Here is a 55,830-nt window from a genome sequence, read left to right on the forward strand (position 1 = left end):
CAGCATTAAACCGCCCAACACCGACTGTTCCGCTTCAATCGAGTGCGGCGGCACTTTTATCCCGGCAACCTGCGGATCGCGGTCGCGGGCATCAGTCTGTGGTTTGTTGAAGGGTTTATTTCCTGCCATAGTGAATGGAGTTACCGAGATAGTGATTGGGTCGAAAGATTACCACATTTCTTTTGGAGGAAGCATGGCAACGCGTATTGAATTTCACAAGCATGGTGGTCCGGAAGTGCTTCAGAGCGTGGAGTTTACGCCAACGGAACCGGCGGAACACGAAATCCAGGTTGAGAACAAAGCCATTGGTATCAACTTCATCGACACCTATATCCGTAGCGGACTCTATCCGCCCCCGTCGTTGCCTGCGGGCCTGGGAACCGAAGCTGCGGGTGTGGTCAGTAAAGTCGGCAACGGCGTGGAGCATATTCGCGTGGGCGATCGCGTCGTCTACGCGCAGTCAACGCTCGGCGCTTACAGTTCCGTCCATAACGTCCCCGCAGATAAAGCCGCGATTTTACCTGACGCCATTTCCTTCGAACAGGCGGCAGCCTCTTTTCTCAAGGGGTTGACCGTTTTTTACCTGTTGCGCAAAACCTATGAAGTGAAACCCGACGAACCCTTCCTGTTTCATGCCGCTGCGGGCGGCGTCGGTCTGATCGCCTGCCAATGGGCGAAAGCGCTGGGCGCGAAGCTTATCGGTACCGTCGGTAGCGCGCAAAAAGCGCAGCGGGCGCTGGACGCTGGCGCCTGGCAGGTAATTAATTATCGTGAGGAGAGCATTGTCGAACGGGTAAAAGAGATCACTGGCGGCAAAAAAGTCCGCGTGGTCTATGACTCCGTGGGGAAAGATACCTGGGAAGCCTCACTGGACTGCCTGCAACGTCGGGGACTGATTGTCAGTTTCGGCAATGCGTCCGGCCCCGTCACCGGCGTGAATTTAGGTATTCTGAATCAGAAAGGTTCCCTGTATGCCACGCGACCTTCACTACAGGGGTATATTACGACACGTGAAGAACTGACCGAAGCCAGCAATGAATTGTTCTCATTGATCGCCAGCGGCGTGATTAAAGTTGATGTGGCTGAAAATCAACGCTATGCGTTAAAAGATGCCCGTCGCGCGCATGAGGTGCTGGAAAGCCGGGCCACACAGGGCTCAAGCCTGCTGATTCCGTAATAGCTCTGCAAAGAAATTGGGCTTCCACCCGGGAAGCCCTTTCTTTTTTTGTTCGGCTGTATGTAGGGTACAGCGCGATGAATTCGTTACCTGCGCAATCATGACAGATTTAATAATCGATTCCTATTTGCCTGTGAGGGCAAAGTTCCAGGTTGTGACGAACCGCTCAATACCTTAGTAAAACCGACGGTTATTGCGCTGATACTGTGGGATTTTTGGCGTTTTTACTGCTTTGATCACCCACACCACAGCCACCGCCAGCAGTAGCCACGGTAACAGCTTGATCATCAGGGCGAACATTCCGCCCAGGAACATGACGGCAGTCGCTACAACCAGCGCGGCCAGAATGCCCAGCAAGGAGACGCCCGTCACCATTAACATCAGAAAAAAGCCAAGCACAAAAAGTAGTTCCAGCATAGTCGCTCCCCATAGAGATGGCATTGCCCGGCGGCACGGCGCTTACCGGGTTTGGTCAGGTAAGCTATTACAAAAATCATGCCAATATTTATGTTTTTGATATATAAAGAAAACGCCCTGCAAGACCGCACAGAGCGTGGTGAGATTGACTAATTTTTGGCGAACTTTTAACGCTTGTCTGCTACCAGTTTTAGCGCCTGCTCCAGTACAGCAACATCCGCGCCAGCTTTATGGGCGTTTTCGCTCAGATAGCGACGCCACTGCCGCGCGCCGGGGATGCCCTGGAACAACCCCAGCATATGGCGAGTGATATGCCCCAGATACGCTCCCTGGCTCAATTCACGCTCAATATAGGGATACATCGCGCGAACCACCGCAACCGGGTCGGCATCGGTGGTATCGGCGCCAAAGATCTCCCGATCCACCGCGGCCAGTATACCCGGATTCTGATAAGCTTCGCGGCCAACCATGACGCCATCCATATGGCGCAGGTGCTCCTTCGCCTCTTCCAGAGATTTGATGCCGCCGTTAATGGACATGGTCAGGTGCGGAAAATCCCGCTTTAGCTGATAGACGCGCGGGTAATCCAGCGGCGGGATCTCACGATTTTCTTTCGGGCTTAAGCCAGAAAGCCAGGCTTTGCGCGCATGGATAATAAACATCTCGCATTCGCCCTGACCGGAAACCGTATCGATGAAATCACACAAAAACGCATAACTGTCCTGATCGTCAATACCAATGCGGGTTTTTACCGTTACCGGAATCGAGACGACATCACGCATGGCTTTAACACAATCGGCGACCAGTTGCGCATTGCCCATCAAACAGGCGCCAAACATACCATTTTGCACGCGATCGGAAGGGCACCCCACGTTGAGGTTAATTTCATCGTAGCCACGCGCTTCCGCCAGCTTTGCACAATGCGCAAGCTGAGCCGGATCGCTTCCACCAAGCTGTAGAGCGACCGGATGCTCTTCTTCGCTATAAGCCAGATAGTCACCCTTACCGTGAATAATCGCACCCGTGGTCACCATTTCGGTGTAGAGCAGCGTCTGGCGAGACAGCAAACGCAGGAAATAGCGGCAATGTCTGTCCGTCCAGTCGAGCATAGGCGCGATGGAGAAGCGATAAGCAGGTAAAGCGGAGGACTGGGTTTCAGGCTGCATGGCGAATAAATAAGCATCCGGTTAAAAAAGGGGCGTTACTATAGCATAACGCTAAACCGGAGGCGTAGCGCCTCCGGTGAAAGCACCTCAGAATGTCATTGTAAGCTGCGCGCCTGCCCCCCAGGTTTCATCTTCGCCGTACAGTCCCATTAAGTCGAGATGCACACGGTTAAAGGGCGCAAAGCCAAGACCGCCGGTAACCACATTGCTATCGTTATTTTTCACATCCGCACGATACCCTGCGCGTACCGCCAGCCATGACAACGGTCGAACTTCAGCGCCGACACCCACGTACTGTGAATTGTCTTCGCTCTTAAAGCCTTTCGTTTCCGTCAGATCGCCATCGGCGCTTACGGTCAGCAAATCGTTATGCCATGCGACGCCCGCGGTAACCAGGGGGCGGATTTGGTATGTATCTTTGTAGTTGGTGGTTTCTCCCGTCATACCATTAGTGATGTAAATATCTTTCGTATCGATATCGCGAGATACCAGATTTTGCCCGCTCAGCCCCAGCGTCCAGTTTTCACCGATATCGGCAGCAAGCCCCGCATCAATGTTAAAACCCGTATCGTCATTGCGATAACGGCTGCTATTCCAGTCGCTACTGTCGTAGTTATAAATTGAGGTGGTGTAGTTATAGAGCCAGGTTTTTTGCAGTTTTGGCGTAACGCCAATGGAAACAGGCACCTCGCCCACCACAAACTGCTTCGCCAGCGCAATACCGTAGTCAGATACAATCGCTACCCGCCCAGACGCGGTAGAGTTTAAATGCTTTGTAATTTCGTCAGACCCCAGCAAAGCAGCGCGTCCTGCTTCACGAAGCGCGACACGTTCATCATGCTGGATATCGCGCAGATACTGAATATCGTTCTGATCAATGGACGAACTCACGCGCCCATGCGCATAACCTTTGGCGATAAACGCCACGGAAAGCGTTTGCCCTGGAATACTTACCGCCAACCCGGCGCCGGCATTGGCGCGGGCGGTTTTTCCGTTGAGATATTCCAGCTCATCGGCCAGGTCGCGCGCGGCGCCCTGAAATTGATTCAGCACGCCTCGCGGATTGAGCAGAATTTGCCCCAGCGTAAGGTTATCGACGACCTCATCGTAGTAATCCACTTTATCGCTGATATCGTCAATTTCATCCTGGAGATTGTCTTTATCCGTAATCTGGACGCCGACCGCAGGAAGGACAACAGTGATATTGTCTTCCGGTTTGGCTTTTGCCAGTAACGCCGGATTTAATAGTACTCCGCTGCCATAATTCGCGGACGCGACGCCCGTCCCGCCCATTGCGTCATTACGCGCTTCCGTCCAGGTATTGGCGGCGCCCGCCTGCTTTGCCATAAAAAGCGAGACCGCGATAGCAATCAGTGAAAGTTTGACGTTTTTGTTCACAGTTAGCCCATCTTATTATCAGGTGAAGTAATCCCTCCGCCACGCTTTACCGGACAGAGGCGAACTATTGCTGTGAAATAGTGATGTTAAATCCTGTTGTTATAATATCGACCCTCATTAGGTATAGATGAGAATACTGGCGCGGAAAAGCTTAGCAGGCGATATATTGTCACGGGGTAATTTCAGAGTTTTAAGCAGCTCGTGGTAAAGTAACGGATTAGACTTTCATGCCATTCGAGGTGCTACATGGAAAAGACCACAACGCAAGAGTTACTGGCGCAAGCTGAAAAACTCTGCGCGCAGCGCAACGTGCGCCTGACGCCTCAGCGCCTCGAAGTGCTGCGCCTGATGAGTCTGCAACAGGGTGCCATCAGCGCATACGATTTGCTCGATTTGCTGCGCGAAACGGAACCACAGGCCAAACCGCCCACCATCTACCGCGCGCTGGATTTTTTGCTCGAACAGGGTTTTGTCCATAAAGTGGAATCCACCAATAGTTATGTGGTTTGCCACCTGTTCGACCAGCCGACGCACAGCTCGGCCATGTTTATCTGCGATCGTTGCGGCGTGGTGAAGGAAGAGTGTGCCGAGGGCGTGGAAGACATCATGCATACGCTGGCGGCTAAAATGGGATTTGCGCTACGACATAACGTTATTGAGGCGCACGGTCTGTGCCCTGCGTGCGTAGAAGTGGAAGCGTGTCGCCATCCGGGCGACTGTGGTCACGATCACTCGGTGCTGGTGAAGAAAAAACCGCGTTAGCCTGAACGGAAAACGGGCGGCAGTAGAGAGGGGCACGCCCGCATTCATAAGCAAACAGTGGGAAGCACATCCATGTACTCCTGGTTGGGGAAAACATATTACCAGCGATAGTTGTTACGGGTTTCCCAGTCAACAACCTCTTTTTCCGCCTGATCTTTCTGGTAACCGTAACGCTCCTGGATTTTACCTACCAGTTGGTCGCGTTTACCTTCGATAACGGTCATATCGTCATCGGTCAGTTTGCCCCATTGTTCTTTCATTTTACCTTTAAACTGTTTCCAGTTACCGCCGGCTTCGTCTTTATTCATCATCTTGTCCTCATCATTCGGTTAGGAATAGCAGGTGTTATTCGCCCAAATGCACTGCAATTTCTGCTGGACGTGATAATAATTGTAGGCAGGAATTCGGCCTTCGGTTTTATATTCAGAATTTTTAACCGTCACGATCTGGCAAACCATGTACCCTCGCGCCAGTGACGACGCCAGATAAGGCTCAACGACAGACCGCGAAGCGCCAGGAACACGGTTAATGCCAGCCATAAACCATGATTTCCTAATACCGGCAGGGCGAAGAGCGTCAGCGCGAATCCTCCCGCGGCGACAGCCATGCTATTGCGCATTTCGGCAGCGCGCGTCGCGCCAATAAACATACCATCGAGCAGATAGCACCATACGCCCACCAGCGGTAATACCACCTGCCAGATAAGATACCGATCCGCCAGTAGCTGTATTTGCGGCAATGAGGTCAGTAACGCGACAATATGTTCGCCTGCCAGGGCATAGACTGTGGAAAACAACAAGGCCACAATTCCTGACTGACGACACGCGGCTCGCCAGACGTCCAGTAGCTTGCTACCGTCACGCGCGCCGTAAGCCTGACCGGAGTGCGCCTCCACCGCATAAGCAAAACCGTCCAGCGCATAGGCCGTAAAGGTGAGTAAGGTCATCAGGACTGCATTTACCGCGATAATATCGCTGCCCAGCCGCGCGCCTGACACCGTGATTGCGCCAAAACAAAGCTGAAGGAGCAATGAGCGCAGCATGATATCGCGATTGAGCGCTAAAAGGCGGCGCACGTTGCCGCGCCAGGCCTGTTTTAGCATATCCAGCGACACACCGCGGAGATGGAGAACTTTACGTACCATCATAAAGCCGATCAGTAACGTGGCATATTCTGCGATGACCGTCGCCAGGGCAGCGCCCTGCACGTTCATATGAAGCCCCATCACCAGCCACAGGTCGAGCGCGATGTTGAGGATATTGCCCACGACCAACAAGATAACCGGCGCCCGCGCATACTGAACGCCTAACAGCCACCCGAGCAGCACCAGATTCGCCAGTGACGCGGGAGCGCTTAGCCAACGAATTTCAAGGAAGCGTCTCGCCTGCACCAGGACAGCGTCGTTCCCGCCGACAATATGTAAAGCCAGCTCGATAAGCGGCGTGCGAAATAGCACAATCATCACGCCAGCGCCCAGCGCCAGCAATAACGGTTGAATGAGCGCCCGGGCTAACGCCTGCGGATTTTTGGCGCCAAATGCCTGCGCCGTTAGGCCGGTGGTGCTCATACGTAGAAATAGCAGCAGCATGAAAAGAAAGCTGGTGGCAGTCGCGCCCACCGCCACGCCGCCCAGGAAAACCGGGCTGTCCAGATGACCAATCACCGCCGTATCGACCAACCCCAGTAAGGGGACGGTGATGTTAGAAAAAATCATCGGCAGCGCGAGACGCCAGAGAGCTTTATCAGAGGAGGTAAAAAGCGGCATGGAGAAAAGCCTGACAAGGAGTTAAACGAAACGAGCGCATTGCCGGATGGCGACGTAACGCCTTATCCGGCCTACAAATTAATCATCTCAGGAACTGCATTCCCGTAGGCCTGATAAGCGCAGCGCCATCAGGCTGCACGATTGCCGGATGACGGCTTACAAGGAGATTAAAAAGAGATTACAACCATTCCCCGTTGCGAATGACGCCTACCGCCAGCCCTTCAATCGTAAAGCTTTGTTCGCGCAGATCCACCACTATCGGTGTAAACTCGCTGTTTTCCGGCAGCAGCTCCACTTTATTGCCCTGCTTTTTCAGGCGTTTTACTGTCACTTCATCGTCAATGCGAGCGACAACCACCTGGCCATTACGGACGTCCTGCGTTTTATGTACCGCCAGCAAATCCCCATCCATAATACCGATGTCTTTCATCGACATACCGCTCACGCGCAGCAGGAAATCGGCGCTGGGTTTGAACAGTGAAGGATCGACCTGGTAATGGCCTTCAATATGCTGCTGCGCCAGTAGCGGTTCACCCGCCGCGACACGCCCGACAAGCGGTAATCCGTCCTCTTCTTCCTGTAACAGACGGATACCTCGCGATGCGCCGGAAACGATTTCAAGCACCCCTTTGCGCGCCAGCGCCTTAAGGTGTTCTTCCGCCGCGTTTGGGGAACGGAACCCCAAACGCTGCGCGATTTCCGCACGCGTCGGTGGCATACCTGTCTGGCTGATGTGATCCCGGATGAGATCAAACACCTCTTGTTGCCTGGCCGTTAACGCTTTCATTCCGCCCCCTGGGTGTATATACAGTCATGCTGTGAGTATATACAGTTAAAGGTGATTTTGGAACCACAAACGGCGCAAAAAACAAGAGATTTATAAAATTTGGAACCTTTATCGAAAATGTGACCATAACAGGATGCCCCAGGTCATCAGGGCAACGAAAATAGACAGTAGCACCGCAGCCGATCCCATATCTTTCGCACGGCCGGAAAGCTCATGGTATTCAGAACCGATGCGGTCCACGACCGCTTCAATAGCGCTGTTGAGGATTTCAACAATCATGATAAGTAAAACGGAACCTATCAATAACACACGGGTAATCGCATCCACATCCAGCCAGCAGGCGATGATGACGCCCAGCAATACCGCGATACTTTCCTGGCGAAACGCCGCTTCGTGAGTCCATGCGGCGCGAAATCCTTTCCAGGAATATCCTGCCGCTTTGATAATTCTGGTGAATCCAGTGGTATTATTGGCCATCAAAAGAACCTTTTTACATTATTAACGTCAATGACATTATACGGTTGCCCTGCACGATTCGGACTGCCGTAACGCAGCGCGAAGTATGACGGGATACAACAGAAATTCGCTAAACTTTCTGATATCCTTGCACCGCATTTGCATTATTAACCAGAGGCTTTACATCGTTTATGTCCGGCTGGCCACGAATTTACTACAAATTACTGAATTTACCATTAAGCATACTGGTAAAAAGCAAGTCTATTCCGGCGGAACCCGCCCAGGAATTGGGGCTCGATACTTCTCGCCCCATTATGTATGTCTTGCCATACAACTCAAAAGCGGACTTACTGACGCTGCGGGCTCAATGTCTGGCGCACGATCTCCCGGATCCGCTGGAGCCGCTGGAGATCGACGGCGCGCTGCTGCCACGCTATGTATTTATTCACGGCGGACCGCGTGTCTTTACCTATTACACGCCAAAAGAAGAGTCGGTGAAACTTTTTCACGATTATCTCGATCTGCATCGGAGTAATCCGGCTTTGGACGTGCAGATGGTGCCCGTTTCCGTGATGTTTGGCCGCGCGCCGGGTCGTGAAAAGGGAGAAGATAACCCGCCTTTACGTATGCTGAACGGCGTACAGAAATTCTTTGCCATCTCCTGGCTGGGTCGCGATAGCTTTGTCCGATTCTCGCCGTCCGTCTCATTGCGTCGTATGGCTGATGAACACGGCACCGATAAAATCATCGCGCAGAAGCTGGCTCGCGTGGCGCGTATGCACTTTGCTCGCCAGCGCCTGGCGGCGGTTGGCCCACGCCTGCCCGCCCGTCAGGATCTGTTTAACAAACTGCTGGCCTCGAAAGCGATCGCCCGCGCGGTAGAAGACGAAGCGCGTAGTAAGAAAATCTCTCATGAAAAAGCGCAGCAAAACGCCATTGCGCTGATGGAAGAGATCGCGGCGAACTTCTCTTACGAGATGATTCGTTTGACCGACAGGATTTTGGGGTTTACCTGGAACCGACTGTACCAGGGGATTAACGTGCATAACGCCGAGCGCGTACGCCAACTGGCGCACGACGGGCATGAAATCGTCTATGTGCCCTGTCATCGCAGCCATATGGACTACTTGCTCCTTTCTTATGTGCTGTACCATCAGGGACTGGTTCCGCCGCACATTGCCGCCGGTATTAACCTTAATTTCTGGCCCGCTGGCCCGATTTTCCGTCGTCTGGGCGCGTTCTTTATTCGTCGCACCTTTAAGGGGAATAAACTCTATTCCACCGTCTTTCGCGAATACCTGGGCGAGCTGTTCAGCCGCGGTTACTCGGTTGAGTATTTTGTCGAAGGAGGACGTTCGCGTACCGGACGTTTGTTAGACCCGAAAACCGGCACCCTGTCGATGACTATCCAGGCGATGCTGCGCGGCGGTACCCGTCCAATTACGTTAGTGCCTATTTACATCGGCTATGAGCACGTCATGGAAGTGGGCACCTATGCGAAAGAACTGCGCGGCGCGACAAAAGAGAAAGAGAGCCTGCCGCAGATGCTGAAAGGATTGAGCAAGCTGCGCAATCTGGGTCAGGGCTACGTTAACTTTGGCGAACCGATGCCGCTCATGACGTACCTGAACCAGCATGTGCCGGAGTGGCGCGAATCTATCGACCCTATAGAGGCCATACGCCCAGCCTGGCTGACGCCGACGGTAAATAGTATCGCCGCCGATCTGATGGTGCGTATTAACAACGCTGGCGCGGCAAACGCGATGAACCTGTGTTGTACCGCGCTGTTAGCGTCGCGTCAGCGCTCGCTCACCCGCGAGCAGCTCACCGAGCAGCTTGATTGCTATCTCGATCTGATGCGCAATGTCCCTTATTCCACAGACTCAACCGTTCCTGCCGCCAGCGCTGGCGAGCTCATCGCTCACGCGCTGCAGATGAATAAGTTTGAGGTCGAGAAAGACACCATTGGCGATATCATCATTCTGCCGCGCGAGCAGGCGGTGTTGATGACCTACTATCGTAACAATATCGCGCATATGTTGATTATGCCTTCGCTGATGGCGGCGATTATCACCCAGCATCGTCGCATTTCGCGTGATGCGTTGCAGCAGCATGTTGAAGCGCTCTATCCGATGTTAAAAGCGGAGCTGTTCCTGCGCTGGGAGCGCGAGGAGTTAGCCTCGGTCATTGACGCGCTGGCCAGTGAAATGCAGCGTCAGGGGCTAATTACCCTGCAGGATGATGAACTGCATATCAACCCGACGCATTCCCGTACGCTGCAACTGCTGGCGGCAGGCGCGCGCGAAACGCTACAGCGTTATGCCATTACGTTCTGGCTGTTGAGCGCCAATCCGTCCATCAACCGCAGTACGCTGGAGAAAGAAAGCCGTACCGTGGCGCAACGTCTGTCTGTCCTGCACGGTATTAACGCGCCGGAGTTTTTCGACAAAGCGGTGTTCAGTTCACTCGTGTTGACGCTACGGGATGAGGGTTATATCAGTGATACGGGCGATGCCGAACCGGCAGAAACGATGAAGATATATCAGATGCTTGCCGATCTGATTACCTCTGATGTCCGTCTGACGATTGAAAGCGCGACGCAGGGCGAGTAAGCCAGTGCCTGAAATGCCCGATGGCGTAAGCTTATCGGGCAACTGATATGACGTATTGAAAATTTTGGCTTTGTAGGCCGGGTTCGCCCGGCATGACATCAGAAGTGCCAGTAACTCATCGCCAGCCCTAAAAATAGCACCAGGCCAACGTAGTTATTGTTCATAAAGGCTTTAAAGCAGGCTTCACGTTCACGGTTCGCAATCAGTTTTTGCTGGTAGACAAACAGCGCGCCCGCCACCAGCACAGCCCAGTAATATCCCCATCCCAGACCATTCAACCAGCCGATCAGCGCCATTAACGCCATGACGCCAAGCTGCAGAATCCCGATAATCAATGTGTCATAACGACCAAACAGGATCGCAGTCGATTTAATGCCTATCTTGATATCATCATCTCTGTCGACCATCGCATATTGCGTATCGTAAGCCACCGCCCAGAGAATATTGGCGAGGAACATCAGCCAGCAGCTCAACGGCAGGGATTCGCTCACCGCGGCGAACGCCATGGGGATTGACCAGCCGAAAGCGGCCCCCAGCACGACCTGCGGCAGGTGGGTGTAGCGTTTCATAAAGGGATAAACCCAGGCCAACGCCAGCGCCGCCACGGAAAGCAGAATCGTCATGGCGTTCAGCGTCAGCACCAACAGAAACGCCAGCAGCACCAGCACCACAAACAGGTTGCGCGCTTCTTTCTCTGTCACGGCGCCGCTGGGTAAAGGTCGGTTGACCGTACGTTTTACATGTCCGTCAAATTTACGATCGGCATAATCATTCACCACGCAGCCCGCCGCGCGCATTAACCACACGCCAGCGACAAAAACCGCCAAAATCCACAGCTGAGGCATACCCGGTGTCGCCACCCATAGCGCCCAAAGCGTCGGCCAGAGCAGCAGCAACGCGCCAATAGGCTTATCTGTACGCATCAAACGGTGAAACGCCAGCAGCTTACTCTGCGTCAGACTCCACTCCATCTTTATCTTCCTCTCAGTACAGCGGCGATGCAGGTAAAAAAAGCTCGGTAAGCAACAGCGGTTTTCCGCTCAACCGCAGTCGAGAGCGGCGCCCCCACAGTGTTGCATCGCGTCCAATTTCAATAAAATCGCGGGTCAGTGTCGATGATGTAAATAGATAACGTCCAAGCGGGGTTTTACCCAGATGTTGTAAGACCTGTTCAGGTCCGCATAGCGTGGATTCCGGTACCACGGTACGTCCGGCAAGCCAGGGCTCGCCGTCAGCGCAAAGCAGTATCTCACGTAACCAGTAGCGGGATTCGGATGGCAGTAAACCTGATGCTTCCTCGACCTCACTTTGGCCGACAAACGCTTCCCGAATCAGCGTCACGCTTACCCGCTTTCCCTGCTGCTCAAAACGTTTAGTCATAGAATCTTCCAGCAACAGCCAGTCCAGCAAATGGGGTTCAAGCGCAGGAATCGCATCAAAATAGCGCAGCGCACGCAGTCGCGTTAACGCAGGGTGTGACATGCCTTACTCTCCGATTCATAACCTAAAGTCATTGTATCTCAGAAAAGACATTACGGGGGGCGCAATCACAATTAAGTGATCTGTTGCGCAACAAAAAAATAACAATTCGCATGAAATGACAAAAAAAGGTGCGCCAGGAGACGCACCAGTTGCTGCAAAATCAGCACTGTGGGGAAACAATTACCCCTTGCCTTTTACACTGCTGATAAAGGTGGAACGGGCAGATGTCGATCCCAGACGTTCGGCCTCATCAAGCAGTTTCAGCGCTTTATCGACGTCGCCTTTCGCTACGGCATCCTTAATCGCTTTATTAAAGTAGCTTTCCGTATCGTTCAACATCGGTTCGCTTTTCTTCGGCGCGACTGGCGCTGGCGCAGCGACCGGCGCGGCGGTATTGCCTACCGTTACCGGCCCGGTACCGGACGAGCCAAACAACGGCCCGACCAATACGCTGGAGCTGCTGTTGGTTTTTACCTTCAGTTTCACCACGCCGTCAGTGGTATGGCGAGCAACTGGATCGGGAATATCCGGGATAGAGTTACCGACGCCTTTGGCATAGGCTTTTGCCGGATCGAGCAGCGTAGTGGTTTGCTGAAGATCTTTTTCGGTCGTAAACACCAGAACATAGAGTTTCTGCTGTCCCAACGCAGGCGTCAGGCGCATCACGCCTTCCAGCCGGTCTGCGCTCATGACGCCCGGCTGCTGATAAGTAAAGTAACTGCTGGGGAAGAACGCCGAAGGCGTCATATTTTGGTCAAGAATCAACACGTTTGGCGCAAAAACGCTAGCTTGCTTATTGACCTCGCTGGTGAGAGTTAATGTCAGCTCGCCGATATTCGCCGGAACGCTATAAGCGGCGACCGGGCCGGTAATGCCGGCGACGTCAAGGCGCTGGCCGCCCGTCGCCAGTTGGGTAGACTGCGTTTTTGACTGATCTACAGGCGTCCAGGTTAATTGCTGTAGCGCAGCAGCAGGAATAGCGGGCGCGGCGCTGGTATTTTGCGGTACATAGTTCACTTCCGCCAGGCTGATACCCGGCACGCTGGCGAACAGCCCTGCGGTTAAACAGAGGGCGACGAGACTTTTCTTCATTTTCATTATTCTCACCTCAATAAGGCGGGTTCAGCGGTAGCCAGGCAATAGCGCGCCAACCCAAACATATCGCCGAATGGCGGCTGGCGCCTTATTCGGCTTACAAGCATCATCAGACCTGATGTTTCAGAGGGGCTTGCGCCCCTCGTTACGTCAGATGACCATCGTATTACCACCAGATTTCCATCTGGGCGCCGAAGGTCCACTCATCGCTATCGCCACGGCTGTTGGTGGAAATGCCGGAGTTAGTCGCTGCGGCATAACGGGAAATGTTATCGCCGTCTTTGATATAGCCCCATTTCTCATCCCATTTCGCGTAGGTGGCGAAAATACGGATAGCCGGACGCGACCAGATGCTGTCGCCCGCCTGCCACTGTTGCGCCAGGGTGATTTTATATTGATTGTTACGATCGCCGGTCTGCTGAGATTTCACGTTGTCGTAGCCGACTTCCAGCAGGGTGCTCATGATTGGCGTCCACTTGTACATTGGACGTACGCCCACGGTCCACCACTCAGTACCCAGGTTATTATCCCAATCGATATTCTGGTACATACCGACGTACATCAAATCCCATTTATCACCAAGCGAGATGGCGCCATGATCCAAAATACGCCACATATTGCCATTATTATTGATGACCTTATTGGCATAATTAATTTTGGTTCCATCAGGCAATTCTTCAGTGAAAGATGAAGAACCGTCGGAACCGCGCGCCTGGCCTTTACCCTGCGTGGTCATGGCATCGGTGGCATATTGCACGACAAACTTGTTATAGCCTTTCAACATGCTTTGCGTGTGTTCGGCGGTGAACATCCAGCCGTCTTTCGATGCCCCATCAGCCAGCTTATAACCATCGGTCGTATTGGCGCGGCCGTAATCAACGCCCAGCTCCAGTACGCCGTCCGGGTTCGTTTGCAGACCAGCCAGACGTACGTCAAAGACGTCGTTAGCGGTATCTTTTACTTCATCATAAATATTCTGGCTGCTGAAGGTGTAAGAGCCGCCCGCTTCAGTAGACCGGGTCGCCGCCAGCGAAAGCTTACCGAAGCCCAGATCGATATTTTCGATACCCGCGCCAGGACCTGAAATATCCCAGTAGTAGAAGTCGATCATGTGTACGTCATGACGCTGATAGAAGCGCTTACCGGCCCAGATGGTAGAGCCCGGCAGCCATTCAATCAGGTTTTTACCCTGCACGTTCGCTTCGCGGAAGGCGGGATCGGTCGATTCCCAGTCGTTCTGCTGGTTAACCGAATAGGCGACGTTGGTGTCGAAATAGAAGCTCTTATCGCCCTCTTTCCACACTTCCTGGCCCAGTTTCAGTTCCGCATAGGTTTCACATTCGTTACCGAGACGGTATTTACTTTGGGCACCTGTTGCCTGGAAACACTGTTGTTCGCCGCCGCTTCCCGTCCAGCCAATACCGGAACGGGCGTAACCGTGGAAATCGACAGCCATTGCCTGAGCGGACATTACGCCCGCTGCGACAGCAACCGCCAGTGGGAGTTTGCGCAGAGTAATCATCATTCTATCTCCTGAGATCATTGCTTTTCTTTAAACGCTGCCACCTTCTAAAACTGCGAATGGTTTTGCGTTTCGTTTTTTTATGGAGGCCTTAAACACCCGGCTCTTGATGCAGACGACGACATGCGCTGCCATCCTCGCGGAACAGATGACAGCGCTCTGGCGGCAGGCCGATAGCGAATGTGGCGCCCTCTTCTACCAACACCACGTCATTCTGGCGATAAACCAGGTTTTGACGGATGGCGGGGATCTGGATATGAATTTGTGTTTCGTGCCCTAACTGCTCGACCACCTGGACTTCGCCTTCCAGGGTGACATCGGCGATATCGCTCGGCAGCAGGTGTTCCGGCCGAATGCCTAAAGACATATTGGCGCCGACCTGCACGCCGCGACTTTCGACCGGCAGCCAGATTTGCTGGCGATTCGGCAGTTCGACCTGGACTTGTTCAATCGCGGTGGCGGTCACTTTCACCGGCAAGAAGTTCATCTTCGGCGAGCCGATGAAGCCCGCGACAAAGCGGTCCGCCGGATAGTGGTACAGCTCCAGCGGCTTACCGACCTGAGCGACGCGACCGGCGTCCAGCACCACGATTTTGTCGGCCAGCGTCATCGCCTCGACCTGATCGTGGGTGACGTAAATCATCGTGCGGCCCAGACGTTTATGCAGGCGAGAAATTTCAATACGCATCTGCACGCGCAGCGCGGCGTCCAGGTTAGAGAGCGGTTCATCCAGCAAAAACACACGCGGCTCCGCCACCAGCGTGCGGCCAATCGCTACGCGCTGACGCTGCCCGCCGGAAAGCGCTTTTGGCTTACGTTCCAGCAGATGCGCCAGTTGCAGCACTTCCGCCACCTGGTTGACGCGTTGATTCATTACCTCTTTTTTGGCGCCCGCCAGCTTGAGGCCGAAAGACATGTTTTCTGCAACGGAGAGATGGGGATAGAGCGCATAAGACTGGAATACCATGCCCACGCCGCGCTCGGCAGGCGGGATATCATTCATACGGGTTTCCCCGATAAACAGGTCGCCACTGGTGATGGTTTCAAGCCCGGCGATCATACGCAGCAAGGTCGATTTACCACAGCCTGACGGTCCCACAAACACCACGAACTCCCCGTCATGGATATCGAGGTTAATATCTTTCGATACCACCACGTCACCCCAGGCTTTCGTTACATTTCGTAGCTGTACGCTCGCCATGCCCTTCTCCCTTCGTTACAACCTGTCATTGACAGCAACATTCATGATGGCCTGACTATGCGCGATCCCTGACTGGGGTAAATCCTCCACCCCCCGGCTTTTTTATGGGGGAGGAGGCGGGAGGATGAGGACACAGCGCCTGAGACCACGGGCGCGGACAGAAAAGGAATTTCGTGATGCCGCCCGCAAAAATCGGCGTGTTTTTATGTGCGCCAGCACGCATTACTCACATTTATGTAACACAGATCACATAAAGCCGGGGTGGGGCGTAGGGGCGGGGAGGATGGAAAGAGGTTGTCGTATAAAGAAACTAGAGACCGTTAAACCACCTCTGTGTACATCACCAAAAAGGATGGGAGATATGAAGATTAAAACTGGCGTAGGCATCCTCGCATTATCCGCACTTACGACGATGATGATTTCCGCCCCGGCTCTCGCCAAAATTGAAGAAGGTAAACTGGTTATCTGGATCAACGGCGACAAGGGCTATAACGGTCTGGCCGAGGTCGGTAAAAAATTTGAGCAAGACACCGGCATTAAAGTGACCGTTGAGCACCCGGATAAGCTGGAAGAGAAATTCCCGCAGGTGGCAGCCACCGGCGACGGTCCTGACATTATCTTCTGGGCGCACGACCGTTTTGGCGGCTACGCGCAGTCTGGTCTGCTGGCGGAGGTTACTCCGGATAAAGCGTTTCAGGGCAAACTCTATCCGTTCACCTGGGATGCGGTACGTTATAACGGCAAGCTGATCGCCTACCCCATCGCCGTTGAAGCCCTCTCCCTGATTTATAACAAAGACCTCGTCCCGAACCCGCCGAAAACCTGGGAAGAGATCCCGGCGCTGGATAAAGAACTAAAAGCGAAAGGGAAGTCGGCGATAATGTTCAACCTGCAAGAGCCGTATTTCACCTGGCCTTTGATCGCCGCTGACGGCGGTTACGCGTTCAAATTTGAAAACGGCAAGTATGACGTGAAAGACGTTGGCGTCGATAACGCCGGCGCGAAAGCGGGCCTGACTTTCCTGATCGATATGATCAAAAACAAAAATATGAGCGCCGATACCGATTACTCCATCGCCGAAGCGGCCTTCAATAAAGGCGAAACGGCAATGACCATCAACGGTCCGTGGGCATGGTCGAACATCGACAAGAGCAAAGTCAACTACGGTGTCACCCTGCTGCCGACCTTCAAAGGTAAACCCTCGAAACCGTTCGTCGGCGTGCTGAGCGCGGGGATTAACGCTGCCAGCCCGAACAAGGAGCTGGCGAAAGAGTTCCTCGAAAACTACCTGCTGACCGATCAGGGTCTGGAAGCGGTGAACAAAGATAAACCGCTGGGCGCCGTGGCGCTGAAATCTTTCCAGGAGCAGTTAGCGAAAGACCCCCGTATCGCCGCCACCATGGATAACGCCCAGAAAGGCGAGATCATGCCGAATATTCCGCAGATGTCCGCCTTCTGGTATGCGGTACGTACGGCTGTGATCAATGCCGCCAGCGGCCGTCAAACCGTGGATGCCGCGCTGAAAGATGCACAAAGCCGTATCACCAAGTAATGCCGCGAGCCTGTGCCGGATGGCGGCATAAATGCCTTATCCGGCCTACAACACACCGTAGGCCTGATAAGCGCAGCGCCATCAGGCACATCTCCGGCCAGGAAGTTTCAACGCTGTAGAGGAAATCCCCCATGGATGTCATTAAAAAGAAACACTGGTGGCAAAGCGACCCGCTTAAATGGTCAGTAATTGGTCTGCTGGGCCTGCTGGTGGGTTACCTTGTAGTTTTAATGTACGTACAAGGGGAGTATCTGTTCGCCATCATGACGCTGATTTTAAGCTCTGCTGGCCTGTATATTTTCGCAAATCGTAAAACCTACGCCTGGCGCTACGTTTACCCAGGCCTCGCCGGCATGGGGCTGTTTGTGCTATTCCCGCTGGTGTGCACCATCGCCATCGCCTTTACTAACTACAGCAGCACCAACCAGCTCACCTTTGAACGCGCCCAGCAAGTGCTGATGGACCGTTCTTATCAGGCGGGAAAAACCTATAACTTCGGTCTTTACCCGACCGGCGACGAGTGGCAACTGGCCCTCACCGACGGAGAAACGGGCAAACATTACCTGTCTGACGCATTTTCCTTCGGCGGCGAACAAAAATTACAGCTGAAAGAGACCGATGCCCTGCCGGGCGGCGAACGCGCCAATCTGCGGATAATCACCCAGAACCGTCTGGCGCTGAACCAGATAACCGCCGTCCTGCCGGATGAAAGTAAAGTAATTATGAGCTCGCTACGTCAGTTTTCCGGTACTCGTCCGCTGTACACACTGGCTGATGACGGCCTGCTGACCAATAACCAGAGCGGCGTAAAATACCGGCCAAACAACGATAGCGGTTATTATCAGTCGATCAACGCCGACGGAAGCTGGGGTGATGAAAAACTCAGTCCTGGTTATACCGTTACTATCGGCGCGAAAAACTTTACGCGCGTCTTTACCGACGAAGGGATCCAGAAGCCCTTTTTCGCTATCTTCGTCTGGACCGTGGTCTTTTCGGTCCTCACTGTGGTGTTAACCGTGGCGGTTGGGATGGTATTGGCCTGCCTCGTACAGTGGGAAGCGCTGAAAGGTAAAGCTATCTACCGCGTCCTGCTGATTCTGCCCTACGCCGTACCGTCGTTTATTTCAATTTTGATTTTCAAAGGGTTATTCAACCAAAGCTTTGGCGAAATCAATATGATGCTGAGCGCGCTGTTTGGCATTAAACCTGCCTGGTTCAGCGACCCCAACACCGCGCGGGCAATGGTGATTATCGTGAATACCTGGCTGGGCTATCCCTACATGATGATCCTGTGCATGGGACTGCTGAAAGCGATTCCGGATGACCTGTACGAAGCCTCCGCAATGGACGGCGCCGGTCCATTTCAGAATTTCTTTAAGATCACCTTACCGCTGCTGATTAAGCCGCTAACGCCGCTGATGATCGCCAGCTTCGCCTTTAACTTTAATAACTTTGTCCTGATTCAGTTATTGACCAACGGCGGGCCAGACCGCCTCGGCACCACCACGCCTGCCGGTTATACCGATCTGCTCGTCAGCTACACCTACCGTATCGCCTTTGAAGGCGGCGGCGGTCAGGACTTCGGTCTGGCGGCGGCCATTGCCACGCTGATTTTCCTGCTGGTAGGCGCGCTGGCAATAGTGAACCTGAAAGCCACGCGTATGAAGTTTGATTAAGGGAGATAATAACAATGGCTATGGTCCAACCCAAATCTCAGAAACTGCGTCTCCTCATCACGCACCTGGGGCTGCTGATTTTCATCGCGGCGATTATGTTCCCGCTGCTGATGGTCATCGCTATCTCGCTACGTGAAGGGAACTTCGCCACCGGAAGCCTGATCCCGGATAAAATCTCCTGGGAACACTGGCGGCTGGCGCTGGGTTTCAGCGTGGAACATGCGGATGGTCGGGTAACGCCGCCGCCCTTCCCGGTACTGCTGTGGCTGTGGAACTCGGTGAAAATCGCCGGTATTACCGCCATCGGCATCGTGGCGCTCTCCACCACCTGCGCCTACGCTTTTGCACGAATGCGTTTTCCAGGTAAAGCAACACTGCTTAAAGGGATGCTGATTTTCCAGATGTTTCCGGCGGTTTTGTCTCTGGTGGCGCTGTATGCGTTATTTGACCGCCTGGGACAATACATTCCATTTATCGGTCTGAATACGCATGGCGGCGTGATCTTCGCCTATCTCGGCGGCATTGCGCTGCATGTCTGGACGATTAAAGGCTACTTCGAAACTATCGACAGCTCGCTGGAAGAGGCCGCCGCGCTGGATGGCGCAACCCCGTGGCAGGCATTTCGCCTGGTGCTGCTGCCGCTTTCTGTACCGATTCTGGCGGTGGTGTTTATTCTGTCGTTCATCGCGGCGATTACCGAAGTTCCGGTCGCCTCGTTGTTACTGCGCGATGTGGACAGCTATACGCTGGCCGTGGGTATGCAGCAATATCTCAACCCGCAAAACTATTTGTGGGGCGACTTTGCCGCCGCCGCCGTCCTTTCCGCTATTCCTATCACCCTGGTGTTCCTGTTGGCGCAACGTTGGCTGGTCAACGGCCTGACGGCAGGGGGTGTGAAAGGTTAAGTTTTATCGAAGTACCTGCCCGGCAACGGGCAATGCCACTGCCCTCAACTTATGTTATCCCCACTTATGGTCGTATTTTGGCGCTCTTCGGAGCGCTTTTTTTATGCGTTATAGACAGCGGCTAATTTATTGCCACGCCATACGTCCGTTACGGTGTGGCGACGCCTATTCTCGCCGTAGTCGGTTCGAATTACATAACCACAACGTGATAACCAACAGGAGGATCGCCGCCGAATAGAGTAATACATCCATTGGCGTTTTATGATCGACAATGATCAGACGCACAATCGCCGTGATCCCAATGTACACGAAATAGCGCAGCGGAAAGTGAAGGCCAGACTTAAAGTACTTCACAATCAGCGCAATAAATTCGAAATAAAGAAAGTAGATCACCAGCCCTTCCACCAGTTCATATTTGCTGGCTTGCTCAGGCACGAATAATGCATCCGCCAGATGCACCGTCTCTTTACCGAGAAAAACGACCAGGATCAGACCGAGGGTAAGCAGTCCCAAATTTAGTACGTTTTGTAAAATCGTGGCGATAAACTCAAGACGTGAGCGCGATAATGGCATCATAACAGCCCCCTCTTTCTCTGCGGCGAGGTTTCTGTATAACGCACAAATGTGACGGGCATCTATATTTTTTATTTATGTTTATAATTTGTTCAATAAGATAATTTGCCGGATAGCGCCGTGAACGCCTTATCCGGCCTGAGTATTAACGGAAATTTACGCTCCTGTCACTGGTCATATCATACAGGCCAAACTTACGGCCAAGCTGTTGACCACCGTCACGCGTCAGCGGCGTCCAGCCAATTGCCGCACGACTTCGGGTTGGGCCGGACGAGAAGAGATCCAGCGGCACGGAAACATATACGCCTTTGGTAAAATCCCCTTCCCCATATTCATCCGGCGACGCATCGGTAATCGTCGCGTAACCGCCGACAACGACGCCGCTATCGAAGCGTTTGGCGATCTCCAGCGTACCGCCTTTATCGCCCGCCAGATACTGACCAACGCTGGCTTTCACCAGCACATCCTGGGCGAACGACGGCGTCCAGTATGCGGTCAAATGTCCGGTCTTCACGCTGTAATCGGTAAACTTCATCATATCCTGCGCGCTACGCCAGTCACGCTGTTTCACGTAGTTGGCATCCAGACCAAACGCCCAATTGCTGTCTACCGGGCGATACAGGACTTCCGCCCCGGCACCGCCAAACATGGTCTCCAGATAACCGCCGTAGACCTGCCCATAGAAACCATTGCCAAAATACTGGAAGTAGTTGGCCTGTAGGTTATTCACATAAACATCATTCTGCACATACTCACGGACATGCGTACGCACCCGCGGCAGATGCGAATCCTTCGGCGGATTGGTGTAGTTAAATTTGTCGTAGTTGTTGGCGATATTGGCAAACACGCTGCCCGTGGTGAGCAGATGATCCGTGACCCACAGATCCGCAGTTCCCATTACGCCCAACTGATACATATAGAAGTTTTCCGGGCCGCCTACCGACTGATTCAGCACGGGATCAAGATGAAAATCAATGCGCGACTTGTCGATATACCAGCCCTGTTCAGTACTCTCTGGCACGATCGGCTCTACGCGTTTTTGCGCCAGCGGGGTTTCATGTCCCAGCGGTTCGCCTTCCAGATGGCGTTTCAGGCTGGCGACATCGGTTTCAGTGGTGACCTGCGGCAGATTAAGGCGGTTTTCCGTCACGCGGATCGTGCGGATCCCCTCCGGCAGATCGTTCATGACGATCCGGTTAGCGCGCACGATCCCTTCACGGGAATCGCGGTACTTCACCTGTTCACCGGTAACGTACAGCGTATCGCCTTTGACCTGGATTTTCGGGTCCGCCAGACCGGCATTATATTTCAATAACGTTAATTGATTAGCCACTACCGAATGTTGCAGGATGGCATCCTGCGGCTGTGGTCGGTATTGCGGGCGTGAATTGTCATGATACGCGGGACGTAAATCGTTGAAATTGGTGCGCAGCGTAACGCCAAACATAAAGGTGTTGCCGCGCTCGTAGCTGAGGTTAACGTCGGCCCAATCGGTGACGCGGTAAATGGCGCCGACGTTAAACTTGCTCTTCTGTTCCAGTTTCCCCGCAAAATCCTGCTGATAGTTATTGCCTTCATACTCCAGCTTCAGGCGTAGCGGTTGCCACGGGGTCTGGTATTCCACGCCGCCAAACAGCGAAGCCGGGCCGTGAAACATATCGCTACCGTCGACGGAACCTGCCTCTTTATAGCTGTTATCACGCGAACAGAATTTATCACTATACGAACAGAAAGGATTAGACACATTGCCGCTGGTGCCAAGATAGCCCCAGCCGAGACCTAATGAAAAATCAAATGGCCCCCAGGCCTTACTCGCTACAATATATTCCGCATCAAACAGCCCCGTTCCGCCGATATCGCGCGCGCCAACCGCCACCTGCGGCATCCAGTAACTCTCTTCCCACAACCGCAGTTTCACATCAAACGCTTTATCTTTGTAAGTCTGGTCGCCGGAGAATGATTCCACGCTGCTGTACTTTTTCGTACGGACATCGGTATAGCGCAACGTGGTTTCCAGCCACGGGAAAAGCTGAACCGAAGCCGAGTAGTAGCGGTACTGATCGTTATCGCGATAGTTCAGGCTCATCTCCCCTTCACGCGCCATACGCGCTGTCGGCGTTTGCAGCAGGCCCACGCCGCCAAAGTCAGATTGTGAAGGCCCAACAGGGGCTGGATATGTTTCGGCATGGCAGGCCGCGCTAATACCCAGCGCCAGCACGCTGAGCAGATGTGTTTTTTTCATTATTCCGGTATCCGCTGCGTCAGGGTATGAAGAATGTCGGCATTTATCGCCTCCGGCGTGCCGCGCCAAAGGGAATCGGCAAAACCGACAAAAATAATGCTGCCGGGCATCGGCTCGATATGACGTTTATTCCAGTAAGCCACCGGCGCTTTTTGGCTGCGTCCATCAGGGTAAACCACCCAGGCATAGCTACGATCCGCGCCGCTGAGTAAGCGCTGACCCTCGAGATAACTGGCGACGTCCCGCCCAGGGACGAACGGCTGGCTGCCCGGCTGGCTAATCAAGCCAAAGAGCGTCACCTGTGTGGGTTGCGGCCCGACCCAGAGCGTGTAGTGACCTTGCAGCGGCGGGTTACCTCGTTCGCTCACCCGCACCACGTCAGGATCAAGATTCACGAATTGTCTGCCCGTCACCTTCACCGCCTGAATCTGTCGGCGTAGTGTGTTTATCGCCGCCGCCGCATCGCCATCTTCCTCAGCGCTGAGCGCCGCCAGTCGCCCGAGAAGTTCCTGCTGCTGTTGACGCGCCGTCACGGTCGCCTGTTCTTCGCCTATCACCGCCGCAGGCCACCAGCTCGTTGCCAGGCGCGGCTGTCCGACTAAATCGAGCAGACGCTCAGCGTCTGTCAGCGTTTTAGGCTCGCTATTACCTTGGGTAAAAACGGTAACAGTGCCGCTGGCAAAGGCGGATGACGCGATAAAGGCCAGCGCCAGCGCGCTTATCATCCTTTTCATCATGATTTTGCCGCCTTAATCAGCGTGGTTTTCACCGGAAAGTAATTCGCGCCCAGATACTGTTCCGTCTGGCGAATTTGGCCTTCGCTATCAATCCAGTAGCGATTACGCCAGCGCGTTTGATCGGTCGTCACTTCTTCATCCAGCACCCGCACGGCGGTCTCTTCACTGCCGACGCTAACGCTATCGGTCCCTCGCCATGTAAAAACGGAACGGGCGGTGGCGTAACGCACCTGGCGATGTTCGGTCCAGCCCAGGGTGCGAGTCCAGGTCGCGCCATCGATAATCTGTCCTGGTTTCGCCAGCGGGTCGGTCGCCAGATTATTCACATCGATCAGGTTGTCGCCGCTGAGCAGCGTTTTGACCAGACGGCCATGCTGCGTCACGATCGTCGCGCCATCCTGCGTCACCCATTTCTGCTGCCCGTTTTCCGAGAAAGCGAGCACCACAAACAGTTGAGGACCGCCGTTAAGCTGCATGTACTGGCTGGCATACGGCATGTTTTGAATATCGTCATCCGTTAGCTGTACGCCTGGCGTACCGAACAAACTGTCCCACAGTGAATCGCCCAGGCCTTTAGTGGTGGCCGAACACGCCTGTAATAGCAGGCAAATCAGGATAAGTGCGAGTCGCTTCACGACGCTTCTCCAGAGGGGCAAAATAACCACACCGGAGTGTGGTTATGGTTAAACGTACCGATACTACTGGGTACTGGTGGTCGTGGTGGTCGTGGTTCCGGTATTAGAACCATCGCCGCCGCCGGTTGCCGCTAACGCGACGCCCACCGCCGAACTTACGGTGCTAACGCTGGTAGCGGAGGAGCTTCCCGCCGATACCGACGTCGCTGCCGCCCCTGCCGCTTCACCCACCTGAACGGGGGCTGCCGAGACAGATGTCGCCGCAAGCGCGGTTATGGCAAAAATGCCATACAGTACTTTTTTCATCATAATTTCCCTTCATTGAATGAATGGAGATTTACCCAAAAGAATTTCGGGCGCTACCGAGTATACACAACCAAAGCAGGCGGATTATGTCCGGGAGAAATAACAGCGAGGTTTTAGGATAATTAAACTTTAAAGAAGTAACGCCTACATCATTTAATTAACAAACAAATAAAATCAATAAGTTAAAATTAAACTAAAAGACATCGACATCCGTATAATCTGAAAATAACGCAGAGTGATTTTCTGGTTATTCCTTATTTTAGGATTAAGCTCAATATAAAATTGTGGGGATAAAGACGGACAAGCGGAATTATCTTATAAAAAAAGCCGATGTGAATATCGGCCTTTTTATTATCTTATTCTCTTTTTGCCGGATGGCGGCGAAACGCCTTACCCGGCCTACAGACGCTATGCATTACGTAGACCGGATAAGCGCAGTGCCATCAGGCGCGCCAGGCTTTATAACGGTTAATCAGACCGTTGGTAGAGCTATCATGGGACGAAATAGCTTTATCATCGCCCAGCTCCGGCAGAATACGGTTAGCCAACTGTTTACCCAACTCAACGCCCCACTGGTCGAAAGTAAAGATGTTCAGGATGGCGCCCTGCGTAAAGATTTTATGCTCATACAGCGCAATCAGCGCGCCCAGGCTGAACGGCGTAATTTCGCGCAGCAGGATAGAGTTGGTCGGGCGGTTGCCTTCAAACACTTTGAATGGCACAACGTGTTCAAGCTGCGCCGGATCTTTACCCTGATCGCGATATTCCTGCTCAACCACCTCGCGGGATTTACCAAACGCCAGCGCTTCGGTCTGCGCGAAGAAGTTAGACAGCAGCTTCTGATGATGATCGGATAGCGGGTTATGGGTGATAGCCGGGGCGATAAAGTCACACGGCACCATTTTAGTACCCTGGTGAATCAATTGATAAAACGCGTGCTGACCGTTGGTGCCTGGTTCGCCCCAGATAATTGGGCCTGTCTGGTAATCCACGGCGTTGCCGTTACGGTCAACGTATTTACCGTTGGATTCCATGTTGCCCTGCTGGAAGTAGGCGGCGAAACGGTGCATATACTGGTCGTACGGCAGAATGGCTTCGGTTTCCGCGCCGAAGAAATTGTTGTACCAGATGCCAATCAACGCCAGCAGAATGGGTAGGTTTTTCTCCGCCGGAGTGGTGGAGAAATGCTTGTCCATCGCGTGCGCGCCGGAAAGCAGCTCGACAAAGTTGTCGAAACCGACGGACAGAATAATGGACAGCCCGATGGCAGACCACAGCGAGTAACGACCGCCGACCCAGTCCCAGAACTCGAACATATTGGCCGTGTCGATACCAAATTCGCCGACCGCTTTGGCGTTGGTGGAGAGCGCAGCAAAGTGTTTCGCCACGTGTTTTTCATCGCCTGCAGTTTTCAGGAACCAGTCGCGCGCGCTGTGGGCGTTGGTCATGGTTTCCTGGGTGGTGAAAGTTTTAGAAGCGACCAGGAACAGCGTGGTTTCCGGGTTCACTTTTTTCAGCACTTCAGCGATGTGGGTGCCATCAACGTTAGAGACGAAGTGCATGTTCAGATGGTTTTTATACGGACGCAGCGCTTCGGTCACCATGAACGGGCCGAGGTCGGAACCGCCGATACCGATGTTCACCACGTCGGTGATGGCCTTACCGGTGTAGCCTTTCCACTGACCGGAGATAATCGCTTGCGAGAAAGTTTTCATTTTCTCAAGCACGGCGTTCACTTCCGGCATCACATCTTTGCCGTCCACAATGATCGGCGTATTGCTACGGTTACGCAGCGCCACGTGCAGCACGGCGCGGTCTTCGGTGCGGTTGATCTTCTCGCCGGAGAACATGGATTTAATCGCGCCGGCCAAATCGGTCTCTTTCGCCAGATCCTGTAATTTTGCCAGCGTCTCTTCGGTGATGCGGTTTTTGGAGAAATCCACCAGCATCAGATCGTCAAACGTCGCGGAAAATTTAGCGAAACGGTCGCTATCGTTCGCGAAAAGCTCAGCGATCGTAACGTCTTTCATTTCATCGTAGTGTTTCTGGAGCGCCTGCCAGGCAGAAGTCTGCGTTGGATTGATGTTTTTCATTAGCAATACTCTTCTGATTTGAGAATTGTGACTGGGATCGATTGTAACGCCAGTCACAGAAAAGTGTGATTGTTTTAGTGCCGTTGCCCCAGGCACTGTCGAATGAGGATAAAAAGTATATACCCTAAATAATTCGAGGTGCAGAAAGGCGGCAAATGGGTATCGGGGTTATAAGCGCTGTTACTGAGCCTAAACTCAGCATAAAAAATCCGCATAATCCCAACGTTGACAGTCCAGGCCACAACTTTTATTTATAAATACGTTACTTGCATTTGCGCCTGCACCGGTTTCTGTTCTGCCCTTGTGCCATGGTCGCGTTTTTCATTTCCTGACACGAGGTTGATATGACAGAGATCGTTGTTTCCAAATTTGGCGGTACCAGCGTCGCCGATTTTGACGCCATGAACCGTAGCGCGGATATCGTACTTTCCGACGCCAATGTTCGTTTAGTCGTGCTTTCCGCGTCTGCCGGCATCACTAATCTGCTGGTGGCGCTGGCCGAAGGGATGGAGCCCGGCGAACGTTTCGCTACGCTCGACGCCATCCGTAAAATCCAGTTCGATATTCTTGATCGTCTGCGTCATCCGAATGTCATTCGCGAAGAGATTGAACGCCTGCTGGAAAACATCACTATTCTGGCGGAGGCGGCATCGCTGGCGACATCGGCAGCCCTGACCGATGAACTGGTCAGCCACGGCGAGCTAATGTCTACCCTGCTATTTGTTGAGATCCTGCGTGAACGCGACGTACAGGCCCACTGGTTCGACGTGCGCAAAGTGATGCGTACCAGCGATCGCTTTGGCCGTGCGGAACCGGACGTCGCAGCGCTTGCGGAACTGGCCGCGCAGCAGTTGCTCCCGCGCCTGAGCGAAACGTTGGTCATTACTCAGGGTTTTATCGGCAGTGAAAGCAAAGGCCGCACCACGACATTAGGCCGCGGCGGCAGCGACTATACGGCAGCGTTGCTGGCTGAAGCACTCCACGCCGCGCGGGTTGATATCTGGACAGATGTGCCCGGTATTTACACCACCGACCCGCGCGTAGTGCCTGTCGCGCAGCGAATTGATGAAATCGACTTTGAAGAAGCGGCGGAGATGGCAACCTTCGGCGCAAAAGTACTGCATCCAGCCACCTTACTCCCGGCCGTGCGTAGCGATATCCCGGTCTTCGTTGGCTCCAGTAAAGATCCGCAAGCGGGCGGTACGCTGGTGTGCAATAAAACCCAAAACCCGCCGCTGTTCCGCGCGCTGGCGCTGCGCCGCAATCAAACGCTATTGACGCTGCACAGCCTGAATATGCTGCACTCACGAGGTTTCCTGGCAGAGGTGTTCGGCATTCTGGCGCGGCATAATATTTCGGTAGATCTGATTACCACTTCGGAGGTGAGCGTCGCGCTGACGCTGGATACTACCGGCTCCACCTCCACGGGCGATACGTTACTGACCCAATCCTTATTGATGGAGCTTTCCGCGTTGTGTCGGGTCGAAGTCGAAGAAGGACTGGCGCTGGTCGCGCTGATTGGCAACAACCTGTCAAAAGCCTGCGGTGTTGGTAAAGAAGTGTTTGGCGTCCTGGAACCGTTCAACATTCGCATGATTTGTTACGGCGCCTCCAGCCACAATCTGTGCTTCCTCGTGCCGGGAGACGATGCCGAGAAAGTGGTGCAAAAGCTACATCAGAACTTATTTGAATAATCGCCCTGACACGGCAGCGGGTGAGCGCTATCAGGCAATACGCTGCCGGATGGCGACGCAGGCGCCTTATCCGGCCTGTCGCAGCTCCCGGCGTATAGCGCTTGTCGCTATACGCCATACCCGATATCGCTTACAGCATACGCCGCTGGTGCTGTTTTTCCGTGTGGACCCGCTTAACGATTTTATAGATCCACTGCAGTGTTAAATTGTACTTTTTGGCCAGCTCCGCATAATTACGCCCATCGCACTCGCTGTAAATCTGATAATCCCGTTCCGAAGCCCGACCAGAGATACCTTTGGGAAAATAAATGCTTTGCCCGCCCCAGTTGCGCATCATTCTGTCAGCAATTGCCTGACCGGCATTTTCGGCTGACGCGCTATCAATATTCATGCTTTCAATAAGCACCTGCGACGCATGAAACGCCAGATCGTTAATAATCTCCGGAAGCCGAACCATTTCTTTTGATTTCTGAATCATATTTTATCTCCATATCCAGCACCATGCTCCCCGTGACGGCACCAAAAAGGGAAGCGTAAAAAACGGTGCAATAACTACCTAACAATATATTCAAAATATATATAAATATTTACTATCAACGGCATTTAATTATAAATTAAAAGAATGTATATATCGTTTTCAATTTATAATATGTATTTATTTTATAGGTGAAGTAAGCCTTCACTGATGTCATCATTTTACACAATACTGTATGCATATACAGTTAATTTTTTGCATTTTTTTCTGCGTTCGATCAAAAAGATCGCTTTCCTCACGATCGCGTGAATTTTTAAACTGACTTTAAAAATCAATAAGATAATTTTAATCAAAGATTATTATGACGCAGCAATACCGCCATCGTAGCCTGCCACAGACACATACTGACTCTCCGCAGGCAGCCTCTACCCCCTGCCCCGAAAGCTTTATTTATTCGTTTATTTGTTGGCATTTGACACCATGCGCTAAACATTTTTTAAAGTTATTTATTAAAGCCCTTTTCGTTCTTCCGCTATGGGGAAAAGCGATACTTCTCTCTCAATTATCAGGAGATAGAGTATGCGAAAAATTATTGTTCCCCGACTTTCCGGCTGGCTGATTGCCTCTGTCGTACTGTTTGCGCTTATCGGCTGGACATCATCAGCGCAAATTCCGGTCGTCATCTATAAACTCAGCCTGGTTTCGTTATCAGCGGTGCTGGGTTACTGGCTCGACCGTAGTCTTTTCCCTTGGGCGCGTCCCGACTCCTTTTGCCCCTGGGAAGAATCGCTGTGCTGCGCCGCGGCGATGATTCGTCGCGCGATCATCGTTGCGGCAATTTGCCTTGCCGTCGCGCTGGGGCTGTAACGATGCGTTATCAATACGTATGCCTGGTCTGCGTTATGACTTTCTTGTCTGCCGAAGCTGCCGAACCGCCGCGCGCTTCTCTGCAATGGCGAAACGAAGTGATTCGTACCGCGCGCGAAATCTGGGGGCTTAACGCCCCCGTTGCTGATTTTGCCGGGCAACTACATCAGGAATCCGGCTGGGCGCCTGACGCCCGTTCCCCGGCGGGCGCGCAGGGGATGGCGCAATTTATGCCTGCAACGGCAAAATGGGTAAGCCAGTTGTACCCAGCGCTTCGCGAGAACAAGCCGTTTAATCCCGCCTGGGCGATACGCGCGCTGGTACAGTATGACCGCCAGTTGTGGAAAAGTGTGTCAGCAAAAAATAGCTGCCAGCGAATGGCTTTCACTCTGAGCGCCTATAACGGCGGGCAAGGCTGGGTTAACAGAGATAAAAAGCTGGCCGCCGCAAAGGGGTTAGATACGTCCATCTGGTTTGAACATGTAGAACGCGTTAACGCCGGGCGCAGCGCCGCAAACTGGCGCGAGAATCGTCACTACCCCAAAGCGATTTTATACCAACATGCTCCCCGTTATTTGCAATGGGGGCAGGCTAGCTGCATTCATTAATCAGAGGGAGTAATGAAACTCAGTATCGATTTTTGGGAAGTCATCTCCCTCTTACTTTCGTTTGTTGGATTAATGTTTGCTGCCGGTAAATTGCTGCTGGCGCAAATTGAAAAACGGCTGAATGAACGTTTTGAAGCACTGGAAGCTGCCCGGCGCGAATCAGAAGCGGGCTGGTCCAGGCTGGAGAGAGAATTTCTGGAATTTCGCGCCGATTTACCGCTGCATTATGTCCGCCGCGAGGATTATCTTCGCGGCCAGGCCGTTTTGGAAGCAAAACTGGATGCGCTATATAGCAAAATAGAACTGATTCAACGAGGGAACCATTAAACAAATCCCCGCCGTTTATACGCCGGGGATTTTTTATTCGTTTTAACTTTTTTCTCTAAAGGAGATTAAAAGATTCCTGATGCCTGATACATCAAAATACGTCTGAACGATAACGAAGAGAGAATATTATCTCTCCCGGTAAATCAAGGAAAGCGTATATGGAAACATTATCTGTTGTACATACCGTGGCGAATAGACTACGTGAATTAAACCCTGATATGGATATACATATTTCATCAACCGATGCGAAAGTATATATCCCAACAGGGCAGCAGGTAACGGTATTAATTCACTACTGCGGTTCGGTTTTTGCCGAACCAGAAAATACGGATGCCACGGTACAAAAACAACTAATCCGGATTTCCGCCACCGTTATTGTTCCGCAAATAAGTGACGCGATAAACGCGCTGGATCGTCTACGTCGCTCGTTGGGGGGCATTGAACTTCCCGACTGCGATCGTCCGCTCTGGCTGGAAAGCGAAAAATATATCGGCGACGCCGCAAACTTCTGCCGTTACGCCCTGGATATAACCGCCAGCACCCTATTTATCGCGGAACAGGAAAGCAAGGATTTACCCCTGCTTACAGTCGTTAATTATGAGGAAATTCAATGAAATATATCTATAGTGGCCCGGCAAGCGGCGTCACGCTCGCCGACGGTCAGGAAGTCTTACTGTGGCCCAATAGCGAAATCTCGCTGCCGGAAGATAACGAGTGGGTAATCACCATGATTGCCCGCCGTCACCTGGTGCCAGTGGTTACGCAAGAAGTAGAAACTAATGAAGAGGAAATTGTCCATGGCAGCTAATTACCTGCACGGTGTAGAGACCATTGAGATCGAAACCGGCCCACGTCCGGTTAAGGCGGTTAAATCTGCGGTTATTGGTCTGATCGGCACCGCGCCATGCGGCCCGGTTAACCAGCCAACGCTGTGCCTTTCTGAAAGCGACGCGGCGCAGTTTGGCCCAGGTCTGGCGAATTTCACCATCCCGCAGGCGCTGAAGGCGATCTACGATCACGGCGCAGGGACGGTCGTGGTGATTAACGTGCTGAATCCGGCGGTACACAAAAGTACCATTCCCAGTGAAACCGTGAAGGTTGATGACAACGGTCAGATTCAACTCAAGCACGGGGCCGTGCAAACGATAAACATTGGCCGCAGCACGAACGCCGGAAACGCTTATATCAAAGGCACCGATTACACCATTGATATGCTGACCGGTAAAATCACCTGTATGGGAACCAACCTGAAACCCGGCGTTCAGGCCTATGTAAATTATACTTACGCGGACCCCACCAAAGTGACTGCCGCCGATATTATTGGCGCGGTAAACACCGCGGGTGACCGTACCGGCATGAAGCTGTTACAGGACACCTGGAACCAGTTTGGTTTTTACGCAAAGATCCTGATTGCGCCGGTCTTTTGTACGCAAAACTCGGTCGCCGTTAAGCTTATCGCTCAGGCAGAAGCGCTGGGAGCCATTACCTACATTGATGCGCCCATCGGCACGACTTTCCAGCAGGTTCTGGCAGGGCGCGGCCCGCAGGGGGCGATTAACTTCAATACCAGTTCCGATCGCGCGCGTCTGTGCTATCCGCACGTTAAAGTGTACGACAGCGCGACGAACAGCGAAGTCCTGGAGCCGCTCTCCTCCCGCGCCGCTGGCCTGCGTGCCAAAGTGGATCTGGAAAAAGGCTTCTGGTGGAGCAACTCCAATCAGGAAATTCAGGGCATTACCGGCGTAGAGCGCTCGCTGTCAGCGATGATCGACGATCCGCAAAGCGAAGTGAATCAACTGAACGAAAACGGCATCACCACCGTCTTCAACAGCTATGGCTCCGGTTTGCGCCTGTGGGGCAACCGTACCGCTGCCTGGCCGACGGTTACTCATATGCGTAACTTTGAGAACGTGCGTCGTACCGGCGATGTAATCAACGAATCCATCCGCTATTTTAGCCAGCAATACATGGATATGCCGATAAACCAGGCGCTGATCGACGCGCTAACCGAATCGGTGAACACCTGGGGCCGCAAGCTGATTGCCGACGGCGCGTTGTTGGGCTTTGAATGCTGGTACGACCCGGCGCGTAACGAACAGACTGAACTGGCAGCCGGGCATCTGTTGCTGAGCTACAAATTCACCCCGCCGCCGCCGCTGGAACGTCTGACGTTTGAAACCGAAATTACCTCTGAATATTTAGTTTCTCTGGAGAGCAATCGCTAATGGCTGGAAAAATTCAAATTAACCGTATTACCAACGCCAATATTTATCTTGATGGTAATAATCTTTTAGGTCGCGCGAGTGAAATTAAACTGCCTGATATCAGCATGATTATGCAGGAGCATAAAGCGCTGGGGATGGTCGGTAAAATTGAGCTGCCTGCCGGTTTTGACAAACTGGAAGGTGAAATTAAATGGAACTCGTTTTACCACGACGTCATGCGTAAAACGGCAAACCCGTGGCAGGCGGTGGCATTGCAGTGCCGCTCCAGCATCGATTGTTATAACTCGCAGGGTAAAGCGGATCAGTTAGCGCTGGTGACGCATATGACCGTAATGTTTAAAAAGAACCCGCTGGGAACGTTTAAACAGAATGAAAACCCGGAATTTAGCAGCGCCTTCGGCTGCACTTATATTAAACAGGTGGTTGACGGTGAAACGCTTCTTGAACTGGATTATCTGGCGAATATTTTCCGCGTAAATGGCGCGGATCAATTAAATGCCTACCGCAATAATATTGGCGGTTAATTACTTCGGGGCTACGGCCCCGAATTTAACACGACGAATAAGGACTACACCATGAACGAAAAATATACCCTGCAATTCCCGTTTACCTCCGCCACCGGGGAACGTATCGACGTTCTGCAATTACGTCGCCTGAAGGTAAAAGATATGCGCGCCGCGCGCCGCGCCAGCGATAAACCGGAAGAGTGGGATGAGCCGCTGATGGCGGCTATGACCGGGCTGGTAACCGAAGATCTGGCGGAAATGGATCTGCTGGACTATCAGGCATTGCAGAAACGATTTCAGGCCATGCTTAGCATGGCTACAGAACCCACAGCAACTGTGGCAGGCAATGGCGCTGCTGGCGAGGTGGTTTCGCTTTCCGCCCAGTGAAATTGACGCGCTGTCGGTTGACGATTTTACCTGCTGGCTGGACGAAGCCAGCGCGCAAATTAAACACGAATACGACTCGCAGGCTTAATGCCTGTGGGTTTCCAGACCCAAGCCCGGTTCACTCCTTCCCTGTCCTTTTTCCGGCAAGCAGCCTGTTACCGGGCAACTTATACGAGACACTATTTTGGCCAACGACATTATTACTCAGCTTCAGGCGCGTAATGAGACGTTGACGCAGGCAATAGCCCGTTACGGCTCACTCAACGCCAGCACGCTGCACACGCTCAGCTTTGAGCAAACAAAAATCACCCGGCTTACGCAACAGCTCGCTAACTCCGCCCTTCGCCGGGAAGAGAACGATAAACAGCGCGCCGGGTTGCTGGAAAAAACACAAACGTTCGCCGGACAGCTCGGCAAGCTCCTGAACGTTGAGACTCCCGACTGGAAGCTGCCTTACGAATTTCAGGGCAACATGGTCGATATGGCGGCGAAAGGCGGCATGGATAACACCGCGCGGGACGCCCTGAGCCTGAATATCCGCGACTGGAGCCTTGATTTCAATCAGGATCAAAAAGATCTGCAAAGCGCCGCCGCCACGATGATCGAAGGCGGCGTCAGCGCATTGCAGGATCTTAGCCGCTACATGCCCGATATCGCCAAAGCCGCAACCGCCTCCCGTGACAGCGCGCAAAGCTGGGCGCAGGCGGCTCTGGCCACTCGCAACAAACTGAACATCGCCCCTGACGACTTCCGTTTTGCGCAAAATATGCTGTACAGCGTGGCAAAAAGCGGCGGCGGCTCCGTTGCAGAACAAACCCAGTGGATTAACGCCTTTGCCGGAAAAACCGGCGCTCAGGGGAGGGAAGGCATTGCGGAACTGACCGCAACGATGCAAATCGCCATGAAAAACGCTCCTGACGCAGGCGCGGCGGCAGCGAATTTCGACCATTTCCTGAAATCCGCCTTCTCGAAAGAGGCGGACAGTTGGTTTGCCCGCCAGGGCGTGGATCTTCAGGGATCGCTGCTGGAACATCAGCAAAACGGGATCGGCGTGACGGAAGCGATGACCCACATCGTGCAGATGCAACTGGAGAAAATGAACCCGCAGATCCTCGACACCTTCAGGCAAACCATGAAGATTGAGGATCTTTCCGCGCGCGGCGACGCGCTACAGGCCATGACGGAGAAATTTAACCTCGGCGCGATGTTCGGCGATGCGCAAACGCGGGATTTTCTCGCCCCGATGCTGGCGAATATGGACGAATATCGCCAGCTAAAAGCCTCCGCAATGCAGGCGGCGGGGCAACATTTTATCGATGATGACTTCGCCGCGAAAATGACATCGCCCGGAGAACAGACCAAAGCGTTACAACTTTCACTTAACGATCTGTGGCTGACCGTCGGCCTGGAACTGATGCCCGCCATTGGCGAACTGGCGCAAAGCATCACGCCGCTGGTGCGGCAGTTCAGCGCCTGGCTGCGGGAAAATCCGGCGCTGGTGCAAGGGGTCGCTAAAGTCGTTAGCGTTATCTGGCTGTTCAACGGGGCGCTGAATATTCTCAGGCTGGGAGCAAACCTCATTGCGTCACCGTTTATTCGCCTGATCGATATCTTCCTGAAGGTCAAAGCCGGTCTGGCGCTGGGCGGCGGCAGTCGAGCGCTGTCGGTTCTGAAATCGTTTGGCAACGGTGCGAAAAGCCTGACGATGCTGCTGGGAAACGGCCTGATAAAAGGGCTACGGCTGGTCGGCCAGACGTTTATCTGGCTGGGTCGGGCGCTGCTGATGAACCCTGTCGGCCTGACTATCACCGCTATCGCAGGCGCCGCCTATTTACTTTATCGCTACTGGGAACCGATTTCTGGTTTCTTTGCCGGAGTCTGGGAACGCATCAAAACCGCCTTTGACGGAGGCATTGCCGGCGTCACGCGTTTGATTCTCGACTGGTCGCCGCTGGGGCTGTTTTACCGCGCCTTCGCCAGCGTACTGGACTGGTTTGGCATTGAACTCCCCGCCAGCTTCAGCGAATTTGGCGGCAATATTCTCGATAGCCTGATCAACGGCATTCTGAATGCGCTTCCTTTCCTGAACGGGGCGATTGAGAAGATAAAAGCGCTGATCCCCGACTGGGCGAAAAGCGCGCTGGGCATCAGCGCTGAAATGCCGTCTGTCGCCGCCGCCGTCCCCGGTATTGCCGGAACAATGGTCGCGCAACAGGCCAGCGAGCCGCTGGTATCGGGAGCGAAAGCGGTGACAACCTCGGCCAAAACGATGGCCTCGCCGCAGCCTGTGAAGACGAAAAGCGCCGCCACGCCGCCGACGCCAGCCGCGCTTCCCGGCAAAGCCGGCGGGAAACCTTATACGCTGCCCTCCCGCGCGCAAAGCAACGTGCAGGTACACTTTTCCCCGCAGGTTACCGTGCAGGGAAGCGGCGCGAATGCCGCCAAAGATATCAACAACGTGCTGTCGCTGAGCAAACGCGAGCTGGAGAGAATGATTAACGATGTCATGGCGCAACAACGGCGCCGGGAGTACGCATAATGTATGCCGTATTAGGCGAAATAGAATTTGACGTCGTCGCTTACTGGGACGAATTTGAAAGCACGATGGGCGTGGATTATACCTGCCATGCCCGTATTGAAGGGAAACCGGGCGTACAATTTATCGGCGATAAGCTGGACAAAATCACCCTGAAATTCAACTTTCATAGTCAGTATTGCCAGCCGACCACCGAGCTGAACCGTCTGCGGGAAGCCATGACCGCGCACCAGGCGATGGCGCTGGTGTTCGGCAACGGCGATTATCGCGGCTGGTTCGTGATTACCGATCTGACCGCTACCCACCAACACACCGATCCTTACGGTAACGTTATTGCCCAAGGCGGCAGTCTGTCGCTACAGGAGTACACCGGCGATCCGAAGAGCCCGTTGCTGCCTCCGGCCATCACCACCCAGGAACCGAACATTGACGAGATGTTGGATGAGCTTCCCGACGTTAGCGATTCCTGGTTCGATGAACTGCTGAGCGCCGTTGAAGAGGGTATGCGTGAAGCCAAAGAGATGATGGATGAGGTGGCCGACGCCATTGATGACATCAAAAAAACGATCGCCCAGGCGAAAGAGCTGGTGAAGGAAGCCAAAGCGCTGAAAGAAAAATGTGGCGATATCGTCGATTCGCTGAAAAAAACCATGAGTTCGATAGACGCGCTGTTCCAGCAGCCGCTGGATTTGCAAACGCTGGCCGGGCTGCCGAAAGCGCTGGCGGCAAAAATGCAGGAACTGATCGACAGCCTGCCGGGGATCCGCGAATGCGCGGGCGATGCCGGCACGCTTATCGAACACGCCGAATCGCTGTTTGACGCCATCACCAGCAGCGTCGCGGAAGCGACTTACGACAGCGCCGCGACGCTGGTCAATCAGGCGCGCGGCACGCTGCAAACAAGCGCTCCTGACGTGAGCCAGCTTGCCGCCGCCGATATTACGAGGAGTCTGTAATGCGCTACCTTGAACATGTCACCACCGACGGCGAACGCTGGGATAATCTCGCCTGGCGCTATTACGGCGATGCGCTGGCCTACGAACGCATCATCGCGGCCAATCCGCACGTCGCTATTATGCCAGTTTTGCCGTCAGGCGTGCGGCTGATCATCCCGGTTATCAGCGTCACGCAAACGACCCCGGAGCTACCGCCATGGCTGAGATAACGGTATCCGGCGGGGTGTTCGCCACCCTGACGCCCATTTTTACCCTTTGGTACGGACATAAAGAGATCACTTACGACATCGCGCCTTATGTCACCAGCATCAGTTACAGCGACAGCATTAAAAACGAGTCGGATGTTATTGCCATTGCGCTGGAAGATAGCGCCGGGCGCTGGGTAAACGAATGGTATCCGGGAAAAGGCGACACGCTGGCGCTGCGCCTGGGCTACCAGGGCGAAGATCTGCTCGATTGCGGAACCTATATCATTGATAAAATTGATATCAGCGCGCCGCCTTCGACGGTCAATATCGACGGTATCGCCACCTCGGTCAGCAAAGCGCTACGCACCAAAAACAGCCAGGGCTTTGAGGAGACGACGCTTTCCGCCATCGCCAGTCGCATCGCGCAAAAACACGGTTTAACGCTGGCGGGCAAGATTGCGCCGCTGACGATTGATCGGGTCACGCAATATGCCGAAACCGATGTGGCGTTTCTCAAACGGCTGGCGAGTGAATATGGCTATACCGTGAAAGTGACGGCGACGGAGCTGATCTTTTCGCATCTGCCGACGCTACGCTGCCTGGCACCGGTGAAGACGCTCAGGCGGACGGATATTTCGCACTACACGTTCAAAGATACCATCAACCGGATCTACAAAAACGCCACCGTGCAACATCAAAATAGCAAGCAAAAAGAACTGGTTATCTACACCCATGACAGCCAGGAAAAAGCCCCGACGCGCGGTGCGGCGACCAGCGCCGATACCCTGAAGATTAACAGTCGCGCTCCGGATACCGGCGCGGCGCAGGCTAAAGCCAATGCCGCGCTGGACAGTCACAACGAATACCAGCAAACCGGCACGCTCAGCATGATGGGCTGCCCGCAGTTGACGGCGGGCAACAAGATAGAACTGAGCGATTTTGGCGTACTTTCCGGGCAGTGGCTGATTGATAAATCCATGCACAAACTCACGCGCAGCGGCGGCTACACTACCGAAATCGACATTTCACGCGGACCGGCAACCAGTCAGTAAGGAGACAATATGAAAGGCGTTACCCGCCAGACGGGCATTATCAGTGATATTGATGAGGCGGTCGTGCGCGTCAGAGTCACTCTGCCGGAGTGCGATAACCTGCGCAGTAACTGGCTTGCGGTGCTGCAACGCAACACGCAGGACAACAAAGATTACTGGTTGCCGGATATTGGCGAACAGGTGGAGGTTTTGCTCGACGACAACGGCGAGGATGGGGTGGTGCTGGGCGCGGTCTACTCCAGCGTGGATACCGCGCCGCTGGCCTCGCGCGACAAACGCTACGTGCAGTTTTCCGACGGCGCGGCCTTTGAATATGACCGTGCGTTACACCAGCTCACCGTCAACGGCGGCATAGAAAAAATCGTCATTGAAGTGAAGGAACGTACGCAGCTTACTTCACCGCAAGTAGAGGTCAGGGCGCAGCACGTCACGGTGATATCAGAAACCGTAGACGTGGCGGCCACCTCCGTGGGCGTCAAGGCGGTAGATGTCAACGTGGAAGCGCCCCATACGGGCATTAAAGCGCTGAATGTCACCGTCGATGCGCCGCTCAGCACCTTTACCGGCGACGTTACCGTGATGAAAAAACTCACCTGGCTTGGCGGTATGGCAGGCAGCGGCGGCGTCGGAAACAGCGCGGTGATTACCGGCAACGTGAATGTCCTCGGCAACGTTAACGCCAGCGGTTCAGTGATGGACAGCGGCGGCAACTCCAACCACCACTCTCACTAACCTGCAAATTGCTGCTGGATGGTGGCTTCGCCTTATCCAGCCTGCAAAAGGTGCATAAACACCGGCCCGGTAAGCGCAAAAGCGCCACCGGGCAAATTGCTGGAGGATATTTATTTTCAGCGCAACGTGATTAGTCCCTTTTCGCGCGCTATTTCCGATGAAAATGTAATCACTTTGCGCTGCAAATATTGCATATATGTATATTGGAAAACTAACGCTATTTTTTACTTTAACTTCGCCCTGTTTACATAAAATCTGCTGTTCAGGAATGATCCTCTCAGTTTTGTCTGGTAGACTTCGCTGAATTACAACTTCTTGATTGCTATAATGATAAAATTATTTATAAAGTACGTTTCGATAGGCGTACTTAATACTGCTTTGCACTGGGCTATCTTTGCCCTTTGCGTCTATGGATTTCAAACAAGTCAGGCTTTGGCAAACGTAACGGGCTTTGCTGTCGCTGTCAGTTTTAGTTTTTTCGCTAACGCCCGGTTTACCTTTGGAGCCAGCGTATCAACCGGACGTTATTTGCTGTACGTCGGTTTTATGGGCGTGCTGAGCGCCGTCGTGGGATGGACAGGCGACAAGTGTGCTATGCCTCCCATTTTTACGCTCATTGTATTTTCCGCAATTAGCCTTATTTGCGGATTTTTATATTCCAGATTCATTGTTTTCAGGAATGAGAAATGAAAATTTCATTAGTGGTTCCCGTCTTTAATGAAGAGGACGCGATCCCTATTTTCTATAAAACGGTCAGAGAATACAGTTCACTTAAACCTTATGACGTTGAGATTATCTTCGTTAATGATGGGAGTCACGATGCGACTGAATCAATCATCAGCGCATTAGCTGTTGCCGATCCTCTTGTTGTTCCGATCTCATTTACCCGCAATTTTGGTAAAGAACCTGCACTTTTTGCCGGATTAGATCACGCGACCGGAGATGTGGTGATCCCTATCGATGTTGATTTACAAGATCCCATCGAAGTAATCCCACATTTGATCAATAAATGGCAGGCTGGTGCAGAAATGGTGCTGGCTAAGCGTATCGATCGTTCAACGGATGGCCACCTGAAGCGTAAAAGCGCTGAGTGGTTCTACAGGCTGCATAACAAAATCAGTACGCCAAAGATTGAAGAGAATGTCGGTGATTTTCGATTGATGTCGCGCGAGATTGTAGAAAATATCAAGCTATTACCAGAACGTAACCTTTTCATGAAAGGTATACTTTCATGGGTTGGAGGTCAAACAGATGTTGTCGAATATGCCCGTGCTGAACGTGTCGCAGGTAGCTCAAAATTTAATGGCTGGAAACTCTGGAACCTGGCGCTGGAGGGGATTACAAGTTTTTCTACTTTCCCTTTGCGTATCTGGACGTATATAGGAGTGAGCGTTTCTGCCCTCTCCCTGATATATGCCATGTGGATGATCATTGATAAATTGATGTGGGGAAACCCTGTTCCTGGTTATCCTTCGCTTATGACCGCGATTCTCTTCTTAGGCGGCATCCAGCTTATCGGCATAGGCATCATGGGTGAATATATCGGACGCGTTTACACGGAGGTAAAGCAAAGGCCTCGCTATATCGTGAAAAACAAAAAAACAATGATGGAATAATGATTACTATGCTCAAGATATTACCGAAAACGGCGATGATACTACTGGCTTTTTTGGCCATTTTTCTTATTGAATGGTATACCCCCATTCACTCTGATGATTACCGCTATTACCTTTTAGGAATTTCGCCGGAATCACATTTTCATCATTATATGACATGGAGTGGCAGGATTATAGCTGATTACACCAGCGCACTCATCCTGTATACACGTTCTCAACTCGTGTATTCCATCAGCGCTGCCGTTTCGACACTGGTATTTTGTTATTTCATTGTGAAGACACCCTCAGGTACATTACGCTGGAATAAATCCGACTACTTATTATTCCCACTAATATTCTTCACTTACTGGATTTCGAACCCGAATTTGGGTCAAACCACTTTCTGGATCGTTGGTGCTGCGAATTATTTGTGGACGAATCTGTTCGTTGTTGCATGGCTGTTCTTCTTTTACACCATAACAATAAAAAACAGTAAAGCGATCAGCCCGTGGGTTGCATTACTAAGTTTTATGGCAGGCTGTTCCAATGAAAGCGTCTCACCTTTCGTCTCGCTTATTTCTGTTCTGGCCATTGCATACGAGTTATGGCAAAACAAATCTGTTTCGCGCAATAAGATAGTTTATAGTCTCTGTGCAATCGCAGGTTCATGCGTATTGATACTTTCTCCGGGCAATTTCATCCGCGCCAGCGGCAAAGAATTCTGGTATGGAAGGCCGATTTTTGAACGTATTTTCATTCACTTAACAGAACGCGTTCATAACCATCTGGCGCTGATCTGGATAGCTTATGTTGTTTTGTTATTGCTGGTCTTACTGGTCATATTCAATAAGCAGATTCGCGCCAAAATTGATAAAACGTCCCTTATCTGCGCTGCGTTAGTCGTATGTATAGGTATTAGCACTTCCTTAATTATGTTCGCGTCGCCATCCTACCCCGATCGGGTTATGAACGGTACGTTTATGTTTTTCCTTTTAGCTATCTCCTTCATCGCTTACGCCCTGTTGAAAAGCGGCGTTAAGGCTGGAGTCGTCGGCGTAACTGCCGTGACTGTTCTCTGTGGTATCGTATTCCTTTGGTCCTATTCATTGATGCTTAACGGTTATAAAAAAACGGCCGGACAGGAAATCGTAAGACAAAAAATCATTACTAAAGAAATAGCGGCAGGTAAACAGAAGTTTATCATCCCTGACTATTATTTCGTCAAGTTGCAAAATAGCGGTGGTCATTTTGGTTTATTCCATGATCCTGCTGTTTACGGCGAGTATTATCATGTACAAGCTATTTTCAAAAAGAAAGTCAATTTTGATTATTCTGTAATCGCTAATGGAGCGAAGCACAGCCTTTCCAATGAAACGACGGCTTATAGCAACACCCGCGGGGATTTCGCTATTATCAGCCGGGAGCAGCTAACGGGTTCGATCACACTCTCGGTTAATGGACGGCAGAAAACGACTCCAGTTGAAAAAATGAAGCACGCAGAAATCAATGATGAATTCTGGTACTACGCTTCTGTAGACAAAGGTGAAATTACAGCAATTTCATTTTAACTTTACGTAAAACGCGATCTTCGCCATTTAACAAAATGTGTATCAACACAGGCCCGGTAAGCGCAGAAGCGCCGCCGGGCAAAACACATTCTGACCCCGCCATCAATTATTTCCTTAAAGCGCTTTAATATCTCTCCCCCCGCCGGAAGGCGAAAATAGCCTCATGAACACGAAAACACGACCCTCGACCCTGCACTGGCAACCTGCCTTGCAACGTCCTGAAGAATACGTCTGCGGGCTGGATGATATTCATCAGGCAATACACATCATTCTGCGCACGCCGCGCGGCAGCGATCCCCACAGGCCGCTTTTTGGCAGCAATCTGTGGCGCTATATCGATTACCCGATCGAGCGGGCCATTCCGCACGTTGTTCGCGAATCGGTGGAAGCGATTCGCATGTGGGAACCCCGCTGCCGGTTGCTGAAGGTGACGCCGACGATTGACGGCGAACACCTGACGTTACGCGTGCAATGGCGCGCCGCAGACGGCGTAATCAACTCAACGGAGGTGTTATGGCGATAGCCGAACCCGACTTTATTGACCGCGATCCCGCGCAAATCACCAGCGAGATGATTGCGCAATATGAAGAAGCCAGCGGTAAAAAACTCTACCCGGCACAGGCTGAGCGGCTGCTCATTGACCTGTTTGCTTATCGTGAAAACCTTGTCCGCATCGCCATCCAGGAGGCGGCGAAGCAAAACCTGGTCGCGTATTCCCGTGCGCCCATGCTGGATTATTTAGGCGAGCTGGTTGGCGTTCATCGTCTACCCGCTCAGGCGGCGAAAACCACGCTACAGTTTTCTGTTACTCAAGCGGCTAAAAGTAACCTGGTGATTCCACAAGGGACTCGCGCCAGCGCGTCGGATAGCGTGATGTTCGCCACCGACGAAGATGTTGTGTTGCCTGCGGGCAGCCTGAGCGTTGCGGTAACTGCAACCTGTGTAGCGACCGGTGAATCCGGCAATAACTGGCAACCTGCGCAAATCAGCGCGCTGGTGGATCGGGTAGGCAATTACGATCTCAGCGTCACCAATCTGACGGCCTCAAGTGGCGGCTGCGGCGAAGAGAACGACGACGCGCTACGTAAACGCGTCCAGCTAGCGCCGGAAAGTTTCAGCAACGCGGGCAGCTATGGCGCCTATCGCTTCCATACGCTCTCGGTCAGCCAGTCGATTATCGACGTGGCGGTGCTGGGGCCGGATGAAGGGCTGGCGGAAGGCTGCGTGGAACTCTATCCGCTGACCCTGAACGGACTGCCGGGGCCGGAGCTTCTTGCCCAGATCGAACGGGAGGTGAGCAAAGAGAAAAAGCGCCCGCTAACCGATAAGGTGAGCGCTAAATGTTCTCCGCGCGTACCTTATCAGATCCGCGCCCGGTTGACGCTGTTTACCACCGCCGATCAGGAGACGACGCTTGCCGCCGCGCGTGAAGCGATTAATACATGGACGCGCTCGCGCCAGACCCGGCTGGGCCAGGACATTGTGCCAAACCAGATAATTAAAGTGCTGCAGGTTGATGGCGTTTACGACGTGGCGCTGGATATGCCCGCGAAAAAGGTATTGCAGGCACACGAATGGGCGGAATGCACGGCCATTGACGTGACGATTGCCGGGGTCAGCGATGGATAAACTGCTTCTGCCGCCGCCGCTGGCCAGCGACGAACGTTTTTCGATTCTGGCGAATATTGCCGCCGAACGCTTTGCGCAAATCGACCTGACGGCGTTGCTGGTCTATCTGGTGGATATCGTTGATGCCTCGGCACTGCCCTCGTTGGCCGGACAGTTTCATGTTCAGGGGCTGGAGGGCTGGCTATTTGCCGCCAATGAACAGGAGAAACGAGAGTTAATTAAACAGGCGATTGAACTGCATAAATATAAAGGAACTCCCTGGGCCGTTCGCCGCGTTCTGGAAATATTATCCTTACCCGGCACGATTTCCGAATGGTTTGAGTATGGCGGTAAGGCTTATTTTTTTAAGGTTGAAATTGAGCTAATTAACCAGGGCATGGATGAAAATCTGTTTAATAACCTGGTCGATCTTATTCATGAGTATAAGAACGTGCGCTCAAAGCTGGAAGCGTTAATTGTCTGGATAATTAACCAAAGCGCTATTCCTGTTATCGGCAGCGCGCTTTACGGTGGAGAAATAACGACCGTCTTACCCTTCCAGGTTCTGGAAGTTCAACAAACTAAACCGTTCTATTTCGGTACAGGGCAATGGAGCCTTGAAATTACATCTATTTACCCGGAGTAATTATGGATAATGAGTTTTATACCCTCCTGACCGACAGGGGAATGGCGAAAATCGCCAGCGCCCTTGCGGACAAAAAACAGCTACATCTACAAAAGATGGCGGTTGGCGACGGCGGCGGGCAATATTATGAGCCGACCGCCAGCCAGGCCAAATTACGCCACGAAGTCTGGCGCGGTGAGATGAATACGCTGACCGTTGCGCCGAATAATCCCAACTGGCTGATTGCCGAACTGGTGCTGCCGGAGGACGTTGGCGGCTGGTATGTGCGTGAAGTGGGCGTGTTCGACGACGAGGGCGAGCTAATCGCCATCGGCAAGTTCCCGGAATCCTACAAACCGCTGTTGCCCGGCGGCTGCGGCAAGCAGGTCTGTATCCGCCTGATTATGGAGGTCTCCAACACCACGGCGGTGACGCTGACGGTCGATCCGAGCATTGTGCTGGCGACGCGCGACTATGTGGATGTCCGGCTGGACGAGCATGAACATTCGACAAATCACCCGGATGCGACATTAACGCAGAAAGGGTTTACACAGCTCAGTAACGCCACCGACAGCGATGACGAAACCAAAGCCGCTACGCCGAAGGCGGTAAAAGCGGCGATGGCGGAAGCGCGTAATCACACGCATACCTGGAACCAGATCACTGGCGTTCCGGACGGCACGCTGACGCAAAAGGGGATTGTTCAGCTTAACAGTGCGACGGACAGCACCAGCACAACGGAAGCGGCAACGCCGAGCGCGGTCAAGGCGGCGATGGATAAGGCGAATGCGGCAGCTCCGGCGAACCATACTCACGTCTGGAACCAGATTATCGGCGTCCCGGACGGCACGCTGGCGCAAAAAGGGATCGTGAAACTTAATAACGCCACCGATAGCACCAGCACCACCGAAGCGGCAACGCCCAGTGCGGTAAAGGCGGCGATGGATAAGGCAAACGCGGCGGCCCCGGCCAGCCATATACACGCCTGGGGGCAGATCACCGGCGTCCCGGACGGTACGCTGACGCAAAAAGGGATTGTGAAGCTTAATAGCGCCACCGATAGCACCAGCACCACCGAAGCGGCAACGCCTAGTGCGGTCAAGGCGGCGTATGACAAGGCGAGCGCAGCGGCTCCGGCTAATCATTCCCATTATCAGTTTTTTACGGCTAACGGTACGTTTACGGTACCTGATGGGGTGACTCAGGTCTTTGTGGAAATGTTAGGAGGAGGAGGAGGAGGTGGTGGTGGTGCAGTCACCGATGGAGGATTCGCGGGTGCTAGTGGTGGTTCGGGAGGAACCTGTGGAAGCACAAATATTTCCATTGTTCCTGTAACTCCGGGAGGAAAATACGCGGTTATAGTTGGCGCAGGAGGGGTTGGCGGAGTCGCAGCCAGTCAGTCGTCTACGGCACCATCAGGAATTCACACCTTGGTAACTAGCACGCCAGGATCCCCCGGTATTGATGGCGGGGATTCAATTTTTGTTAATGTTACCGCCAAAGGTGGTTCAGGAGGAGCCGGCGGCGTTATCTCAACTGTATCAGTAATAAACCCAGCCCCATCTGGTAATGGCGCAGCAGGGGAAAACTCATCGTACGGTACGGGAGGGAGCGGTGGCAGTAATACTGACGGGGGCAATGCTGGTGGTTATGGTGCCGGGGGCGGCGGAGGCGCCAGAGGCAAAACCACTGGCAGTGATAATACCTATAGTGGGTCTGGCTTTCCTGGAGGGAAAGGCTCAAACGGTTTTGTAAAAATTTCATGGTGAATATATGACTCAATATGCATATTACCATCCGGCAACCTTTGAGGTTATAGACTGGATTGATACTTCTTCATTAAACGTAGTGTTACCTGACTCAGTAATTTCTATAGATGATGAGCAGTGGCGACTAAGAGATAAAAATTGTTGGGTGTGCCTTAACCCTCTTGAATTTATTACTACACCGCCACCCGGAAGATTTTACCGATTGCAGGGAAACGAGTGGGTATATGACGAAGCGTTATTTGTCTCAGCACTTGAAAGTGTAAAAGCACAAGTTATACAGGCAATCAAAGCTCACCGCGACACCGTTACCGCCGATTATATCGTTATCGACGGCAACCATTTCCACAGCGATGCTAACAGCCGTATTCAGCAAATGTCACTCACCAGAATGGGTCAGACAAAGCAGATTCCGGCAGGGTTAATGTGGCAGACCAAAAATAACGGTTTGATTGAACTGACCAACGACATCGCCGCGCAGTTTGAAACCGTCACTATGGATCATGATATGCGCCTGTTTGCCAACGCGCAGCGGCATATTGCGGCGGTAGAGGCGCTGGAGGATATCGAGGCTGTGCTCGACTACGACTACTCATCAGGCTGGCAGCCATGAGTCAAACCACCGTCTGGCTCGCTTGCTATAAGGGGCGATCGGAGTATCGCGGCATCGCCAGGCTGGCCGACTGGCTCACGCGCAAAGTCACGCGCGGTATCTACTCTCACTGTGAACTGGCGGTAGAACACGGCGGTAATGAATACCTCTGCTACTCCGCGTCGTTTCGCGATCGCGGCGTGCGGGGAAAGATAATACCGTTACCGGACGATAAGTGGGATAAGCTACCGTTAAAGGCCACGTTGCCGGAAGTGGAGGCCTTTTTCCGCAAACATAACGGCAAACGCTATGACTGGCAGGGCGCGCTCGGTATCGCGCTGTATAACCGGGAGCGCAAAGATAAACTGTTTTGCAGCGAGTTTTGCGCTGAATTTCTCGGACTAAACGATAGCTGGCGCTACTCCCCCAGCCACCTTTATGCCTTAGTCAGTAGCTGGCAATACGATTGTTGAATCTCTCGCCGGGTATAAAGCCCGGCGGTGTTGAATTAAGTAATACCCGTTAGTATTTATTTGTTAGCATCAAATGTTCAGTTTGCATAGCAAATGAAGTATTATAAAAAACCATCTTATAGTATTTTTACCAATTGATACGTGAACCTCCCACGATAATAACATTTATTTAACAAGCTAGCTTTCTTCGTTGGAGGAAGAAAAAATCAAACTCTTACATTGCTTATTATTTTCCATATCTAAAAAAGGAAGTGGATTACGGAAATACTGGCGGCATGAGATCATTCGCAGGAATGAATTTTTATTATATCGATTACTTATGCAGGCCAATAACAATCGCCGTCGTAATTTTTTATTTTGGTGGCGTCTGGCAAATGAGATGTATATCTATGGTTCAAAAAAACAGAAAAAAACTGGATTATGGATTAATCGCAAGCTAAATTCCAAATTTGGAATTGATATAGAGCTGGGAGCAGTAAAAAGGGGAAATAAGATCACTCCCATCCCAACTCTTATTTTATATCTCCCCATGGAAATATAAAAGACAAAACAATCATTAAAACATTTATCAACTTACATTACATATATTAATAACATTATAAACAAATTATTTACATTCACATCTTGAATGTAATTAAACTTCAATAACCATATGAACACTAATTTTGTTGCAATATAAAGCACATTAAATATAGTGGAACATGGCTAAAAACACCTAATATTCACCGGGGAATATAATGATTATTGTTTCTGTGCTCAGACAAAGCAAAGACTTCACCACAAAACATGCTCAATGGTTACATAAGCAGCTCAAAGGTTATGATTCTGTTTGTTTAACAGATGCGCTAAAGATAAAAGGGGTAAATACAGCGCCTCTTTTGTATGATTGGCCAGGATGGTGGGCAAAACTAGAACTTTTCAATCCACTGCATCCTGTTCTTGGTAATGAGGATATTCTCTATATTGATATAGATAGCGTTATTGTGGGAGATATTACTCCTCTGACAACTATGAAAAAAATAACATTACTTAATGACTTTTCTCAGCATGGTGCTTCAGTTGCGCCAGCAACAGGTATTATGTTTATTCCTGCACCCGCAAAAAAAAATGTGTGGGATGAATTTATGAAAAATCCTGAAAAGGAAATCAATGCCATAAGAACCCCGCCCTATCATGGCGATCAAGGATTTATCGGCAGAATATGTCAAGATGCTGAAAGATGGCAAAACATCTTACCCGGAAGAATTATTAGTTACAAAGCTAATATAGCAACACCAAAAATGATTGGTTTTAACCCTGAACTATACGATGGGACAGGTAATGGAAAATTACCTGACGGAGCAAGCATAGTCTGTTTTCATGGTTCCCCTCGCCCCTGGAACACAGCATTGCCCTGGGTGCCTTATTTTAGTTTAAAAAACACAATCCAAAGCAAAGTGAAACAATATAAGTTATCACTGCGTTAAAGCTTCCTTCTCTTCAATGCCGGCGCTTTTCTTTACGCCACCAGAACCTCTATATATTTCTAATACGGTAGCGTAAGCGCCATCGGGCGATACGTTGCCGGATGGCGACGCAGGCGCGTCATCCAGCCTGCCACGTGCCCACACTGGATCATGAGCGTAATTTGTTTGAATAATCTTCCTTCACGCGATAAACAATAACTATGGTCTGGCTCGATCCTGACCCGTTGATAACAAACACAACATACTTGCAAGGAAAACAACATGCTCGCCGTCATTACCCGGCTGTTCCCGTTATGGGCGCTGCTGCTCTCTCTCACTGCGTATTACACACCATCCACCTTTACTCCTGTTGGGCCGTGGGTCGCGACACTACTGATGTTGATTATGTTCGGTATGGGGGTCCATCTTAACGTTGACGACTTTAAACGCGTGCTCTCCCGACCAGCCCCTGTCGCCGCAGGGATATTCCTGCACTATCTGGTAATGCCGCTCGCGGCATGGCTGCTGGCGTTGCTGTTTAAGATGCCGCCAGATCTGTCCGCCGGGATGGTACTGGTCGGTAGCGTAGCCAGCGGCACGGCCTCTAACGTAATGATCTATCTGGCGAAGGGAGACGTCGCGCTCTCAGTCACCATTTCATCGGTCTCCACGCTGGTCGGCGTGGTCGCCACACCACTACTCACGCGCCTGTACGTCGATGCCCATATTCAAGTCGACGTGATGGGTATGCTGCTGAGCATTCTACAGATTGTGGTCATTCCAATCACGCTGGGGTTGGTGATTCACCATCTGTTTCCGCGCGTAGTGAAAGTGGTAAAACCTTATCTGCCAGCATTCTCGATGGTGTGCATTTTGGCAATCATCAGCGCGGTGGTCGCGGGTTCAGCTTCACATATCGCCTCCGTCGGCTTTATGGTGATCATCGCGGTGATCCTGCATAACACCCTTGGCCTGCTTGGCGGCTACTGGGGTGGACGTCTGTTCGGTTTTGATGAGTCAACCTGTCGAACGCTGGCGATCGAAGTCGGGATGCAGAACTCTGGTCTTGCTGCTGCATTGGGTAAAATCTACTTTGGCCCGCTCGCAGCGCTGCCTGGCGCGCTGTTCTCAGTGTGGCACAACCTTTCAGGGTCACTACTGGCTGGTTACTGGTCCGGGAAACCGATTGTTGAAAAATCGGGCGAAACGGCAAAGGTAAATTAAAATATTGCCGGGTGGCGCAAGCTTACCCGGCTTACACGCTATCCGCCCGTTGCGTATTGCCGTAGACTAAATGCATCGGCTAACTGAGGGCACCCGTATGGCACTCCCCCGCATTACCCAAAAAGAGATGACCGAGCGCGAACAGCGCGAACTGAAAACGTTGCTGGACCGCGCCCGTATTACGCACGGACGTCCGCTGACCAATTCTGAGACCAACAGCGTAAAAAAAGAGTACATCGATAAGCTGATGGCGCTGCGTGAGGCTGAAGCGAAAAAAGCCCGCCAGTTGAAGAAAAAGCAGGCGTATAAACCCGATACGGAAGCGTCATTCTCCTGGTCGGCGAATACGCCGACGCGCGGCAGACGTTAACGTCCTTTCTTCTTTCGTCCCGGCGAGGTAAAGCGCTTACCGCTTGATGCCGGGCGCGCTTTCTCATTGCTTTTTTCGATCGCAACGACCGGTCGCTTAATACCCGTGGTCTTCGGCTTCGCTTTGGCCTTTGGTTTGGCTTCGGAAGAGGAATGCTCAATCAACTTAAACAGATCGATCAGCTCATCGTCCGTCAGATCGCGCCACTCGCCCAAAGGAATCCCGCTCAGGCTGACGTTCATAATGCGCGTACGCTCCAGTTTCGTCACTTCATAACCAAAGTATTCACACATACGACGGATCTGACGGTTTAATCCCTGCACCAGGGTGATGCGAAAGACAAACGGCGCCTCTTTTTTCACCTTACATTTTTTGGTGACGGTACCCAGAATCGGCACGCCAGCGCCCATACCGCGAATAAACTCGTCGGTAATCGGTTTATCCACCGTCACCAGATACTCTTTTTCGTGATCGTTACCGGCACGCAGAATCTTATTGACCAGATCGCCGTGGTTAGTCAGAAATATCAGTCCCTGCGAGTCTTTATCCAGACGACCAATCGGGAAGATACGTTTGCTGTGGTTCACAAAATCGACAATATTGTCTCGTTCGCCGTCTTCAGTGGTACTGACAATGCCAACCGGTTTATTCAGCGCAATCAGCACTAAATCATCCGCTTCTCGCGGCTCAATCAACCGACCATTTACTTTAACAACATCCCCGGCGACCACCTGATCGCCAATGGCGGCGCGTTTGCCGTTGATAAAGACATTGCCCTGTTCGATAAAACGGTCCGCCTCGCGACGCGAACAGATGCCGCTTTCACTGATATATTTATTAAGCCGGGTAGATGTGTCGGTCAGCATATTTACTCTCTGAGAAATTTTTCTACATAAACGTCGGGAATGTGACTTACCACATCAAATCGTCAGGAACTTTAAAATCGGCATACGGATCATCTTCGTCCTGCTCTTCCTGACTCAGCGCACTGTTTACGACAATACTGTCCGCATCTCGTTGTGCGATTTTATCGGCGACGCTTGCGGGAATAATCGCATATTCACATTCACCGCTGTTATTGATAACCAGACGCGCAATCGCGAGACGCCCATTAATCAGTTGCGTCTGAGTGAGCTTATCCACGTCTATTTTTTTGATGACGTTATTATCGGTGAAGTTAAAACCAATATCGCCTTTAGATACATTGATTCTATTCATTTCAATAAGTTGCTTAACCTGAGCTTTAAACTCTTTCGCTAAAACCGCTTGTTTTTGCTGTTCACTGAGTTGTTTATCACGCTCAAGTTGCGCCTTTTTATTTTCTTCCACCGCCTCTCTGGCCTCACGAGCCTGAACGCGTGATTTTTTAGCCGTGCGCTGGACTTTGGCCATTTTTTTGCTGGTCACTAATCCCGCTTGTAGCAGTTGCTCTTGTAAGGTCAGTTTTGCCATTTTCGTCTCTAAACGTGTTAAATAATTTTGCGGATTATACCTGTAATTTTTCAGGCGATACCAGATGGCAGATCTGGTCTGGTGTCACTTTTAGCGACCGCGCTTTGCCTGTAACACGCGCAACATCATGAGCCATATCAGTAAGACATTAAATGGATAATGGTAGCATTATTACGTTTTGACATTTCCTGATGAGGTGGAGAAGTAATGGAACTGCTTTTATTAAGTAACTCGACGCTGCCGGGTAAAGCCTGGCTGGAACACGCTCTGCCGCTGATAGCGAATCAATTGAACGGTCGACGTTCAGCCGTGTTTATTCCGTTTGCCGGCGTCACGCAAACATGGGACGAGTACACGGATAAAACCGCAGAGGTGCTTGCGCCATTAGGGATAAACGTCACAGGGATTCATCGTGTCGCCGATCCGCTTGCGGCGATTGAGAAAGCGGAAATCATTATTGTCGGCGGCGGAAATACCTTCCAGCTACTGAAAGAATCGCGTGAACGCGGGCTGCTGGCGCCGATGGCGGACAGGGTAAAACGCGGCGCGCTGTATATCGGCTGGAGCGCGGGCGCCAACCTTGCCTGCCCGACTATCCGCACGACCAACGATATGCCGATCGTCGATCCAAACGGTTTCGACGCGCTGGATCTGTTCCCGCTGCAAATTAATCCTCACTTCACTAACGCCTTGCCGGAAGGTCATAAGGGCGAGACCCGCGAGCAGCGTATTCGCGAACTGCTGGTGGTCGCGCCGGAACTGACAGTGATTGGTTTGCCGGAAGGTAACTGGATTCAGGTGAGCAACGGCCAGGCGGTTCTCGGCGGCCCGAATACCACCTGGGTGTTTAAAGCAGGCGAAGAGGCCGTGGCGCTGGAAGCGGGTCATCGCTTTTAATCCCTGGCCACATTGAATGCCGAATGGCGGGCCTACACGCATGTTCTCCGTAGGCCCCGCCATCCGGCATTTCACTTAATACTCGCCCCGTTCCTCGTCCTGATCCGGCTGTTCCAGTACGCTATAGGCGACCGAACAGAACAGTGAGTTAAGACGCTTCATATCGCCCAGCAGCCCTAAATGGAGCGAGCTGGTTTCAATGCTTTGCACGTTCTGCTGGTGCAGGCGATCGACATGCGCATGTGAGTATCGGCGATTAAGTATACGGAAGCGATGTTTACTGCGGCGCAACCGACGGGCGCTGGTGACATCGCCGGAGAAAAAGACCGACATCGCCAGTTGCAGATTACTGAGCAGTTGATCGTAAAGCGCATCCAGCTCTTTCAATCCTTCTTCTGAAAATGCCCGACGCGCCGCCAGCGACTTGTCGGCAATCTCGCTGCCCATTCGCTCGATAATATCCGACGCCTGTTCGAGGTTCAGAGCCATCTCAATAATCTCCGCCCACCGGCGGGACTCCTCCGCCGCCAGCTCGTCTTTTGGCATTCGCGCCAGATAAAGCTTAATCGCGGTGTAGAGCACGTTAACGTCATCCGCCAGCTTGCGCAGCGCTTTCTCTTCACGCGGCTCGCCGTGCATGACCTTTTTTAGCCCTTCCATCATCTGTTCCATCGCATCGCCAATGCGCAACACCTCGCGGGCAGCATTAGCCAGCGCCAGCGTTGGCGTATCCAGCGCGCTGACATCCAGATGTTTCGGCTTCAGATGGGTATCCAGTTCAGGCTCATCACGAATAATTCGTTTACAAAAACGCGCCATCAGCTCGGCAAATGGCACCATCGCCAGGCAGCGCACCAGGTTATAGAAAACGTGGAAATAGATCACCAGCTCTGACTTCGGTAGCGATAGCTCATCCATCAGATTCGCCAGCGGATGGACAAACGGCAGGATGACCAGGCTGCCGATCAATTTGAACAATAGGCTGCCGAGCGCTACGCGACGCGCGGCAGCATTGGCGGCGCTGTTATTGAGCATCGCCAGCAGCCCCGATCCCAGATTAGCGCCGATAACCAGGCACAACGCCACCGGGAACGATATAATCCCCGCCGCCGTCAGGGTCGCCGTCAGCAACACCGCCGCCAGGCTGGAATAACTGATAATAGCGAACATCGCGCCAATCAGCGCATCCAGCATAATGTCGCCCGTCAGCGACGCGAAAATGACCTGCACGCCATTAGCCTGAGTGATCGGCGTCACTGCCTGCACAATCAGCTCCAGCGCCAGTAGAATCAGGCCAAGCCCGATACCGACGCGACCCAGCTGCCCGGCGCGGGACTGCTTACGTCCCAAAAAGAAAATCACGCCAATAAAAATCAGCAGCGGCGATAGCCACGACAAGTCAAAGGTGAGAATACGCGCCATTAGCGCAGTACCCACATCAGCGCCCAGCACAATCACCAGAGCTGGCGTCAGGGCGACAAGATCCTGGGCGACAAACGACGTTACCAATAAAGTGGTGGCGTTACTGCTTTGTACCAGCGCGGTAACACCGATACCCGCACAAAAGGCGAGCGGTTTCTTTTCCACGCTGCGGCTGAGGACAGTGCGTAGACGCGCGCCAAACACGCGCATTACGCCAGTACGAACAATATGTGTTCCCCATACCAACAGCGCAACGGCAGAAAGTAGGTGTAGCAGAGTTAACACGGAATCAGCTTCTCCTTATTGTTATCAATTTTTCTGAGACATGATCTGATTTCAGTATAAGGGTTAAAGATCAATAAAGGGATCGGACAATGTGTTTACTGTCAGAAAAGGAGAGACATCGAACCAAAGTCGCGATCGCGGTGGCGCGTCAAAGATCGACCAATGAGTTTATCATGAATAACGAAGGGCATTACTGCCAATAGCTTTTCCCTCTCTGTAAAATGATTTTCTGCTTATTCCCATCAAACTCACCAACAAGCCAACCGTCTGATGAAATCTCACCATTAAATTCATTGAACTCAGAAGGCACTTTAAAGGTGATTTTACCTTTATTGATACTCGCCAGAACGATTACCGGGAACGTGGGCTCACCTTCACTGTACTGGAAGGAAACCCAATATCCTTTACTGGAGTAACCGATAATAATCTCCGTTCCCACAACATCGCCAGTGCCATCATGAAATTTGAGATCGGAGTATATTCCTGTGACCTTTATTTTATTCTCGGCGCAAGTGATTGAAGCTAAAGAGATAAGTGAAAAGGCTAAAAATAGATTTATTTTCATTATTCATTCTCCTGACCTATAGTAGAGATGGATTTGCAGACAAGGTTAACTATGAAGTCCCCCTCCAGCCTTACAATATTCAATGGTATATTTGATTGATAATAGTAATTATGCAACGGAATATCTTCACTTCTAACGCTCCGATATTCATGCCGAACTTCAACCACAGTACCAAATTCAGTACCAGGCTCATCATCACCACGATAGTGTACTGACAAGAAAATCACACCATCACATTTTATTTTTAGCTCGTCTGCAAATGAAACTACGCTCATAATCAAGCTATCATTACGCGTTTCTATGGTGTCAATCCAGCCAATAGATAGTTTTCTCAGGTCTACCTTCATGTTCATTATCCCTGCGTATTAGATTAGGCCCAATTTCACCATGTGCTAATCCTATTTAATTTTCACTCACACGGATATTTCTCTCTTAAATGTTCAATTAAAACCTCCGAGGCAGGCCGATAACCCTGAATAATTGTTTGTTGCATCACATTTTCATCATAATCTGCGGAAAGTTCAAGCACCTGCCACGGTGCCAGATTTTTGGGGAAGCAAGCCCGCTGAGCCACCGGAATCGTATCACGAACGGCAAGGTAGGCATCCAGGACGCCATATACGTAGCTCTCACAATCAAAATAGGGGATCATCCCACCTCGAGTTTCACCAATAACGGAACAGGTCTCGTAGAGATAATACGTCGTTACCTCCTGTCTCTCTTTTTTCGTGATCCACGGAACTTCCACGGCAAACGTATTCGTGCCTGGAATAATAAAACAAAAAAGTATAATATATTTAAAGTAGATATTCATTTTTTATCGCCATGCGA

At 52.1% G+C, this 55,830-nt stretch carries 62 protein-coding genes and 2 pseudogenes (1 of these 64 cut by a window edge); 35 read left to right on the forward strand and 29 right to left on the reverse strand.

What is annotated here, in order from left to right; translation table 11 throughout:
• A protein-coding gene (dnaB, locus tag ACH0WD_RS18615) for a replicative DNA helicase (protein WP_000918353.1) crosses the window boundary here: on the reverse strand, positions 1 to 129 show its 5' end (the start). Its footprint begins 1,287 nt before the window's first position; 129 of the gene's 1,416 nt are visible here — the first part of the coding sequence; its start codon is at positions 127 to 129; its stop codon lies beyond the left edge, outside the window.
• A gap of 64 nt (positions 130 to 193) precedes the next feature.
• On the opposite strand from dnaB, the gene ACH0WD_RS18620 reads away from it, so the two are divergent.
• Positions 194 to 1,177, forward strand: coding sequence for a quinone oxidoreductase (locus ACH0WD_RS18620; RefSeq protein WP_000235544.1), 984 nt, complete (start codon positions 194 to 196; stop codon positions 1,175 to 1,177).
• A 174-nt stretch (positions 1,178 to 1,351) separates the two neighbouring features.
• Here ACH0WD_RS18620 and pspG read toward each other — a convergent pair whose 3' ends face one another.
• The 3 genes from pspG to ACH0WD_RS18635 form a co-directional block, all read right to left on the reverse strand.
• Positions 1,352 to 1,594, reverse strand: coding sequence for an envelope stress response protein PspG (gene pspG / locus ACH0WD_RS18625; RefSeq protein ID WP_000891414.1), 243 nt, complete (start codon positions 1,592 to 1,594; stop codon positions 1,352 to 1,354).
• 167 nt (positions 1,595 to 1,761) lie between these two features.
• Positions 1,762 to 2,760, reverse strand: coding sequence for a tRNA dihydrouridine(20/20a) synthase DusA (dusA, locus tag ACH0WD_RS18630; RefSeq protein WP_001182229.1), 999 nt, complete (start codon positions 2,758 to 2,760; stop codon positions 1,762 to 1,764).
• Between the two features lie 87 nt (positions 2,761 to 2,847).
• Positions 2,848 to 4,158 (reverse strand): conjugal transfer protein TraF, encoded by a 1,311-nt coding sequence (locus tag ACH0WD_RS18635; RefSeq protein WP_001039322.1) that lies wholly within the window; start codon positions 4,156 to 4,158, stop codon positions 2,848 to 2,850.
• Positions 4,159 to 4,404: 246 nt separating this feature from the next.
• On the opposite strand from ACH0WD_RS18635, the gene zur reads away from it, so the two are divergent.
• The gene (zur, locus tag ACH0WD_RS18640) at positions 4,405 to 4,920 is read left to right on the forward strand and encodes a zinc uptake transcriptional repressor Zur (protein WP_000416271.1); all 516 of its coding nucleotides are present in this window, start codon (positions 4,405 to 4,407) and stop codon (positions 4,918 to 4,920) included.
• 98 nt (positions 4,921 to 5,018) lie between these two features.
• On the opposite strand, the gene ACH0WD_RS18645 is transcribed toward zur, so the two are convergent.
• From ACH0WD_RS18645 to ACH0WD_RS18665, 5 genes are all read right to left on the reverse strand, one after another.
• Positions 5,019 to 5,228: a CsbD family protein gene (locus ACH0WD_RS18645; RefSeq protein ID WP_001030592.1), complete on the reverse strand. Its 210-nt coding sequence runs from the start codon at positions 5,226 to 5,228 to the stop codon at positions 5,019 to 5,021.
• A 21-nt stretch (positions 5,229 to 5,249) separates the two neighbouring features.
• On the reverse strand, positions 5,250 to 5,363 hold the full coding sequence (locus tag ACH0WD_RS18650; protein ID WP_001575282.1) for a hypothetical protein: 114 nt from the start codon (positions 5,361 to 5,363) through the stop codon (positions 5,250 to 5,252).
• A complete protein-coding gene (gene dinF, locus ACH0WD_RS18655; RefSeq protein ID WP_001128112.1) occupies positions 5,360 to 6,685 on the reverse strand; it encodes an MATE family efflux transporter DinF in 1,326 nt (441 codons plus the stop codon). The genes ACH0WD_RS18650 and dinF overlap by 4 nt, the downstream gene beginning before the upstream one ends.
• A 178-nt stretch (positions 6,686 to 6,863) precedes the next feature.
• Positions 6,864 to 7,472, reverse strand: a complete 609-nt coding sequence (gene lexA / locus ACH0WD_RS18660) for a transcriptional repressor LexA (protein WP_000646079.1) — start codon at positions 7,470 to 7,472, stop codon at positions 6,864 to 6,866.
• Between the two features lie 108 nt (positions 7,473 to 7,580).
• Complete coding sequence (locus ACH0WD_RS18665; protein WP_000002900.1) at positions 7,581 to 7,949, reverse strand: diacylglycerol kinase; 369 nt, start codon at positions 7,947 to 7,949, stop codon at positions 7,581 to 7,583.
• A gap of 170 nt (positions 7,950 to 8,119) precedes the next feature.
• On the opposite strand from ACH0WD_RS18665, the gene plsB reads away from it, so the two are divergent.
• Positions 8,120 to 10,540 (forward strand): glycerol-3-phosphate 1-O-acyltransferase PlsB, encoded by a 2,421-nt coding sequence (gene plsB / locus ACH0WD_RS18670; RefSeq protein WP_000017360.1) that lies wholly within the window; start codon positions 8,120 to 8,122, stop codon positions 10,538 to 10,540.
• 98 nt (positions 10,541 to 10,638) lie between these two features.
• Here plsB and ubiA read toward each other — a convergent pair whose 3' ends face one another.
• From ubiA to malK, 5 genes are all read right to left on the reverse strand, one after another.
• Positions 10,639 to 11,511 carry a 4-hydroxybenzoate octaprenyltransferase gene (gene ubiA, locus ACH0WD_RS18675; RefSeq protein ID WP_000455249.1) on the reverse strand — a complete coding sequence of 291 codons (873 nt, stop codon included), beginning with the start codon at positions 11,509 to 11,511 and terminating at the stop codon, positions 10,639 to 10,641.
• Positions 11,512 to 11,524: 13 nt separating this feature from the next.
• Complete coding sequence (gene ubiC / locus ACH0WD_RS18680; RefSeq protein ID WP_000019230.1) at positions 11,525 to 12,022, reverse strand: chorismate lyase; 498 nt, start codon at positions 12,020 to 12,022, stop codon at positions 11,525 to 11,527.
• A gap of 180 nt (positions 12,023 to 12,202) precedes the next feature.
• On the reverse strand, positions 12,203 to 13,120 hold the full coding sequence (malM, locus tag ACH0WD_RS18685; protein ID WP_000782497.1) for a maltose operon protein MalM: 918 nt from the start codon (positions 13,118 to 13,120) through the stop codon (positions 12,203 to 12,205).
• Positions 13,121 to 13,283: 163 nt separating this feature from the next.
• A complete protein-coding gene (locus ACH0WD_RS18690) occupies positions 13,284 to 14,642 on the reverse strand; it encodes a maltoporin (protein WP_000973644.1) in 1,359 nt (452 codons plus the stop codon).
• 88 nt (positions 14,643 to 14,730) lie between these two features.
• The gene (malK, locus tag ACH0WD_RS18695) at positions 14,731 to 15,840 is read right to left on the reverse strand and encodes a maltose/maltodextrin ABC transporter ATP-binding protein MalK (protein ID WP_000179176.1); all 1,110 of its coding nucleotides are present in this window, start codon (positions 15,838 to 15,840) and stop codon (positions 14,731 to 14,733) included.
• 361 nt (positions 15,841 to 16,201) lie between these two features.
• On the opposite strand from malK, the gene malE reads away from it, so the two are divergent.
• Positions 16,202 to 17,392, forward strand: coding sequence for a maltose/maltodextrin ABC transporter substrate-binding protein MalE (malE, locus tag ACH0WD_RS18700; protein WP_000695420.1), 1,191 nt, complete (start codon positions 16,202 to 16,204; stop codon positions 17,390 to 17,392).
• Here malE and ACH0WD_RS18705 read toward each other — a convergent pair.
• Positions 17,341 to 17,481: pseudogene (locus tag ACH0WD_RS18705) on the reverse strand (hypothetical protein); the annotation flags it as partial. The gene malE and the pseudogene ACH0WD_RS18705 sit on opposite strands and share 52 nt — an antisense overlap.
• Positions 17,482 to 17,523: 42 nt before the next feature.
• Here ACH0WD_RS18705 and malF point away from each other — a divergent pair.
• Positions 17,524 to 19,068, forward strand: coding sequence for a maltose ABC transporter permease MalF (gene malF, locus ACH0WD_RS18710; protein WP_000382563.1), 1,545 nt, complete (start codon positions 17,524 to 17,526; stop codon positions 19,066 to 19,068).
• A 14-nt stretch (positions 19,069 to 19,082) separates the two neighbouring features.
• Positions 19,083 to 19,973, forward strand: a complete 891-nt coding sequence (gene malG, locus ACH0WD_RS18715; protein WP_001252085.1) for a maltose ABC transporter permease MalG — start codon at positions 19,083 to 19,085, stop codon at positions 19,971 to 19,973.
• 165 nt (positions 19,974 to 20,138) lie between these two features.
• On the opposite strand, the gene psiE is transcribed toward malG, so the two are convergent.
• From psiE to pgi, 6 genes are all read right to left on the reverse strand, one after another.
• Positions 20,139 to 20,549 (reverse strand): phosphate-starvation-inducible protein PsiE, encoded by a 411-nt coding sequence (psiE, locus tag ACH0WD_RS18720; protein ID WP_000982752.1) that lies wholly within the window; start codon positions 20,547 to 20,549, stop codon positions 20,139 to 20,141.
• Positions 20,550 to 20,691: 142 nt separating this feature from the next.
• Complete coding sequence (locus tag ACH0WD_RS18725; protein WP_000750800.1) at positions 20,692 to 22,788, reverse strand: YjbH domain-containing protein; 2,097 nt, start codon at positions 22,786 to 22,788, stop codon at positions 20,692 to 20,694.
• Positions 22,788 to 23,525: a capsule biosynthesis GfcC family protein gene (locus ACH0WD_RS18730; RefSeq protein ID WP_000977889.1), complete on the reverse strand. Its 738-nt coding sequence runs from the start codon at positions 23,523 to 23,525 to the stop codon at positions 22,788 to 22,790. Before ACH0WD_RS18730 ends, ACH0WD_RS18725 begins: the two co-directional genes overlap by 1 nt.
• On the reverse strand, positions 23,522 to 24,160 hold the full coding sequence (locus ACH0WD_RS18735) for a YjbF family lipoprotein (protein ID WP_000824810.1): 639 nt from the start codon (positions 24,158 to 24,160) through the stop codon (positions 23,522 to 23,524). The genes ACH0WD_RS18730 and ACH0WD_RS18735 overlap by 4 nt, the downstream gene beginning before the upstream one ends.
• A 63-nt stretch (positions 24,161 to 24,223) precedes the next feature.
• Positions 24,224 to 24,466, reverse strand: a complete 243-nt coding sequence (gene yjbE / locus ACH0WD_RS18740) for an exopolysaccharide production protein YjbE (protein ID WP_023165043.1) — start codon at positions 24,464 to 24,466, stop codon at positions 24,224 to 24,226.
• A 443-nt stretch (positions 24,467 to 24,909) separates the two neighbouring features.
• Positions 24,910 to 26,559 carry a glucose-6-phosphate isomerase gene (gene pgi, locus ACH0WD_RS18745; protein ID WP_000790027.1) on the reverse strand — a complete coding sequence of 550 codons (1,650 nt, stop codon included), beginning with the start codon at positions 26,557 to 26,559 and terminating at the stop codon, positions 24,910 to 24,912.
• Between the two features lie 344 nt (positions 26,560 to 26,903).
• On the opposite strand from pgi, the gene lysC reads away from it, so the two are divergent.
• Positions 26,904 to 28,253, forward strand: coding sequence for a lysine-sensitive aspartokinase 3 (gene lysC, locus ACH0WD_RS18750; protein WP_000136394.1), 1,350 nt, complete (start codon positions 26,904 to 26,906; stop codon positions 28,251 to 28,253).
• Between the two features lie 130 nt (positions 28,254 to 28,383).
• Here the strand turns inward: lysC and ACH0WD_RS18755 are convergent, their stop codons facing one another.
• Positions 28,384 to 28,731: a Mor transcription activator family protein gene (locus ACH0WD_RS18755; RefSeq protein WP_000615248.1), complete on the reverse strand. Its 348-nt coding sequence runs from the start codon at positions 28,729 to 28,731 to the stop codon at positions 28,384 to 28,386.
• A 576-nt stretch (positions 28,732 to 29,307) separates the two neighbouring features.
• Here ACH0WD_RS18755 and ACH0WD_RS18760 point away from each other — a divergent pair.
• The 27 genes and pseudogenes from ACH0WD_RS18760 (at position 29,308) to ACH0WD_RS18890 (ending at position 50,378) form a co-directional block, all read left to right on the forward strand.
• The gene (locus ACH0WD_RS18760; protein ID WP_001226439.1) at positions 29,308 to 29,595 is read left to right on the forward strand and encodes a putative holin; all 288 of its coding nucleotides are present in this window, start codon (positions 29,308 to 29,310) and stop codon (positions 29,593 to 29,595) included.
• Positions 29,596 to 29,597: 2 nt separating this feature from the next.
• Positions 29,598 to 30,203, forward strand: a complete 606-nt coding sequence (locus ACH0WD_RS18765) for a lytic transglycosylase domain-containing protein (protein WP_001270445.1) — start codon at positions 29,598 to 29,600, stop codon at positions 30,201 to 30,203.
• A 12-nt stretch (positions 30,204 to 30,215) separates the two neighbouring features.
• A complete protein-coding gene (locus tag ACH0WD_RS18770) occupies positions 30,216 to 30,530 on the forward strand; it encodes a membrane protein (RefSeq protein WP_000777266.1) in 315 nt (104 codons plus the stop codon).
• A 158-nt stretch (positions 30,531 to 30,688) separates the two neighbouring features.
• Positions 30,689 to 31,144: a Gp37 family protein gene (locus ACH0WD_RS18775; protein WP_000449437.1), complete on the forward strand. Its 456-nt coding sequence runs from the start codon at positions 30,689 to 30,691 to the stop codon at positions 31,142 to 31,144.
• A complete protein-coding gene (locus tag ACH0WD_RS18780; RefSeq protein ID WP_000875314.1) occupies positions 31,141 to 31,338 on the forward strand; it encodes a hypothetical protein in 198 nt (65 codons plus the stop codon). The genes ACH0WD_RS18775 and ACH0WD_RS18780 overlap by 4 nt, the downstream gene beginning before the upstream one ends.
• Complete coding sequence (locus tag ACH0WD_RS18785; protein WP_000729845.1) at positions 31,328 to 32,755, forward strand: phage tail sheath family protein; 1,428 nt, start codon at positions 31,328 to 31,330, stop codon at positions 32,753 to 32,755. The genes ACH0WD_RS18780 and ACH0WD_RS18785 overlap by 11 nt, the downstream gene beginning before the upstream one ends.
• Positions 32,755 to 33,279, forward strand: coding sequence for a phage major tail tube protein (locus ACH0WD_RS18790; RefSeq protein WP_000907494.1), 525 nt, complete (start codon positions 32,755 to 32,757; stop codon positions 33,277 to 33,279). Before ACH0WD_RS18785 ends, ACH0WD_RS18790 begins: the two co-directional genes overlap by 1 nt.
• 51 nt (positions 33,280 to 33,330) lie before the next feature.
• On the forward strand, positions 33,331 to 33,648 hold the full coding sequence (locus ACH0WD_RS18795; RefSeq protein WP_001003644.1) for a phage tail assembly protein: 318 nt from the start codon (positions 33,331 to 33,333) through the stop codon (positions 33,646 to 33,648).
• Positions 33,608 to 33,736 (forward strand): GpE family phage tail protein, encoded by a 129-nt coding sequence (locus tag ACH0WD_RS18800; protein ID WP_001185654.1) that lies wholly within the window; start codon positions 33,608 to 33,610, stop codon positions 33,734 to 33,736. The genes ACH0WD_RS18795 and ACH0WD_RS18800 overlap by 41 nt, the downstream gene beginning before the upstream one ends.
• A gap of 96 nt (positions 33,737 to 33,832) precedes the next feature.
• The gene (locus ACH0WD_RS18805) at positions 33,833 to 36,187 is read left to right on the forward strand and encodes a phage tail tape measure protein (RefSeq protein WP_001262488.1); all 2,355 of its coding nucleotides are present in this window, start codon (positions 33,833 to 33,835) and stop codon (positions 36,185 to 36,187) included.
• Positions 36,187 to 37,140 (forward strand): phage tail protein, encoded by a 954-nt coding sequence (locus tag ACH0WD_RS18810; protein ID WP_000271418.1) that lies wholly within the window; start codon positions 36,187 to 36,189, stop codon positions 37,138 to 37,140. Before ACH0WD_RS18805 ends, ACH0WD_RS18810 begins: the two co-directional genes overlap by 1 nt.
• The gene (locus ACH0WD_RS18815) at positions 37,140 to 37,349 is read left to right on the forward strand and encodes a tail protein X (protein WP_001269716.1); all 210 of its coding nucleotides are present in this window, start codon (positions 37,140 to 37,142) and stop codon (positions 37,347 to 37,349) included. Before ACH0WD_RS18810 ends, ACH0WD_RS18815 begins: the two co-directional genes overlap by 1 nt.
• Entirely contained in the window at positions 37,337 to 38,380 is a 1,044-nt protein-coding gene (locus tag ACH0WD_RS18820; RefSeq protein WP_000818151.1) for a phage late control D family protein, read from the forward strand. The genes ACH0WD_RS18815 and ACH0WD_RS18820 overlap by 13 nt, the downstream gene beginning before the upstream one ends.
• Before the next feature lie 9 nt (positions 38,381 to 38,389).
• The gene (locus ACH0WD_RS18825) at positions 38,390 to 39,112 is read left to right on the forward strand and encodes a phage baseplate assembly protein V (protein ID WP_000679392.1); all 723 of its coding nucleotides are present in this window, start codon (positions 38,390 to 38,392) and stop codon (positions 39,110 to 39,112) included.
• A 327-nt stretch (positions 39,113 to 39,439) separates the two neighbouring features.
• Positions 39,440 to 39,802: a GtrA family protein gene (locus ACH0WD_RS18830; protein ID WP_000593184.1), complete on the forward strand. Its 363-nt coding sequence runs from the start codon at positions 39,440 to 39,442 to the stop codon at positions 39,800 to 39,802.
• Positions 39,799 to 40,728, forward strand: coding sequence for a glycosyltransferase family 2 protein (locus ACH0WD_RS18835; protein WP_000703629.1), 930 nt, complete (start codon positions 39,799 to 39,801; stop codon positions 40,726 to 40,728). Before ACH0WD_RS18830 ends, ACH0WD_RS18835 begins: the two co-directional genes overlap by 4 nt.
• Entirely contained in the window at positions 40,728 to 42,275 is a 1,548-nt protein-coding gene (locus ACH0WD_RS18840; protein ID WP_000632050.1) for a DUF6056 family protein, read from the forward strand. The genes ACH0WD_RS18835 and ACH0WD_RS18840 overlap by 1 nt, the downstream gene beginning before the upstream one ends.
• 163 nt (positions 42,276 to 42,438) lie before the next feature.
• On the forward strand, positions 42,439 to 42,798 hold the full coding sequence (locus tag ACH0WD_RS18845; RefSeq protein WP_001093501.1) for a GPW/gp25 family protein: 360 nt from the start codon (positions 42,439 to 42,441) through the stop codon (positions 42,796 to 42,798).
• Positions 42,789 to 43,904 (forward strand): baseplate J/gp47 family protein, encoded by a 1,116-nt coding sequence (locus tag ACH0WD_RS18850; protein WP_000951740.1) that lies wholly within the window; start codon positions 42,789 to 42,791, stop codon positions 43,902 to 43,904. The genes ACH0WD_RS18845 and ACH0WD_RS18850 overlap by 10 nt, the downstream gene beginning before the upstream one ends.
• Positions 43,897 to 44,529, forward strand: a complete 633-nt coding sequence (locus ACH0WD_RS18855; protein ID WP_000359502.1) for a phage tail protein I — start codon at positions 43,897 to 43,899, stop codon at positions 44,527 to 44,529. Before ACH0WD_RS18850 ends, ACH0WD_RS18855 begins: the two co-directional genes overlap by 8 nt.
• 2 nt (positions 44,530 to 44,531) lie before the next feature.
• Positions 44,532 to 46,277, forward strand: coding sequence for a tail fiber protein (locus ACH0WD_RS18860; protein ID WP_001747515.1), 1,746 nt, complete (start codon positions 44,532 to 44,534; stop codon positions 46,275 to 46,277).
• 4 nt (positions 46,278 to 46,281) lie between these two features.
• Positions 46,282 to 46,887: a DUF4376 domain-containing protein gene (locus ACH0WD_RS18865; RefSeq protein ID WP_023785434.1), complete on the forward strand. Its 606-nt coding sequence runs from the start codon at positions 46,282 to 46,284 to the stop codon at positions 46,885 to 46,887.
• Complete coding sequence (locus ACH0WD_RS18870; RefSeq protein WP_000084338.1) at positions 46,884 to 47,339, forward strand: hypothetical protein; 456 nt, start codon at positions 46,884 to 46,886, stop codon at positions 47,337 to 47,339. Before ACH0WD_RS18865 ends, ACH0WD_RS18870 begins: the two co-directional genes overlap by 4 nt.
• A 251-nt stretch (positions 47,340 to 47,590) precedes the next feature.
• Positions 47,591 to 47,880: pseudogene (locus tag ACH0WD_RS18875) on the forward strand (hypothetical protein).
• 196 nt (positions 47,881 to 48,076) lie between these two features.
• Positions 48,077 to 48,805, forward strand: a complete 729-nt coding sequence (locus ACH0WD_RS18880; protein WP_000587738.1) for a hypothetical protein — start codon at positions 48,077 to 48,079, stop codon at positions 48,803 to 48,805.
• A gap of 261 nt (positions 48,806 to 49,066) precedes the next feature.
• On the forward strand, positions 49,067 to 50,008 hold the full coding sequence (panS, locus tag ACH0WD_RS18885; protein WP_000881652.1) for a ketopantoate/pantoate/pantothenate transporter PanS: 942 nt from the start codon (positions 49,067 to 49,069) through the stop codon (positions 50,006 to 50,008).
• A 97-nt stretch (positions 50,009 to 50,105) separates the two neighbouring features.
• Positions 50,106 to 50,378 (forward strand): DUF3811 domain-containing protein, encoded by a 273-nt coding sequence (locus ACH0WD_RS18890; protein WP_001207643.1) that lies wholly within the window; start codon positions 50,106 to 50,108, stop codon positions 50,376 to 50,378.
• On the opposite strand, the gene rluF is transcribed toward ACH0WD_RS18890, so the two are convergent.
• The 3 genes from rluF to ACH0WD_RS18905 are packed head-to-tail and all read right to left on the reverse strand — an operon-like array spanning position 50,375 to position 51,966.
• Entirely contained in the window at positions 50,375 to 51,244 is an 870-nt protein-coding gene (gene rluF / locus ACH0WD_RS18895) for a 23S rRNA pseudouridine(2604) synthase RluF (RefSeq protein ID WP_000954616.1), read from the reverse strand. The two genes, ACH0WD_RS18890 and rluF, sit on opposite strands and share 4 nt — an antisense overlap.
• Positions 51,245 to 51,290: 46 nt before the next feature.
• A complete protein-coding gene (locus ACH0WD_RS18900; protein ID WP_001096724.1) occupies positions 51,291 to 51,830 on the reverse strand; it encodes a DUF2058 domain-containing protein in 540 nt (179 codons plus the stop codon).
• A gap of 34 nt (positions 51,831 to 51,864) precedes the next feature.
• Positions 51,865 to 51,966 carry a hypothetical protein gene (locus ACH0WD_RS18905; protein WP_031602465.1) on the reverse strand — a complete coding sequence of 34 codons (102 nt, stop codon included), beginning with the start codon at positions 51,964 to 51,966 and terminating at the stop codon, positions 51,865 to 51,867.
• A 71-nt stretch (positions 51,967 to 52,037) separates the two neighbouring features.
• Here ACH0WD_RS18905 and pepE point away from each other — a divergent pair, with 71 nt between their 5' ends.
• Complete coding sequence (gene pepE, locus ACH0WD_RS18910) at positions 52,038 to 52,727, forward strand: dipeptidase PepE (RefSeq protein WP_000421776.1); 690 nt, start codon at positions 52,038 to 52,040, stop codon at positions 52,725 to 52,727.
• Positions 52,728 to 52,802: 75 nt separating this feature from the next.
• On the opposite strand, the gene ACH0WD_RS18915 is transcribed toward pepE, so the two are convergent.
• The 4 genes from ACH0WD_RS18915 to ACH0WD_RS18930 form a co-directional block, all read right to left on the reverse strand.
• The gene (locus ACH0WD_RS18915) at positions 52,803 to 54,434 is read right to left on the reverse strand and encodes a Na/Pi cotransporter family protein (protein ID WP_000956811.1); all 1,632 of its coding nucleotides are present in this window, start codon (positions 54,432 to 54,434) and stop codon (positions 52,803 to 52,805) included.
• Between the two features lie 190 nt (positions 54,435 to 54,624).
• Positions 54,625 to 54,999: a hypothetical protein gene (locus ACH0WD_RS18920; protein ID WP_000700615.1), complete on the reverse strand. Its 375-nt coding sequence runs from the start codon at positions 54,997 to 54,999 to the stop codon at positions 54,625 to 54,627.
• Positions 54,999 to 55,346 (reverse strand): hypothetical protein, encoded by a 348-nt coding sequence (locus ACH0WD_RS18925; RefSeq protein WP_000861771.1) that lies wholly within the window; start codon positions 55,344 to 55,346, stop codon positions 54,999 to 55,001. Before ACH0WD_RS18925 ends, ACH0WD_RS18920 begins: the two co-directional genes overlap by 1 nt.
• Before the next feature lie 62 nt (positions 55,347 to 55,408).
• Positions 55,409 to 55,813, reverse strand: a complete 405-nt coding sequence (locus tag ACH0WD_RS18930) for a Rap1a/Tai family immunity protein (protein WP_001028872.1) — start codon at positions 55,811 to 55,813, stop codon at positions 55,409 to 55,411.
• Positions 55,814 to 55,830: the final 17 nt, after the last annotated feature.

It is taken from the genome of Salmonella sp. 2020_1395, from assembly GCF_043848115.1.
GTDB lineage: Bacteria > Pseudomonadota > Gammaproteobacteria > Enterobacterales > Enterobacteriaceae > Salmonella > Salmonella enterica.

Coding starts and splice junctions, on each gene's coding strand:
- ACH0WD_RS18620 (WP_000235544.1), top strand. CDS start 194: ATGGCAACGCGTATTGAATTTCACAAGCATGGTGGTCCGGAAGTGCTT.
- pspG (WP_000891414.1), bottom strand. CDS start 1,594: ATGCTGGAACTACTTTTTGTGCTTGGCTTTTTTCTGATGTTAATGGTG.
- dusA (WP_001182229.1), bottom strand. CDS start 2,760: ATGCAGCCTGAAACCCAGTCCTCCGCTTTACCTGCTTATCGCTTCTCC.
- zur (WP_000416271.1), top strand. CDS start 4,405: ATGGAAAAGACCACAACGCAAGAGTTACTGGCGCAAGCTGAAAAACTC.
- ACH0WD_RS18645 (WP_001030592.1), bottom strand. CDS start 5,228: ATGAATAAAGACGAAGCCGGCGGTAACTGGAAACAGTTTAAAGGTAAA.
- dinF (WP_001128112.1), bottom strand. CDS start 6,685: ATGCCGCTTTTTACCTCCTCTGATAAAGCTCTCTGGCGTCTCGCGCTG.
- lexA (WP_000646079.1), bottom strand. CDS start 7,472: ATGAAAGCGTTAACGGCCAGGCAACAAGAGGTGTTTGATCTCATCCGG.
- ACH0WD_RS18665 (WP_000002900.1), bottom strand. CDS start 7,949: ATGGCCAATAATACCACTGGATTCACCAGAATTATCAAAGCGGCAGGA.
- plsB (WP_000017360.1), top strand. CDS start 8,120: ATGTCCGGCTGGCCACGAATTTACTACAAATTACTGAATTTACCATTA.
- ubiA (WP_000455249.1), bottom strand. CDS start 11,511: ATGGAGTGGAGTCTGACGCAGAGTAAGCTGCTGGCGTTTCACCGTTTG.
- ubiC (WP_000019230.1), bottom strand. CDS start 12,022: ATGTCACACCCTGCGTTAACGCGACTGCGTGCGCTGCGCTATTTTGAT.
- malM (WP_000782497.1), bottom strand. CDS start 13,120: ATGAAAATGAAGAAAAGTCTCGTCGCCCTCTGTTTAACCGCAGGGCTG.
- ACH0WD_RS18690 (WP_000973644.1), bottom strand. CDS start 14,642: ATGATGATTACTCTGCGCAAACTCCCACTGGCGGTTGCTGTCGCAGCG.
- malK (WP_000179176.1), bottom strand. CDS start 15,840: ATGGCGAGCGTACAGCTACGAAATGTAACGAAAGCCTGGGGTGACGTG.
- malE (WP_000695420.1), top strand. CDS start 16,202: ATGAAGATTAAAACTGGCGTAGGCATCCTCGCATTATCCGCACTTACG.
- malF (WP_000382563.1), top strand. CDS start 17,524: ATGGATGTCATTAAAAAGAAACACTGGTGGCAAAGCGACCCGCTTAAA.
- malG (WP_001252085.1), top strand. CDS start 19,083: ATGGCTATGGTCCAACCCAAATCTCAGAAACTGCGTCTCCTCATCACG.
- psiE (WP_000982752.1), bottom strand. CDS start 20,549: ATGATGCCATTATCGCGCTCACGTCTTGAGTTTATCGCCACGATTTTA.
- ACH0WD_RS18725 (WP_000750800.1), bottom strand. CDS start 22,788: ATGAAAAAAACACATCTGCTCAGCGTGCTGGCGCTGGGTATTAGCGCG.
- ACH0WD_RS18730 (WP_000977889.1), bottom strand. CDS start 23,525: ATGATGAAAAGGATGATAAGCGCGCTGGCGCTGGCCTTTATCGCGTCA.
- yjbE (WP_023165043.1), bottom strand. CDS start 24,466: ATGAAAAAAGTACTGTATGGCATTTTTGCCATAACCGCGCTTGCGGCG.
- pgi (WP_000790027.1), bottom strand. CDS start 26,559: ATGAAAAACATCAATCCAACGCAGACTTCTGCCTGGCAGGCGCTCCAG.
- lysC (WP_000136394.1), top strand. CDS start 26,904: ATGACAGAGATCGTTGTTTCCAAATTTGGCGGTACCAGCGTCGCCGAT.
- ACH0WD_RS18755 (WP_000615248.1), bottom strand. CDS start 28,731: ATGATTCAGAAATCAAAAGAAATGGTTCGGCTTCCGGAGATTATTAAC.
- ACH0WD_RS18760 (WP_001226439.1), top strand. CDS start 29,308: ATGCGAAAAATTATTGTTCCCCGACTTTCCGGCTGGCTGATTGCCTCT.
- ACH0WD_RS18765 (WP_001270445.1), top strand. CDS start 29,598: ATGCGTTATCAATACGTATGCCTGGTCTGCGTTATGACTTTCTTGTCT.
- ACH0WD_RS18770 (WP_000777266.1), top strand. CDS start 30,216: ATGAAACTCAGTATCGATTTTTGGGAAGTCATCTCCCTCTTACTTTCG.
- ACH0WD_RS18775 (WP_000449437.1), top strand. CDS start 30,689: ATGGAAACATTATCTGTTGTACATACCGTGGCGAATAGACTACGTGAA.
- ACH0WD_RS18780 (WP_000875314.1), top strand. CDS start 31,141: ATGAAATATATCTATAGTGGCCCGGCAAGCGGCGTCACGCTCGCCGAC.
- ACH0WD_RS18785 (WP_000729845.1), top strand. CDS start 31,328: ATGGCAGCTAATTACCTGCACGGTGTAGAGACCATTGAGATCGAAACC.
- ACH0WD_RS18790 (WP_000907494.1), top strand. CDS start 32,755: ATGGCTGGAAAAATTCAAATTAACCGTATTACCAACGCCAATATTTAT.
- ACH0WD_RS18795 (WP_001003644.1), top strand. CDS start 33,331: ATGAACGAAAAATATACCCTGCAATTCCCGTTTACCTCCGCCACCGGG.
- ACH0WD_RS18800 (WP_001185654.1), top strand. CDS start 33,608: ATGGCGCTGCTGGCGAGGTGGTTTCGCTTTCCGCCCAGTGAAATTGAC.
- ACH0WD_RS18810 (WP_000271418.1), top strand. CDS start 36,187: ATGTATGCCGTATTAGGCGAAATAGAATTTGACGTCGTCGCTTACTGG.
- ACH0WD_RS18815 (WP_001269716.1), top strand. CDS start 37,140: ATGCGCTACCTTGAACATGTCACCACCGACGGCGAACGCTGGGATAAT.
- ACH0WD_RS18820 (WP_000818151.1), top strand. CDS start 37,337: ATGGCTGAGATAACGGTATCCGGCGGGGTGTTCGCCACCCTGACGCCC.
- ACH0WD_RS18825 (WP_000679392.1), top strand. CDS start 38,390: ATGAAAGGCGTTACCCGCCAGACGGGCATTATCAGTGATATTGATGAG.
- ACH0WD_RS18830 (WP_000593184.1), top strand. CDS start 39,440: ATGATAAAATTATTTATAAAGTACGTTTCGATAGGCGTACTTAATACT.
- ACH0WD_RS18835 (WP_000703629.1), top strand. CDS start 39,799: ATGAAAATTTCATTAGTGGTTCCCGTCTTTAATGAAGAGGACGCGATC.
- ACH0WD_RS18840 (WP_000632050.1), top strand. CDS start 40,728: ATGATTACTATGCTCAAGATATTACCGAAAACGGCGATGATACTACTG.
- ACH0WD_RS18845 (WP_001093501.1), top strand. CDS start 42,439: ATGAACACGAAAACACGACCCTCGACCCTGCACTGGCAACCTGCCTTG.
- ACH0WD_RS18850 (WP_000951740.1), top strand. CDS start 42,789: ATGGCGATAGCCGAACCCGACTTTATTGACCGCGATCCCGCGCAAATC.
- ACH0WD_RS18855 (WP_000359502.1), top strand. CDS start 43,897: ATGGATAAACTGCTTCTGCCGCCGCCGCTGGCCAGCGACGAACGTTTT.
- ACH0WD_RS18860 (WP_001747515.1), top strand. CDS start 44,532: ATGGATAATGAGTTTTATACCCTCCTGACCGACAGGGGAATGGCGAAA.
- ACH0WD_RS18865 (WP_023785434.1), top strand. CDS start 46,282: ATGACTCAATATGCATATTACCATCCGGCAACCTTTGAGGTTATAGAC.
- ACH0WD_RS18870 (WP_000084338.1), top strand. CDS start 46,884: ATGAGTCAAACCACCGTCTGGCTCGCTTGCTATAAGGGGCGATCGGAG.
- ACH0WD_RS18880 (WP_000587738.1), top strand. CDS start 48,077: ATGATTATTGTTTCTGTGCTCAGACAAAGCAAAGACTTCACCACAAAA.
- panS (WP_000881652.1), top strand. CDS start 49,067: ATGCTCGCCGTCATTACCCGGCTGTTCCCGTTATGGGCGCTGCTGCTC.
- ACH0WD_RS18890 (WP_001207643.1), top strand. CDS start 50,106: ATGGCACTCCCCCGCATTACCCAAAAAGAGATGACCGAGCGCGAACAG.
- rluF (WP_000954616.1), bottom strand. CDS start 51,244: ATGCTGACCGACACATCTACCCGGCTTAATAAATATATCAGTGAAAGC.
- ACH0WD_RS18900 (WP_001096724.1), bottom strand. CDS start 51,830: ATGGCAAAACTGACCTTACAAGAGCAACTGCTACAAGCGGGATTAGTG.
- ACH0WD_RS18905 (WP_031602465.1), bottom strand. CDS start 51,966: ATGGCTCATGATGTTGCGCGTGTTACAGGCAAAGCGCGGTCGCTAAAA.
- pepE (WP_000421776.1), top strand. CDS start 52,038: ATGGAACTGCTTTTATTAAGTAACTCGACGCTGCCGGGTAAAGCCTGG.
- ACH0WD_RS18920 (WP_000700615.1), bottom strand. CDS start 54,999: ATGAAAATAAATCTATTTTTAGCCTTTTCACTTATCTCTTTAGCTTCA.
- ACH0WD_RS18925 (WP_000861771.1), bottom strand. CDS start 55,346: ATGAAGGTAGACCTGAGAAAACTATCTATTGGCTGGATTGACACCATA.
- ACH0WD_RS18930 (WP_001028872.1), bottom strand. CDS start 55,813: ATGAATATCTACTTTAAATATATTATACTTTTTTGTTTTATTATTCCA.